The sequence below is a fragment of the Zooshikella ganghwensis genome, assembly GCF_018263875.1.
Lineage (GTDB): Bacteria > Pseudomonadota > Gammaproteobacteria > Pseudomonadales > Zooshikellaceae > Zooshikella > Zooshikella ganghwensis.
Genome location: NZ_JAEVHG010000001.1, coordinates 461,371 through 519,041, shown reverse-complemented (window position 1 = coordinate 519,041; position 57,671 = coordinate 461,371). Strand labels below are relative to the sequence as shown.

Annotated in this window: 58 protein-coding genes and 1 pseudogene (1 of these 59 running past the window's edge); 26 read left to right on the top strand and 33 right to left on the bottom strand. The window is 42.5% G+C overall.

The window, feature by feature from the left end; translation table 11 throughout:
• From purC to dapA, 3 genes are all read right to left on the bottom strand, one after another.
• On the bottom strand, positions 1-487 hold the 5' portion of the coding sequence (purC, locus tag KHS79_RS02285; protein ID WP_027706510.1) for a phosphoribosylaminoimidazolesuccinocarboxamide synthase. It extends 230 nt beyond the left edge of the window; the window shows 487 of its 717 coding nt (coding positions 1-487); its start codon is at positions 485-487; its stop codon lies beyond the left edge, outside the window.
• Positions 488-576: 89 nt separating this feature from the next.
• Positions 577-1,746, bottom strand: coding sequence for an outer membrane protein assembly factor BamC (gene bamC, locus KHS79_RS02280; RefSeq protein WP_212716299.1), 1,170 nt, complete (start codon positions 1,744-1,746; stop codon positions 577-579).
• Positions 1,746-2,621 carry a 4-hydroxy-tetrahydrodipicolinate synthase gene (gene dapA, locus KHS79_RS02275; RefSeq protein ID WP_094786493.1) on the bottom strand — a complete coding sequence of 292 codons (876 nt, stop codon included), beginning with the start codon at positions 2,619-2,621 and terminating at the stop codon, positions 1,746-1,748. Before dapA ends, bamC begins: the two co-directional genes overlap by 1 nt.
• A gap of 392 nt (positions 2,622-3,013) precedes the next feature.
• Here dapA and KHS79_RS02270 point away from each other — a divergent pair, with 392 nt between their 5' ends.
• Entirely contained in the window at positions 3,014-3,481 is a 468-nt protein-coding gene (locus KHS79_RS02270; RefSeq protein WP_027706513.1) for a peroxiredoxin, read from the top strand.
• 43 nt (positions 3,482-3,524) lie between these two features.
• Here the strand turns inward: KHS79_RS02270 and KHS79_RS02265 are convergent, their stop codons facing one another.
• Together KHS79_RS02265 and KHS79_RS02260 are read right to left on the bottom strand one after the other, a co-directional pair.
• A complete protein-coding gene (locus tag KHS79_RS02265; RefSeq protein ID WP_094786492.1) occupies positions 3,525-4,607 on the bottom strand; it encodes an AI-2E family transporter in 1,083 nt (360 codons plus the stop codon).
• A 56-nt stretch (positions 4,608-4,663) separates the two neighbouring features.
• Positions 4,664-4,897, bottom strand: a complete 234-nt coding sequence (locus tag KHS79_RS02260; protein ID WP_212716297.1) for a sulfurtransferase TusA family protein — start codon at positions 4,895-4,897, stop codon at positions 4,664-4,666.
• Positions 4,898-5,227: 330 nt separating this feature from the next.
• Here KHS79_RS02260 and KHS79_RS02255 point away from each other — a divergent pair, with 330 nt between their 5' ends.
• Positions 5,228-6,664: a M48 family metalloprotease gene (locus tag KHS79_RS02255; RefSeq protein WP_212716295.1), complete on the top strand. Its 1,437-nt coding sequence runs from the start codon at positions 5,228-5,230 to the stop codon at positions 6,662-6,664.
• Between the two features lie 91 nt (positions 6,665-6,755).
• Here KHS79_RS02255 and nadA read toward each other — a convergent pair whose 3' ends face one another.
• The 12 genes from nadA to ruvC form a co-directional block, all read right to left on the bottom strand.
• Positions 6,756-7,820, bottom strand: a complete 1,065-nt coding sequence (nadA, locus tag KHS79_RS02250; protein WP_027706517.1) for a quinolinate synthase NadA — start codon at positions 7,818-7,820, stop codon at positions 6,756-6,758.
• Between the two features lie 193 nt (positions 7,821-8,013).
• Entirely contained in the window at positions 8,014-8,664 is a 651-nt protein-coding gene (gene queE / locus KHS79_RS02245) for a 7-carboxy-7-deazaguanine synthase QueE (protein ID WP_212716293.1), read from the bottom strand.
• 263 nt (positions 8,665-8,927) lie between these two features.
• Positions 8,928-9,701 (bottom strand): tol-pal system protein YbgF, encoded by a 774-nt coding sequence (ybgF, locus tag KHS79_RS02240; protein WP_212716291.1) that lies wholly within the window; start codon positions 9,699-9,701, stop codon positions 8,928-8,930.
• Between the two features lie 170 nt (positions 9,702-9,871).
• Positions 9,872-10,390, bottom strand: a complete 519-nt coding sequence (gene pal, locus KHS79_RS02235) for a peptidoglycan-associated lipoprotein Pal (protein ID WP_027706520.1) — start codon at positions 10,388-10,390, stop codon at positions 9,872-9,874.
• 56 nt (positions 10,391-10,446) lie between these two features.
• Positions 10,447-11,733: a Tol-Pal system beta propeller repeat protein TolB gene (gene tolB / locus KHS79_RS02230; RefSeq protein WP_027706521.1), complete on the bottom strand. Its 1,287-nt coding sequence runs from the start codon at positions 11,731-11,733 to the stop codon at positions 10,447-10,449.
• Positions 11,734-11,738: 5 nt separating this feature from the next.
• A complete protein-coding gene (gene tolA / locus KHS79_RS02225; protein ID WP_212716289.1) occupies positions 11,739-12,695 on the bottom strand; it encodes a cell envelope integrity protein TolA in 957 nt (318 codons plus the stop codon).
• Between the two features lie 13 nt (positions 12,696-12,708).
• The gene (gene tolR, locus KHS79_RS02220; protein ID WP_027706523.1) at positions 12,709-13,140 is read right to left on the bottom strand and encodes a protein TolR; all 432 of its coding nucleotides are present in this window, start codon (positions 13,138-13,140) and stop codon (positions 12,709-12,711) included.
• Positions 13,141-13,143: 3 nt separating this feature from the next.
• Positions 13,144-13,839: a protein TolQ gene (tolQ, locus tag KHS79_RS02215; RefSeq protein WP_038289466.1), complete on the bottom strand. Its 696-nt coding sequence runs from the start codon at positions 13,837-13,839 to the stop codon at positions 13,144-13,146.
• Positions 13,840-14,082: 243 nt separating this feature from the next.
• Complete coding sequence (gene ybgC / locus KHS79_RS02210) at positions 14,083-14,481, bottom strand: tol-pal system-associated acyl-CoA thioesterase (protein WP_325167558.1); 399 nt, start codon at positions 14,479-14,481, stop codon at positions 14,083-14,085.
• A 91-nt stretch (positions 14,482-14,572) separates the two neighbouring features.
• Positions 14,573-15,577: a Holliday junction branch migration DNA helicase RuvB gene (gene ruvB, locus KHS79_RS02205; protein ID WP_027706526.1), complete on the bottom strand. Its 1,005-nt coding sequence runs from the start codon at positions 15,575-15,577 to the stop codon at positions 14,573-14,575.
• Between the two features lie 11 nt (positions 15,578-15,588).
• Complete coding sequence (gene ruvA, locus KHS79_RS02200) at positions 15,589-16,191, bottom strand: Holliday junction branch migration protein RuvA (protein WP_212716287.1); 603 nt, start codon at positions 16,189-16,191, stop codon at positions 15,589-15,591.
• Positions 16,192-16,229: 38 nt separating this feature from the next.
• Entirely contained in the window at positions 16,230-16,748 is a 519-nt protein-coding gene (gene ruvC / locus KHS79_RS02195) for a crossover junction endodeoxyribonuclease RuvC (RefSeq protein ID WP_212716285.1), read from the bottom strand.
• Between the two features lie 1,112 nt (positions 16,749-17,860).
• Between ruvC and KHS79_RS02190 the strand changes: the two genes are divergently transcribed.
• Positions 17,861-18,490 (top strand): class I SAM-dependent methyltransferase, encoded by a 630-nt coding sequence (locus KHS79_RS02190; RefSeq protein WP_212716284.1) that lies wholly within the window; start codon positions 17,861-17,863, stop codon positions 18,488-18,490.
• An 82-nt stretch (positions 18,491-18,572) separates the two neighbouring features.
• Positions 18,573-19,322: a substrate-binding periplasmic protein gene (locus KHS79_RS02185; protein ID WP_212716282.1), complete on the top strand. Its 750-nt coding sequence runs from the start codon at positions 18,573-18,575 to the stop codon at positions 19,320-19,322.
• Between the two features lie 24 nt (positions 19,323-19,346).
• On the opposite strand, the gene KHS79_RS02180 is transcribed toward KHS79_RS02185, so the two are convergent.
• A complete protein-coding gene (locus KHS79_RS02180) occupies positions 19,347-19,988 on the bottom strand; it encodes a glutathione S-transferase family protein (protein ID WP_212716272.1) in 642 nt (213 codons plus the stop codon).
• A gap of 61 nt (positions 19,989-20,049) precedes the next feature.
• Between KHS79_RS02180 and KHS79_RS02175 the strand changes: the two genes are divergently transcribed.
• The 3 genes from KHS79_RS02175 to KHS79_RS02165 all read left to right on the top strand — a co-directional run bounded on the left by KHS79_RS02175 (position 20,050) and on the right by KHS79_RS02165 (position 22,715).
• On the top strand, positions 20,050-21,483 hold the full coding sequence (locus KHS79_RS02175; RefSeq protein WP_212716270.1) for an ATP-binding protein: 1,434 nt from the start codon (positions 20,050-20,052) through the stop codon (positions 21,481-21,483).
• Between the two features lie 44 nt (positions 21,484-21,527).
• Entirely contained in the window at positions 21,528-22,196 is a 669-nt protein-coding gene (locus tag KHS79_RS02170) for a response regulator (RefSeq protein ID WP_212716269.1), read from the top strand.
• A gap of 105 nt (positions 22,197-22,301) precedes the next feature.
• Positions 22,302-22,715, top strand: coding sequence for a Spy/CpxP family protein refolding chaperone (locus tag KHS79_RS02165; protein WP_212716267.1), 414 nt, complete (start codon positions 22,302-22,304; stop codon positions 22,713-22,715).
• 124 nt (positions 22,716-22,839) lie between these two features.
• On the opposite strand, the gene KHS79_RS02160 is transcribed toward KHS79_RS02165, so the two are convergent.
• The 3 genes from KHS79_RS02160 to KHS79_RS02150 form a co-directional block, all read right to left on the bottom strand.
• Positions 22,840-23,583 carry a YebC/PmpR family DNA-binding transcriptional regulator gene (locus KHS79_RS02160; protein ID WP_212716265.1) on the bottom strand — a complete coding sequence of 248 codons (744 nt, stop codon included), beginning with the start codon at positions 23,581-23,583 and terminating at the stop codon, positions 22,840-22,842.
• Positions 23,584-23,795: 212 nt separating this feature from the next.
• Positions 23,796-25,559, bottom strand: a complete 1,764-nt coding sequence (gene aspS, locus KHS79_RS02155; RefSeq protein ID WP_212716263.1) for an aspartate--tRNA ligase — start codon at positions 25,557-25,559, stop codon at positions 23,796-23,798.
• 47 nt (positions 25,560-25,606) lie between these two features.
• Positions 25,607-25,921, bottom strand: a complete 315-nt coding sequence (locus tag KHS79_RS02150; protein ID WP_094786475.1) for an FmdB family zinc ribbon protein — start codon at positions 25,919-25,921, stop codon at positions 25,607-25,609.
• A 1,214-nt stretch (positions 25,922-27,135) separates the two neighbouring features.
• On the opposite strand from KHS79_RS02150, the gene KHS79_RS02145 reads away from it, so the two are divergent.
• From KHS79_RS02145 to KHS79_RS02135, 3 genes are all read left to right on the top strand, one after another.
• A complete protein-coding gene (locus KHS79_RS02145; RefSeq protein ID WP_212716261.1) occupies positions 27,136-28,449 on the top strand; it encodes an OprD family outer membrane porin in 1,314 nt (437 codons plus the stop codon).
• Positions 28,450-28,819: 370 nt separating this feature from the next.
• Positions 28,820-30,109: an OprD family outer membrane porin gene (locus KHS79_RS02140; RefSeq protein WP_212716258.1), complete on the top strand. Its 1,290-nt coding sequence runs from the start codon at positions 28,820-28,822 to the stop codon at positions 30,107-30,109.
• Between the two features lie 567 nt (positions 30,110-30,676).
• Entirely contained in the window at positions 30,677-32,008 is a 1,332-nt protein-coding gene (locus KHS79_RS02135) for an OprD family outer membrane porin (protein WP_212716256.1), read from the top strand.
• A 125-nt stretch (positions 32,009-32,133) separates the two neighbouring features.
• On the opposite strand, the gene KHS79_RS02130 is transcribed toward KHS79_RS02135, so the two are convergent.
• Positions 32,134-32,478, bottom strand: coding sequence for an HU family DNA-binding protein (locus KHS79_RS02130; protein ID WP_027706539.1), 345 nt, complete (start codon positions 32,476-32,478; stop codon positions 32,134-32,136).
• Between the two features lie 1,099 nt (positions 32,479-33,577).
• On the opposite strand from KHS79_RS02130, the pseudogene KHS79_RS25780 reads away from it, so the two are divergent.
• A pseudogene (locus KHS79_RS25780) lies at positions 33,578-33,766 on the top strand (cold shock domain-containing protein); the annotation flags it as partial.
• Positions 33,767-34,080: 314 nt separating this feature from the next.
• Here the strand turns inward: KHS79_RS25780 and KHS79_RS02120 are convergent.
• Positions 34,081-34,281: a SlyX family protein gene (locus tag KHS79_RS02120; RefSeq protein WP_027706540.1), complete on the bottom strand. Its 201-nt coding sequence runs from the start codon at positions 34,279-34,281 to the stop codon at positions 34,081-34,083.
• A gap of 10 nt (positions 34,282-34,291) precedes the next feature.
• Complete coding sequence (locus KHS79_RS02115; RefSeq protein ID WP_027706541.1) at positions 34,292-34,735, bottom strand: HIT domain-containing protein; 444 nt, start codon at positions 34,733-34,735, stop codon at positions 34,292-34,294.
• A 128-nt stretch (positions 34,736-34,863) separates the two neighbouring features.
• On the opposite strand from KHS79_RS02115, the gene KHS79_RS02110 reads away from it, so the two are divergent.
• Positions 34,864-36,594 carry a proline--tRNA ligase gene (locus tag KHS79_RS02110; protein ID WP_212716255.1) on the top strand — a complete coding sequence of 577 codons (1,731 nt, stop codon included), beginning with the start codon at positions 34,864-34,866 and terminating at the stop codon, positions 36,592-36,594.
• Positions 36,595-36,766: 172 nt separating this feature from the next.
• The gene (locus tag KHS79_RS02105; RefSeq protein WP_084611050.1) at positions 36,767-37,399 is read left to right on the top strand and encodes a lytic transglycosylase domain-containing protein; all 633 of its coding nucleotides are present in this window, start codon (positions 36,767-36,769) and stop codon (positions 37,397-37,399) included.
• Positions 37,400-37,431: 32 nt separating this feature from the next.
• Here the strand turns inward: KHS79_RS02105 and KHS79_RS02100 are convergent, their stop codons facing one another.
• Positions 37,432-37,704, bottom strand: coding sequence for an acylphosphatase (locus tag KHS79_RS02100; RefSeq protein WP_094786467.1), 273 nt, complete (start codon positions 37,702-37,704; stop codon positions 37,432-37,434).
• A 28-nt stretch (positions 37,705-37,732) separates the two neighbouring features.
• The gene (locus KHS79_RS02095) at positions 37,733-38,188 is read right to left on the bottom strand and encodes a TlpA family protein disulfide reductase (protein ID WP_094786466.1); all 456 of its coding nucleotides are present in this window, start codon (positions 38,186-38,188) and stop codon (positions 37,733-37,735) included.
• Positions 38,189-38,304: 116 nt separating this feature from the next.
• On the opposite strand from KHS79_RS02095, the gene KHS79_RS02090 reads away from it, so the two are divergent.
• Positions 38,305-39,861: a hypothetical protein gene (locus KHS79_RS02090; RefSeq protein WP_212716253.1), complete on the top strand. Its 1,557-nt coding sequence runs from the start codon at positions 38,305-38,307 to the stop codon at positions 39,859-39,861.
• Here KHS79_RS02090 and KHS79_RS02085 read toward each other — a convergent pair.
• Positions 39,820-41,148 carry a YihY family inner membrane protein gene (locus tag KHS79_RS02085; protein WP_212716251.1) on the bottom strand — a complete coding sequence of 443 codons (1,329 nt, stop codon included), beginning with the start codon at positions 41,146-41,148 and terminating at the stop codon, positions 39,820-39,822. The two genes, KHS79_RS02090 and KHS79_RS02085, sit on opposite strands and share 42 nt — an antisense overlap.
• Before the next feature lie 173 nt (positions 41,149-41,321).
• On the opposite strand from KHS79_RS02085, the gene arsC reads away from it, so the two are divergent.
• The 6 genes from arsC (at position 41,322) to KHS79_RS02055 (ending at position 46,057) form a co-directional block, all read left to right on the top strand.
• Positions 41,322-41,684 carry an arsenate reductase (glutaredoxin) gene (arsC, locus tag KHS79_RS02080; protein WP_212716249.1) on the top strand — a complete coding sequence of 121 codons (363 nt, stop codon included), beginning with the start codon at positions 41,322-41,324 and terminating at the stop codon, positions 41,682-41,684.
• Entirely contained in the window at positions 41,681-42,049 is a 369-nt protein-coding gene (locus KHS79_RS02075) for a DUF2069 domain-containing protein (RefSeq protein ID WP_212716247.1), read from the top strand. The genes arsC and KHS79_RS02075 overlap by 4 nt, the downstream gene beginning before the upstream one ends.
• Before the next feature lie 564 nt (positions 42,050-42,613).
• A complete protein-coding gene (locus KHS79_RS02070) occupies positions 42,614-43,321 on the top strand; it encodes a ZrgA family zinc uptake protein (RefSeq protein ID WP_212716245.1) in 708 nt (235 codons plus the stop codon).
• A 79-nt stretch (positions 43,322-43,400) separates the two neighbouring features.
• The gene (locus tag KHS79_RS02065; RefSeq protein WP_094786462.1) at positions 43,401-44,147 is read left to right on the top strand and encodes an ABC transporter ATP-binding protein; all 747 of its coding nucleotides are present in this window, start codon (positions 43,401-43,403) and stop codon (positions 44,145-44,147) included.
• Positions 44,147-45,412: an ABC transporter permease gene (locus tag KHS79_RS02060; protein WP_212716243.1), complete on the top strand. Its 1,266-nt coding sequence runs from the start codon at positions 44,147-44,149 to the stop codon at positions 45,410-45,412. The genes KHS79_RS02065 and KHS79_RS02060 overlap by 1 nt, the downstream gene beginning before the upstream one ends.
• A 3-nt stretch (positions 45,413-45,415) precedes the next feature.
• A complete protein-coding gene (locus KHS79_RS02055) occupies positions 45,416-46,057 on the top strand; it encodes a DUF3299 domain-containing protein (RefSeq protein ID WP_212716241.1) in 642 nt (213 codons plus the stop codon).
• Between the two features lie 42 nt (positions 46,058-46,099).
• Here the strand turns inward: KHS79_RS02055 and hda are convergent, their stop codons facing one another.
• The 4 genes from hda to KHS79_RS02035 form a co-directional block, all read right to left on the bottom strand.
• A complete protein-coding gene (gene hda / locus KHS79_RS02050) occupies positions 46,100-46,804 on the bottom strand; it encodes a DnaA regulatory inactivator Hda (protein WP_027706551.1) in 705 nt (234 codons plus the stop codon).
• 6 nt (positions 46,805-46,810) lie between these two features.
• On the bottom strand, positions 46,811-47,893 hold the full coding sequence (locus KHS79_RS02045) for an AI-2E family transporter (RefSeq protein WP_233468160.1): 1,083 nt from the start codon (positions 47,891-47,893) through the stop codon (positions 46,811-46,813).
• Positions 47,890-48,462, bottom strand: coding sequence for a CDP-alcohol phosphatidyltransferase family protein (locus KHS79_RS02040; RefSeq protein ID WP_233468159.1), 573 nt, complete (start codon positions 48,460-48,462; stop codon positions 47,890-47,892). Before KHS79_RS02040 ends, KHS79_RS02045 begins: the two co-directional genes overlap by 4 nt.
• 265 nt (positions 48,463-48,727) lie before the next feature.
• The gene (locus KHS79_RS02035; protein WP_212716239.1) at positions 48,728-49,954 is read right to left on the bottom strand and encodes a DUF2066 domain-containing protein; all 1,227 of its coding nucleotides are present in this window, start codon (positions 49,952-49,954) and stop codon (positions 48,728-48,730) included.
• A gap of 356 nt (positions 49,955-50,310) precedes the next feature.
• Here KHS79_RS02035 and purM point away from each other — a divergent pair, with 356 nt between their 5' ends.
• The 4 genes from purM to gloA all read left to right on the top strand — a co-directional run bounded on the left by purM (position 50,311) and on the right by gloA (position 53,293).
• On the top strand, positions 50,311-51,381 hold the full coding sequence (gene purM, locus KHS79_RS02030; RefSeq protein WP_094786458.1) for a phosphoribosylformylglycinamidine cyclo-ligase: 1,071 nt from the start codon (positions 50,311-50,313) through the stop codon (positions 51,379-51,381).
• Between the two features lie 108 nt (positions 51,382-51,489).
• Entirely contained in the window at positions 51,490-52,122 is a 633-nt protein-coding gene (gene purN, locus KHS79_RS02025; protein WP_212716237.1) for a phosphoribosylglycinamide formyltransferase, read from the top strand.
• Between the two features lie 24 nt (positions 52,123-52,146).
• Positions 52,147-52,863 (top strand): DUF3108 domain-containing protein, encoded by a 717-nt coding sequence (locus KHS79_RS02020; RefSeq protein ID WP_165773304.1) that lies wholly within the window; start codon positions 52,147-52,149, stop codon positions 52,861-52,863.
• Between the two features lie 22 nt (positions 52,864-52,885).
• Complete coding sequence (gene gloA, locus KHS79_RS02015; protein ID WP_027706557.1) at positions 52,886-53,293, top strand: lactoylglutathione lyase; 408 nt, start codon at positions 52,886-52,888, stop codon at positions 53,291-53,293.
• Between the two features lie 69 nt (positions 53,294-53,362).
• On the opposite strand, the gene KHS79_RS02010 is transcribed toward gloA, so the two are convergent.
• Together KHS79_RS02010 and KHS79_RS02005 are read right to left on the bottom strand one after the other, a co-directional pair.
• Complete coding sequence (locus KHS79_RS02010; protein WP_212716235.1) at positions 53,363-54,577, bottom strand: argininosuccinate synthase; 1,215 nt, start codon at positions 54,575-54,577, stop codon at positions 53,363-53,365.
• A 242-nt stretch (positions 54,578-54,819) separates the two neighbouring features.
• Positions 54,820-55,695: an OmpA family protein gene (locus KHS79_RS02005; RefSeq protein ID WP_212716233.1), complete on the bottom strand. Its 876-nt coding sequence runs from the start codon at positions 55,693-55,695 to the stop codon at positions 54,820-54,822.
• Positions 55,696-55,968: 273 nt separating this feature from the next.
• Here KHS79_RS02005 and pyrC point away from each other — a divergent pair, with 273 nt between their 5' ends.
• Positions 55,969-57,006, top strand: coding sequence for a dihydroorotase (gene pyrC / locus KHS79_RS02000; RefSeq protein ID WP_212716231.1), 1,038 nt, complete (start codon positions 55,969-55,971; stop codon positions 57,004-57,006).
• Positions 57,007-57,022: 16 nt separating this feature from the next.
• Positions 57,023-57,667, top strand: a complete 645-nt coding sequence (gene rnt, locus KHS79_RS01995) for a ribonuclease T (protein WP_027706560.1) — start codon at positions 57,023-57,025, stop codon at positions 57,665-57,667.
• Positions 57,668-57,671: the final 4 nt, after the last annotated feature.

Here is a 57,671-nt window from a genome sequence, read left to right as displayed (position 1 = left end):
TAAGTACATCGTTAACCGCAAGGGTTAGCGTCTTCATTCGCTCAACATGCTCTGACTCGGCCCACCCAAATGCCGCAATATGGTAGTCGTTGATCATTGGGTCGCCCAGCTCATCATTTTTCAAGAAAAATTCAAATACTGGCTGCTCTAGGGTTAGTCCTTCTTGAACCCCTAAGCGACGACAGATACTTCCTGCCGCAATATTTCTTACAACACATTCAACAGGAATCATCTTCAAACATTTTACCAACGACTCTTGTGTTGAAAGCAGCTTATCAAAGTGAGTTGCTATACCTGCTGCCTCAAGCTTCTCCATAATAAAAGCATTAAACTGATTATTAACGGCACCCTTACGATTTAATGCCTCTTTTTTCTTACCATCAAACGCAGAGGTATCATCACGAAAGTGTAATATCAGTCGATTTGGATCATCTGTCGTGTAAACCGACTTAGCTTTCCCCGAATACAGCTCTTCACGTTTTTCCATTGATTTTCTCCACTCACCAATAACAATTGCGGCACATAGAATAATTTAGACAAAAAAAACCAGGCACTTGGCCTGGTTTTTCAACATCACTATCGCAAGTTATCCTTTATTAACCTTAGCAAATCCTGACTGAGGTCTTTTGGAGCAATGGTGTTAATGTCTTTCTCTACCGAAACATATACCTTATTACCAAAGGGCGTTACCCTGATCTGGTACTGCGTCGGCTTAGTTGCCCCATTTCCTTCACTCTCATCACCAAGCATGCGGGAAAAGAACCCTGGATCTTCATCCTTTGCTTTAACAGGTTCCTGATCCTCTCCTACAGCAATATAATACAGCCCAGCAGACCGGTTCTTATCGGCTACTTTGACATTTGCTTCAGCCAATGCTTGGCCTGTAGCAGCCCAGCTTCGCTCAAAAGGAGCCTTAATCAATAAGGCCGGGTTACCATTACCATCTTCCTCAAGCAATGCTGTAGCACTAAGGTCTAGGGAAGTATCAACGACCTGCTGGCCACTTCCACCACGAGAGAAATAGAGTAGCAATTCATTCAGCATACCCGCAGCATAAGCATCAGTCCTTTGCTTTGCCTTTTCCCAATCTACTTGCTTTTCATCATCTAGCTGTGACTTTGTGTGTCGAGCATGCATGACAAAAACCTGTGTTTCACCCGTCTCAGCCCCCTTTGTAACAAACACACGAAACTTATCATTAAACAAGTCCTCATCGTCATCACCGATAAGATCCAAAATAAAGTGACCAATAAAGTCAGCTTTGCTGTACTCCCGTGGTGTTAGCCAGGCTGTTTCCATTACGCCTGCAGATGCGTCCTGATTTTCGACGGATATTTTATTTTGCTTCCAGAAAGACAACAGTTCCTGCCAAACATATCCAGGATCTTTATCGGTAATCATCCAGCGTAGCGAGCCACGCTTGAGAATTTGATAGTGAACATTATCCGACTTCACTACAACACGTTCTGGGCGAGGTAAGCGAAACTCATCAGGTAATGTTGGATCCTGATTTATTTCAGGGATTACCATAGTATCATCAATGGCATTCTCTGCTAAACGCTCAGGGAGTTTTAGCCGGGGAGCCTGTTCAGCTTTTAAATAATCATTGGAGCGGTCCCTAATGTAGCCACCTTCTCCAAAAAAACCGCACCCAGATAACAAGGCACTGGCAGTAATAGAAAATGCCACAAACAGACACTTCAAGCGACCTGGATTAAGGTCAAATTGAACATAGTTAGGCGCCATTATAGCAGTCCTTGTTCCTGTAAAATATCAACTAATGGTGCTCGGAATTGTTCACTTAAGGGGGTTAATGGTAAACGTATTCCCTTATCAATTAACTTCATTTCTACCAGTGCCCACTTAACCGGAATAGGGTTAGACTCCCAAAACAATGCTTTATGTAGTGGCATAAGGCTATTATTCAAGGCTATAGCATCATCAGTTTTACCCTCGATAGCCAAGTTACATAGCTCTGCTACTTTAGCAGGCACCACATTCGCCGTGACAGAAATATTCCCTTTACCTCCTGCTAACATAAGTTCCACGGCTGTCGCATCATCTCCCGACAATACCAAAAATTCACTCCCACACTGCTCAATGATGGCTTTAGCACGAGAGATATCACCTGTTGCTTCTTTGATACCAATAATATTAGGGAGTTCAGACAAACGCTTTACTGTTTCAGGAAGCATATCTACAGCAGTACGACCAGGCACATTGTACAAAATTTGTGGTATATCAATTTGCTCGGCAATCGTCTTAAAGTGTTGAAATAACCCTTCTTGAGTAGGCTTGTTATAATAAGGCGTTACGAGTAAACAAGCATCTGCTCCAGCATCTTTTGCTTCTTTAGTAAGAATAAGTGCTTCAGCGGTTGAGTTAGCACCTGTGCCCGCTAGCACAGGAATTCTTCCTTTCACCTGTTGTACAACGTGTTTAATCACCTTTAAGTGTTCAGGAACGGTCAGTGTTGCAGACTCACCGGTAGTACCCACAGCAACTATTGCATGAGTGCCCTGCTCTAAATGAAAATCAACCAGTTTCGTCAAGCATTCCCAATCAACAGCTCCCCCATCATGCATTGGGGTTACTAGGGCTACAATGCTGCCTGAAATCATTGCCTTGCTCCATTCACACTTTAATTGGCGGTTATGTTACTGAGGCTGGCTGAATTGCTCAAGTAATCCGGTAATTTTCATGCCTAAAAAAAATACTTTGCTGCATGAGTATGTTTTAAGTCACATAACATTAACTAAGTAAACCATCTGCAGACAGCCAGCAACTTTACTCCCTTGCAAATGGCTTTATCTCTTTACCTAATCTTAATAAAATCATACTCTAATAATTCCACCGCAATCCGTTAAATTATTACATACTATCGACTATATACCTGTACAAGCTGTACACAGTCTGTCGTTAGTGATCATCATAACCCCACTCTGGGTTTCTCATATCAAATAAACTGTTACTGTAATACAGCAACAACTGTACAATGAATAAGGACGGCATAATGAGTGTAACCGTGGGTGAACCTGTTAGCGACTTTCAAGCACAAGCAACTAACAACAAAGATGTTCTGTTATCTGCCCTGAAAGGGTATAACGTCGTACTTTATTTTTACCCTAAAGACAGCACCCCAGGCTGTACAACTGAAGGACAAGATTTCAGAGACCACTACGAAGAGTTTAAAGCCTGCCAGACTGTTGTGTTTGGTGTATCACGCGACTCACTGAAATCACATGAAGCCTTTAAGCAAAAACAAAACTTTCCCTTTGCTCTTATTTCAGACCCAGATGAAGAGCTGTGCAAACTGTTTGATGTGATCAAAATGAAAAACATGTACGGTAAGCAGGTCATGGGAATTGAGCGCAGTACATTTTTGATTGATAAAGAAGGTGTACTTAGGCAAGAGTGGCGAAAAGTATCTATTCCTGGCCACGTTAAAGAAGTACTGGCTGCCGCCCAATCCTTGACCTAAGCAGCCTAGTTGCTAATATTAAAGCCCGCTCTCAAAAGCGGGTTTAGCCCTCAGAGGCAGAGGTTCCTCCCCCACCATCAGATGCTCTTGGCCAAGCTGATAGTAATGCTTTTAGCAGGGTTGCCAGCGGTATCGCAAAAAATATTCCCCAGAATCCCCACAAGCCACCAAAGACTAACACAGCAACAATAATTGCCACAGGGTGTAAGTTAACCGCTTCTGAGAAAAGTAAAGGTACTAGTACATTCCCATCCAACGCCTGAATAACACCGTACACTACCATTAAAATAATAAAATCATTACCCCAGCCCCATTGAAAAAAGCCAATTAATGCAACAGGAATCGTCACAACTGCAGCACCAATATACGGTACGATAACTGAAAGCCCTACCAGTAAACCTAACAAGGCAGCATAATTAACATTCAAAAAAGCAAAAGCAATATACGTCACCGCACCAACAATAAGAATTTCAATGACCTTACCACGAACGTAATTTGCAATTTGTTCATTCATTTCCTCTGATACACGTTCAATCAAAGGACGTTCACTGGGTAAAAAAGCGGTTACCCAGTTTAGTAACACCTCTTTATCCTTCAGAAAGAAAAAGACAAGAATAGGAACAAGGATTAAATAAATAAGAATGCCCACAAAGTTGGGAAGCTGTGAAAGTGAAAAAGACAGTACCGTTTGCCCCATATCCGCCAAGTGTTTACTTGCTGAGCTAATCCATAAGTTTACTTGAGCTTCAGATACAATCTCTGGGTACTTTTCAGGTAACAATAATAATTCCTGACGCACACCTTTTATCATCGAGGGCAGCTCATTCACTAACCCTGTTATTTGATCCCAAATTAAGGGCAATAATACAAAACATATTAGGGTCAACGCAGCCACGAACAAGATAAAAACAATAGTAACAGCCAGGGTATGAGGTATTTTGTATTTTTCAAGTAAGGCCACCAGACCTTGTAACAAAAAGGCTAATACCAGTGCAGCCAATGCTGGAGCCAACATAACACCCATGGTAAGGATCACTACCAACCCCACCACTAATAACACAGTTAACACCACTGCTTCCTGGTCAGAAAAATAGCGATGAAACCAGCTCTTAAAAACGTCTAACATGCCGTGTACCTTTCATACCATGTACATTTTGATATGGCATCTTGCCCTAAAAGCCACTAGGATGTTTTCTTAATCTTGTGGTAATAAATACCATCAATCAACTCACTTGACAGTAACTCGTGGCCACTCAGCTGACAGTATGCCGCAAAATCTCTGACTGAACCTGGATCTGTGGCTGCTACATGAAGTACTTGTCCTTGCTGCATTGAAGCAAGCGCCTGTTTAGCTTTAAGCAATGGCATTGGACAGTGCTGCCCAATCATATCCAGTTCAATATCAGTAGTTGTCATGGCGATTCAATAATTTCTTGTTATCTTGATGTTGGCACTCTGTCAGGGAACCAAAATGTGCTCAATGCACTCGAACCAAATAAGTAATTGCAGTATAAGAGACAATGCTAACTCATTATTACGGCTAGCATCCATAAACGCAATGCACTAAATTACTGAAGCCTCTAGCAGACAGCTAAAACTCCATCATGCTAAAGTATTTCGGCGTAACAAGATGCTTGTTGGCTGCGACTTACAACAAGATCAAGGTTTCATTTATAAACGCTCTTTTAGGTAGCCGTCAGAAGAATTGTTTGAACCTTTTTATCCGCTGGCGAAAAAACTCTCATCATGTTTAAGAAAATTTGTACAACATTAAGTGCCTGTACACTCGCTCTTTCAGTGACAACTACTGCCAATGAGCTTTTACTTCCAGACTTGGGAGATAGCAGTTCAGCCGTTGTTTCTCCATCTCACGAGCATAAACTGGGTCGGGCATTTCTTGCCTCACTCCGTGGTCAACTGCCCATGCTAAAAGATGCTGAAGTGCAGGACTATGTGGAGGAGTTAATTTTTAAACTCATCAACACCAGTGAGGTAAAAGATCATCGTTTAGAAATTGTAGTTATTGACAGCCCCAAACTGAACGCTTTTGCTGCACCAGGTGGAATAATAGGCATTAACGCTGGTCTTTTTCTATTTGCTGAAAATGAGCACCAATTTGCCTCTGTTATTGCCCACGAATTAGCTCACTTAAGTCAGCGCCACTATGCGCGAGGTGTCGAAAATGCAGAGCGAAATAAACTGCCCTACCTTGCCGCAACACTTGCCAGTATCGCAGTTCTTGCTGCTGGCGGAGGCGATGCTGGGTTTGCCGCACTAGCAACTACCCAAGCAGGTATGCGCAGCCAAATGCTAAGCTTTAGTCGTCAAAATGAACGAGAAGCAGACAATATTGGCATTCAAAATCTCTACCGCGCGGGTATGAATCCTCAAGCAATGCCTGCAATGTTTGAGCAAATGAATCGTGCAACACGCTTTCTTGGCCAAAAACCTCCAGAATTTTTATTAACACACCCTGTTACTCAAAACCGTGTTGCCGACTCAAAAAGTCGAGCTGCACAATTCCCGGCACAAAAGTACACCTATAACCCACGATATGAACTTATTAAAGCAAAAATTAAAGTTCATTATGCAAGCAGCCCACAAACAGCAGCGAAACAATTTAAGGCTAATACCAAACACTCTGCTGCTCGTTATGGTCTGGCACTTGCGCTCACTGCCAGCAGCCAGCCCAAAGAGGCCCTAAGCACACTCAAACCGCTTTATGAAAAATCACCGGATAATATCCAGTTTGCTCTGGCGCAAGCACGCCTGGAAAAAGCGATGGGCAATATAAGCCAGTCGAATAAAACGATTACCAGCTTGCTGGATATTTATCCAAACAATCATGCATTAATGCTGCAGCTGGCAGATAACCAAATGGCTGGAAAGCAATATGCTGCAGCTGAGCAAACCTTACGTCGCCTTTCTCGTAATCGAGCGACAGACCCATATGTATGGTATTTACTGGCTGAAGCAAGAGGCTTAAATAAAAATATTTTGGGTGTACATGAAGCCCGAGCCGAGTACTACCGCCTCAATGGCAATGTCGATAAAGCGATAGAGCACCTTGAATATGCACTTAAACTAGCAAAAGGTAAGTTTGCAATTACTGCTAAATTAAACAAACAAATCGAAGACCTGAGAGCCTACAAGAAAGAGTTAAAAGACCTTGGCTTTGGTTAAAAAGCTAATAAGACGGCAATAAAAAAGCCAACTGATTAAACCCAGTTGGCTTTTTGAATACATAAATTACTCTTTGTAATACAACCAAAAACTAAGCATTACCCTTCACTTTAAGCTGATATTCAGCTGCAAAATCAAGCATACGATTAAGAGGAATCATCGCTCGTCTTGCTAACTCAGGGTCTACAAACACTTCATTATTACCTTGCTCTAGGGTACTAATAGTACTATCCAAATCATTCATAGCCATCCATGGACAGTGCGCACAACTCTTACATGTCGCTCCAGATCCTGCTGTAGGTGCTTCTAAAAAGGTCTTACCTGGCGCTGCTTGTCGCATTTTGTAAAAAATACCGCGGTCTGTTGCGACGATAAACTGAGGGTTGGGTAGAGACTGAGCAGCCTTTATCAGTTGGGATGTAGAGCCTACAGCATCTGCCAGTTCAACAACTGCTGCAGGGGACTCAGGATGAACTAGTACTGCAGCCTCAGGATATACCTGTTTCAAATCAAGTATACCTTTTGCTTTAAACTCATCGTGCACAATACACTCGGAGTGCCACAGTATCATATCTGCATCGGTTTCCCGCTGAATATAACTGCCTAAATGACGGTCTGGTGCCCAGATGATTGGCTTATCCTGATCAACCAGGTGCTCAATAATAGGTAGCGCGATACTTGATGTGACAACCCAGTCAGCCCTGGCCTTTACTGCTGCAGAGGTATTTGCATACACAACTACCGTCCGTTCAGGGTTTGCATCACAAAAAGCAGAAAACTCATCAATAGGACAACCCAAGTCTAATGAACAGGTTGCCTCCAAAGTAGGCATTAACACTCGCTTTTCTGGGCTTAAAATTTTTGCTGTTTCACCCATAAAGCGAACACCCGCAACCAGCAACGTTGAAGCTGAGTGCTGACTGCCAAAACGCGCCATTTCTAGAGAGTCAGAAACACAGCCTCCGGTTTCTTCAGCAAGCTCTTGGATAATATCATCGGTATAATAGTGTGCGACCAGCACTGCATCTTCAGCTTTTAAAAGCTGTTTTATCTTTTGCTTTAACTGGCGTACCTGCTCACTGCTGTACTTATCTTTCTGCAAGTACTCTGTTGCCAGGTAGTCTTTGACGATTTGTCTATTAATATCTGCAGTCATACTTCATCAAGTATCAGGCTAACAAAAAAGTTATATTGTCGAGTAGATGCTACCATATTTGCTGCAGGAAGTGCCTTTTTAACGAAGTGTTCTAATAACTCTTTTAAAAAAGGAATTAGAAAATGTAATAAAGAAACTCCGACAATAAGGGAACTTATTTCAAGCAAAACAGCCTCGTTTCAAGCAAAGCAACTTAGTGCCCTGGTTCATCATTCCATAAATACTTGTGAAGCTGTAATTGCATGCGAACCGGTAGCCGGTCAGCAAGAATCCACTCCGCAAGCTGGCGAGGCTCAAGCTGGTGATGAACAGGAGAGAAAAGGACATCTGGAACCCGATCGGCTAAATTATATTCATCCAGCTTAAACACAGCCCACTGATAGTCTTCTTGGCTGCCAATAACAAACTTCACCTGATCCTGTGGTTTCAAGTATTTAATATTGCTGTATAAATTGCGCTGTAGCTCACCCGAGCTTGGCGTCTTGAGATCCATAACCACAACGATACGGCTATCAACATGCTCTATTGGCATAGCCCCACTGGTTTCTAGTGAGACCTCATAGCCAGCATCAGCTAACAGTTTAAGTAATGGCAGGCAGTTCGGTTGTGCTAAAGGCTCTCCACCTGTAACCGTCACGTAATGAGGGTGATACTGCTGAACTTCAGCCATAATCGTTTCAAATGACCAAAGCTGACCACCTGAAAAAGCATAGGCCGTATCACAGTAGCCACACCTTAGCGGACACCCCGTCAACCGGATAAACACTGTAGGTAAGCCTGCCGTTCTCGTCTCACCCTGCAGTGAATAAAATATTTCTGTCAAGCGAAGTTGCTTTTCACTCATGTTACTTTCTACTGCCATAAAACCGGACTGACGTTCAATTCCTGCATAATTCTACTCACAACAGGCTTATAGGGTTAAATAAGATCAAACTCAAGGGCTTTAAGCCCAATGACAAAGTTTCACACCCATCAATGAGAAGTATTCTTTACCAGAAAGCCCATTAAGCAAGGAGATTCATTAAGCGGCGAGAGTATAGCGGAAATCAGGATAATGAGGAACCAGCAAGTATCACTTGCTGGTAAAAACAGAAAGCAACAGGTCTGTTAGTTGACCTGCTTTAGAAAAGCTGCCGCAAGATTGGCTGCAGCAGCATCTGGAAACTCTTTCGTTACTTTTTCTAAATAGTGTTTCGCTTGCTTCTTATCTCCCAACTGGAAATAAACACGACCAAGCTTGTAAATCGCACCAGGCAGTTTACTACTTTGTGGAAACTTATTAATCACTTGAGTAAACGCATCTTTAGCTGGCTCAAGCTGATTTTGTGCCAAATAAACTTCACCTTGCCAATAGTAAGCATTATCTGTGTAAGCACCTGATGGATATGTTTGTACAAATGCCTTTAATGCTGTAAGCGCATCGTCAAAACGCTTTTGACGAATCAGCTGGAAAGCTGAGTTATACTCATCTTTCTCTTTATCCGAAGTAGCAGAAGCATCAACAGGCTGTTGTACCCCAGTATTTTTGCTGCCACTAACAGATCCACCACTCGCAGCCAGATCGGAAATCCGTCGATCAAGATCTATATAGCGGTCTTTTTGTTCCTGCTGCATACGCTTGATCAAGTATGCCTGTTGTTCCACTAAACCACGTAAAGACAGGACTTCCTGCTGTAATTCTTCTAACTGCACGAACAACGCGGCACCATTACCTCCTTGATAACCTCGGGCAGGTGCTGCTTGCCCTCCAGAGCGGCCATAAGGGGTGGAGTCAACAACGGGAACCTCTGCATAAGAGGGTAGTACCATAACAAGGCTTACAGTAGCTAAGCTTATACCTGCTACGATATGTTTCACTGTTCGAGCGGTTGAATAAATCATGGCTTAATCGAACCCTAAACACTTTATTGCTGTACCCACAGATGGATGGCAGACACCCATCTATGGCATTGCAAACAATATAAAAATGTTTGCGGGTACTTGGCAACTCATAAACATAATTTGTTGTATTTGCCACCAAGTTACCAATCAGTTCAAACTAAAAAATTATTTTAGTAAGCACCATTTGGAATAATTACAGCTCTACGGTTTTGCTGCCAGGATTGGTCATCATGACCCAGTGCAACAGGCTGCTCTTCACCATAGCTAATTGTTTCAACCTGCTCAGGTGCAACACCTTTTAATACCAGGTAGCGTTTCACTGCTTTTGCACGACGCTCACCGAGTGCTAAGTTATATTCACGGGTTCCACGCTCATCAGTGTGCCCTTGAATAATAATCGTTTTGTTAGAGTCAGACGCCAGTTTAGCGGCATGAGCATCAAGTGCTGGATAGTCTTCTGGTAATATTTTTGAGTCATCAAAGCCAAACAAAAACACCTTTTTATCTAACAGTGCTTGAGTTTGTGCATCAACACTTCCATCAATACCATCAGTTGCAACACCCGTGGTGGCTGATACATCTGCATCCCCTACAGAGCTAGCACTATCACCACCGGTCGTATTACAACCTGCCAGCCATGCAACGGAAGATGCAAGCAGTACAACTTTACCGAATTTCAAAAAATCCATAAATAACTCCCGGTTTGCTAAAAAATGCTTAGAGAAAACAAACATACATGGTGACATTAGTAAGTGAAGTTTGACCATGCAGGTTCGCGTACATCCCCTTGCTTCGAAGGCAAGTTAAGTTTCACAGCCCCATCTGCAGAAACGGCAGATAGCACACCCCGCTGACCTTGCATAGCACCATACAGCAGCATAGTACCATTAGGAGCAACACTGGGTGATTCATCCAGTGAAGTAGACGTCAGTAGACGCATCCTTCCCGTTTCAAGCTCTAAAACAGCAATATTAAATTGTGCAACTCCCTGCCCTTTATGAACCATGGCAATTTGTTTGCCATCTGGGAAAACCCTGGCTCTAGCATTATATTTACCTTCAAATGTCACTCGCTCAGCTTTACCTGTCGCCAGAGTTGTCTTATAAATTTGTGGTGAACCACCACGATTTGAAGTAAACACAATTGCTGAGCCATCTGGCATCCAGCTGGGTTCAGTATCAATTCCAAAGTGCTTGGTAATTTGTCGTAAAGCCCCTGAATTGACATCAACCAGATAAATATCAGGGTTTCCGCCTTTAGACAGCACAACCGCTAGCTGTCGACCATCTGGCGACCAAGCGGGAGAGCTATTTAAACCTTTATAATTTGTTATACGACGCTGTTTGCCTGTAGCTAAGTCCTGAATATAAATACCAGGTCTTCCTCCTTTAAAGGAGACATAAGCAACCTTTTTATTATCGGGTGACCAAGTAGGGGAAAGAATGGGTTCACTCGAGGTAAAAATGGCTCGTGCATTATAGCCATCGGCATCAGCGTAGTTCAATTGGTAACGTGAGCGCTGTCCACCCAACCGTTCGGCGGTAACATACATGATTTTCGTATCAAACGCACCACGTATTCCAGTTATTTTTTCATAGACTTGATCGCTAATACGGTGCGCTAATTTACGCACATTCGTGCTTGCAATTTTACCTGAAGCCAAGCTTTGTTGACGAACAACATCAAGGATTGAGTAGTTAGCTTCATAACGACCACCGCCACTGTTAATATTACCTACCACAAGATACTCAACATCTGACTTACGCCAATCAGCATAAACCACATCATTTTCTGTATGTGGCATACTCAACATATTATTTGGATCAAAAGGATCAAACTGCCCCGTGCGTTTTAAGTCACTATTAATAATGCTGGCGACGTCTTCTGGGCTACTACCACCAAAAGGCACAACCGCCACTGAAACTGCGCTATCAACGCCCTGAGTAATTTCAATGGTGAGCTCGGCTAACGCTTGCTGTCCATAGACTGTTACCAGCAGCAGCGTCAGCATAGTGGAAATTATTTTTTTCACTGCGCTTAGTCCTCCGGGTTACTAAAATTCATAGCAAATCGTCGAAAATTACTTTCAAAAACACGAGGCTTGAGCTGTCTTAACTCAGGGATTCGCCCTACACGTTCCACAGCTTGTACTGCTGAGCGATCAAATAACGGGTTACCACTGGACTGAACCACAGTTACGTTCACCACTTCTCCAGTAGGTACCAGTTGAATTTGTAATTTTACTTTTAACCCTTTCGTTAAAAAACTAGGCTTTCGCCAATTTTGCTGCACTAACTGTTGTATTAATGCTTCCATTGAAGCAACCTGCTTTTGACTGGCGGCTGCTTCCTGTTGTGCACGCTCTTCAGCTTCTTCCGCTGCTAGCATTTTCTCCAGCTCAGATTCTTGCTGACGACGTAAAGCTTCTTCTTTTGCTTTTCGCTCGCGTTCTTGCCGTGCTTTAGCTTCACGTTGCTTACGCAACTTTTCCTGCTCAGCACGCTTAGCCGCTTCCGCCTTTCTTTTAGCGTCAACCGCAGCTTTTCGTTTCGCTTCTTCTACTGCTTTTTTCTTTGCCTCTGCCGCAGCTTTTCGCTTAACTTCTTCTGCTTTCTTTTGGGCTGCCACCTGTTTTGCTTTTTCTTGCGCTTTACGCTTAGCTTCTTCTGCTGCCTTGCGCTTCGCATCCTCAGCCGCTTTTCGCTTAGCCGCTTCTGCTGCTTTTTTCTTTGCCTCTTCTGCAGCCTTACGTTTGGCTTCTTCCGCTTGACGTTTAGCTTGCTGATTCACTTTATTTTTTTGAGGTGTAGCCGCTTTTTTCTGTTGTTTCGTTGTTGATTTCAAGCCTACCAGCTTAGCCTGGATTAATTTAGGCTGCTTTACTGTATGTCGCTCAGTAGGTGATGGCCATGCAATAGATACAGCTATAATGATGATTAAATGTAATCCTACTGCTAATACAGCAGGTAATGTATAACCGTTTGGAAACCTCACAAACTAACCACTTCTATTGAGTCAAATCTTGCGGGTCTGTAATTAAGCCAACATTTGGCACGCCTGCCTGCTGCAGAGCAGCCATCGCAGTTACCACGATACCATAGTCAACTTTTTCGTCCCCTTTGATTAATACCATACGATTAGGCTTAACACGCAGTATCTTACCCACCTGCTCGGTAATTGTTTCCAAAGGCACAGGTTGATCTTGCTGCTTACCAATGTTGATGTAATAGGTACCATCTTCTTTTACTGAAACAATAATGGCTTCTTCGTCTTCTTTAACATCCAGCGGCTTAGCATCTGTTTTGGGGAGATCAACATTGACCCCCTGCGTAAGCATAGGTGCCGTCACCATAAATACGATCAGCAGAACCAACATTACATCAATGTAGGGAACAACATTGATATCTGACATTTGCTTGCGTGGAGCGCGCCTTGCCATAACTTACCCCTGCTGCTGCCGTGGTCGGCTATGCACATTACGGTGGAGTATGCTGGAAAACTCTTCAGAAAACGTGTCGTAGCTATTCAGCACTGTGTCAACCCGTGCTGAAAACCGGTTATAGGCGACAACAGCAGGAATCGCTGCTAATAAGCCCATTGCTGTTGCTACTAACGCTTCTGCTATTCCTGGCGCCACTGTGGCTAGGGTTGCTTGCGTCTGGTTAGCAAGCCCTCTAAAAGAGTCCATAATACCTATTACAGTGCCAAACAAACCAATATAGGGACTAATTGAGCCTACTGTAGCCAAAAAAGGCAGGTTGGTTTCCAGGCGTTCCTGTTCACGAGACAATGCCACACGCATTGCACGTTGAGTGCCTTCCATTACCGCATCAGCATCAGCACCTGAATCCTGCTTCAGTCGTGTAAACTCTTTAAAGCCTGAGCGAAAAATATGTTCCATACCACTGTCAGGGTCAGGTTCATTAGTCACTTGCCGAAATAGTTTTGATAAATCTATACCAGACCAAAAACGATCTTCAAATGCTGTCGCCGCACGGCGTGCATTTATTATCAAAAATGCACGTTGAATGATCATAACCCATGAAACAATCGACGCGCCTACTAAAATAAGCATCACTAACTGTACAACCCAGCTAGCTTGTAGAATCAAAGACCAAATGGACAAAGACTCAGTCACTACATCCCCCTAACGGAGCACCCGTAAATGCAATAGTATTAAAACGTTAGCCGGCAACTAAATTACATTTTTAGCACTGGTATACTGATTAGATAGATCAATGACCACTTTGGTTTCCATCATTTTCTCCTACCTATCAGCAGACATCAGCAATCAAAGACGACACCTGCTAAATACTTGCCTAATAAAAGCAGGGCGAATCATAACACTGCACGTTGTAACTTGTCGTAGTTTTACGAAGACTTATGCAATTTTACAAATAAGATCACGAGGAATAGCTTGAGGCTTTAACGAATCAAATGTGACGCAAGCAACTTTAACTTTAGCCTCACATAAACGTTCACCCGTTTCACTCAGTGTAACCAACTGGTGAAACACTAAATAGGTACGCTTAACTTCAGATAATGACACGCTGACATCAATTCGATCATCAAGCTTGGCAGGCTTTTTATATTCCACCGTAGCGCTATGGACAACAAACATCACATTTTGTTCATGAAGCTTCGCCTGCTCATACCCATACTGTCTTAAAAATTCGGTGCGAGCTCGCTCCATAAATTTAAGGTAATTAACATAATAAACAATTCCTCCCGCATCCGTATCCTCATAGTAAATACGAAAATTTAATGCAAAAGTGGACACAGTAACTCCATAAATTAAGTGGTAGTGAACAGGAAGTGTGATGCTTGCTAAAAAGTTGTTAGCCTACCGATGTTAAACCAAGCTGTCATAGCTAAGCGGGTTTAGGTAAACCTAAGTGGTGATAAACGGCATCTGTAACGACTCGACCACGAGGCGTGCGCAAAATATAGCCTTGCTGCATTAAATATGGCTCTAATACATCTTCTATGGTGCCTCTTTCCTCACTAATTGCTGCAGCTAAACTATCAATGCCCACAGGTCCCCCTCCAAACTTCTCGACCATGGTCAATAGCAGCCTTCTATCTTGTTGGTCAAAGCCAACATGGTCAATGGCCAACATAGTCAGCGCCTGGTCTGCCATAAGTTGCGTAATAATACCCTCGCCCTTAACTTCAGCATAATCTCTTACTCTACGCAGTAATCGATTCGCAATTCTGGGTGTACCACGTGAACGCTTCGCTACTTCAGCAGCTCCCTCCGACTCAATAGCAACCCCTAAAATGTTCGCAGAACGGGTTACAATATGGGTTAAGTCAGGAATATTATAAAATTCAAGCCGCTGTACAATTCCAAACCTGTCTCGTAAGGGTGAAGTGAGAAGTCCAGCTCTGGTCGTTGCTCCTACCAACGTAAAAGGTGGCAAATCAAGTTTAATTGAGCGTGCTGCTGGCCCTTCACCAATCATGATATCCAGCTGATAGTCTTCCATCGCTGGATAAAGCACTTCCTCAACCATTGGACTTAAGCGGTGAATTTCATCAATAAACAACACATCACCCGGCTCTAAGTTGGTCAGTAAGGCAGCTATATCGCCTGCTTTTTCGAGTACAGGACCTGAGGTTGTCTTGAGCTGCACATTCATTTCTGTGGCTAGAATATTGGCCAGAGTTGTTTTTCCCAGCCCTGGAGGACCAAAGATCAAGGTATGATCCAGTGCTTCATTGCGCTGCCGTGCCGCATTAATAAAGATTTCCATTTGCTCACGGACTTGAGGCTGCCCAACATAATCTTGCAATAACTTAGGGCGAATCGCACGATCTTGTGAATCTTCCCCACCCGAAGCAGCAGGGGCTACTAGTCGATCAGCTTCAATCACACATCACCCCCTTACTTCACCATACCTTTCAGCGCAAGCCGTATTAGCTCTTCTCGTGAAGCACCTGCCTGATAGTGAGCCTTGATCGCCTTCTCTGCATCAGCTGCCTTATACCCTAGCGCTTGCAGTGCACTTACTGCATCCTGCAAAACATCATGCTCTTCAAGTTGACCCGATGGCTCAGAGAATAAAGGTCCACTGTCAGTTTCCCAACCTTTTAGTCGATCACGCATTTCAATTAGCAAGCGCTCTGCCGTCTTTTTACCAACACCTGGTAGCTTGACTAACGTCGCAGTATCTTGGCGTTGAACACTTTGCACAAACTCTTTCGTTTCCATGCCAGAAAGAATGGTTAACGCCAGCTTAGGACCAACGCCATTCACTTTAATTAAAGCCCGGAATAACATACGCTCTTGCTGAGAGACAAATCCGTATAGCTGATGTGCATCGTCTCTTATTGCTAGGTGAGTAAAAAGTGTAACTTCACCACCCACCTCTGGTAGCTGATAAAAGCTACTCATTGGAGCTTCTAACTCATAGCCCACTCCCTGAACATCAATCATCAGTTCAGGAGGTTGCTTGATGACTAAAACCCCTTTTAAACGTCCAATCATAAATTTAAATTCGCATTTCAAACATCAACTAAAATGCTTCAACGTATCCGGCGACGCCGTGTACTTGAAGCCCCAGCAATTTTAATCAAACTCTGTTGTGTATGGGCATGGCACAAAGCAACAGCCAATGCATCAGCCGCATCAGCAGGGGGGCACCGAGACAGCTTTAGTAAATGCTGCACCATATGCTGAACTTGGGCCTTATCAGCACTACCTTTACCCACAACGGACTGTTTCACCTGGCGAGCAGAATACTCTGATACAGGGAGTCCCTGAGTAACAGCGGCGACAATAGCAGCCCCCCGCGCTTGCCCTAACTTTAATGCAGAATCTGCATTTCTTGCCATAAATACCTGCTCAATCCCCACCGACTGAGGCATATAACGCTCAATGACTGCCGTTATTCCCTGAAAAACTTCTTGCAAACGATCAGGCAAGTCTGTTGTTGTCATTCGTATACAGCCACTTGCCACATAATCTGTTTTTGCTCCAAGCTGACTAATCAAGCCATAACCTGTTACCCGAGAGCCTGGGTCAATACCTAGAATAATTGCCATGCTTAAATAATGTGCTACACCGATTCAAATCACTGTATAATTATACATCTATTGTTGTGATAGCAAGTATGTAAATAATACTAATGCACGTTAATAATCAACTAGCCTTCTTTTTCCTCAACGACTTTACTTACCTGACACTACCCTTCATTCATCAAAAAACCTGGTGCCACCCACCTGAAGCACCCAGCCAAAGATCAGCTTTAATGAATCAGAAACTTCCTGTTACAAACAAGTTCCTTTTGTTACCAAAACACTGTATTCCTTCTTAAATCAAGGGACTATTCTGTTTGGACAAGTAGCCGGCACTAAATAACAAAACGATTACAACTGATGAATATGTCTGAGTCCAAAAAGTCTATCCTCACGATTTCAGCAATTGTCTCCTGCCTGTTTATTATATTGCTTACGGCAAATTTGCTGTGATCGAGCTATAACCACCAAGCTGAACCTCTGAACATCTCGACCTTTGACTGCACCTTTCTAACACTGACACGATACCAGCATTACTGATTTTTAAGTTCTACCAACAACAACTGCTCCCCCTCAAGCATGCTACAACGCTTACACCTCATTGTAACTTTTCTGCAACAAAATATAGGTAATATAACAACAACCCACTTAGCTCTCTATTTGCCAGCAGTATTAACCGAAATCAAATAGTTACTTTCCATAAGCTAGGATTAAAAGCATGATGATTATCAAAAGATTGAAACTTTCTGACAATTCGTCATTGCGAAACCCAAAAAATTGTAGTAATTTTACAACATAAGTTATTCAGACATTCTTATTGATGTTAAACCTACATTCCATAAAGGAGGTGAGGTAGTACTGTCTCAGAATTGATTTTGTTTTGGTCAGAAACTTCTTGATCAAAACCAACACGTTTTAAGCCATCTTTGTATCAGCTTGTGTCAAGATCGTTATCTCCTCTTACTGCTTAACGTTCCGAAACCCTCTCACTGCACGACACAAGCTGTTTTTTTTCTTCCCCCTCCCCTTTCTAAAAAGCAATTTGATTCATTTTTGCTTGTCAAAACCTTATTATTTACACTTCAAAGTGTTTTTCACTGCTTTTTATACGGCAAACAAGGAGGTAAATCTGCCCAGTTATGCCATACTTCAACGAATATAATGAACCAAATACTATTCAAGCACATGGTATTGTCGTGCTTGAAAAAAAACACCAGGCCATCAAGGCACTGAAAAGAAAGCACAAACCATCAGTTCATGGCCACAAGCTATGGCACTCAAGCTTTCTACTCATGGACTATCTTAATTTTCACCCTCTACCTAATAAAGCTTCACTAATGGAAGTCGGTTGTGGCTGGGGAACAACCAGTATATTTTGCGCAAAACGCTTTGCTGCCAAAGCCACAGGGGTAGATTTAGATCCAAATGTTTTTCCTTACCTTCATACTCTGGCTGAATTTAACCAGGTAACGATTAATACTGAACAAGCCCCCCTGGAAAAACTCAGTAAAGCAAAGTTAGCCAACCACCATACGGTATTAGGTACTGATATCTGTTTTTGGGATGAGTTAGTCAACAAAGTTTACAACCTTATTCGACGCTCTTTACAGGCAGGCGTTACACAGGTAGTACTTGCTGATCCAGGTCGTTCAACGTTCCATCAGCTGGTTGCACGTTGCAGCAAAAAATATTCTACGGAGTGCCATCCCTGGTATACCCAAGACCCAGAGTTTATCTCTGGTTATGTGCTTTGTGTGAGTGCGCGTTAATACTCACTGAGGCTTCTGTCTCACCAAGCCTTGACTATACTGTTAGCAGTACAGCGACTTCACAACCAATATGGCGGTACTCGTGAGATATAGTCTATGGCTTCTGCTCAGCCTGTTTTACATAAAGAGCTTTGCCCTCGAGTTAAACGTTCGCGTTGTAACCGAGGAGTTTCCTCCTTATAACTATACCCAGAACAACAAACTGACTGGCCTCAGCACTGAGGTCGTTCAAGCCGTCTTCAAAGAACTTAATATTAACCCAGAGATTAGAGTCTATCCTTGGGTAAGGGCCTATCAAACAGCACTCAACGAACCTAATACACTTATTTTTTCAATAGGCAGAAATAAAAAGCGGGAAAACCTATTCCGCTGGGTTGGAGTGATTTCTCCTGCAAAATCCTTCTTATTTAGACTACCCAGCCGCAACGATATTGTGATCAACTCACTTAAGGATGCTAAGCAATATTTAGTTGGCACATTTCCAGAAAGTGTTCGTGAGCAGTATTTAATCGGTAAAGGATTTGAAAAAGGCGTGCATTTGGTCAGTACCTATAGCTATGAAAAGAGCTTCAAACTAATGATCAATAAACGTATTGACCTCTGGGCTATGAATGAGCTGGTAGCCTATCATATAGCCCGCAAAGCGGGCTATGACCCTCATAAAGTACTGAAAAAAGCCTTTTTTTTAGAAGAGCTTTCACCTGAAGGTTATTACATGGCATTTAACAAAGAAACCGATGCTGCCGTTGTAAAAGCTTTTGCAGATGGACTCAAAGCCATTAAACAAAAAGGTATTTATAAGCAGATTCAACAACAGCACCTCGGTAAATAACCTGATACCGTCCTAAATCTACACTTAGGATGAAAGCAACTTTTCATCAACTAACATACATTCTTTAAATAGTGGCTCCTGCCAAATACGCTCTAGGTAAGCAGCTAAAATAGGCCAACGCATTGGATCAACCTCATAATTAGCATATCGCGCATTTAAAAACTGACTACCTATTGATATTTCAACAATACCAAATGTATCAAACAAAAAATCTGAAGTCGGTACTTGTGACTCCAAATAATCAAGGACCGGCGGAATATCTTGATTAATGGCTTTTTCAACCCTTTGTTCATCAGCAGGTTGTTTTTTAAATTTTTGCTTAACAACACGCTCCAAAAATAACGGTGGACCCAGCACTTCCATCACCCGGCTATCCGCATACTCCTCAAGCCACATTGCCTGTGCTTTGAGCTTAGGATCAACAGGATACAGTTGATGTGCTTGTCCATACTGATCATTTAAATACAAGCAAATAATTGTTGAGTCTGGAATCGTTAAGTCACCATCAACTAATACTGGCACCTTTCGCAGTGGATTTAGACGGTCAAAATCCTTAGGCAAATCAAAAGGTATAACAGGCTTTAGCTCGTAATTAATCTTCAGCAACTTTAATGACAAAATGACTTTACGAACAAAAGGTGATAAAGGAACTCCATAGAGAAGCATAAGCATATTCCCTTAGCTGCATTTGAAAAGTAATACGCTAAAAGTACATTATGACCAAACCATGAAACAACAAATAAACCCTTCAAGTTCTGGTTCAATGTTTCTCAGTATACGCTGGAAACTGTATTTTCTAGTGGTGATTACCACCAGCTCAGTGGCTTTAGCCATGCTGGGCTTAATACAATGGAGCTTTGATCAAGGCTTTTTAAAATACATAAACCAGCAAGATAAAAACCAACTGGAGCAAATTGTTCCAGAAATTACTAGCTATTATCACCAGAGTAACAGTTGGCAACCCTTAGTTAACCACCCTCAACACTGGGCCGACTTACTGGCAAAAGCACTCAATCCTGCAGGACAAGAATCACGCCCCCCCATACCAATACACAGACCTCGGTTTAGAGCCTTTTTACGCCGTTATGTGTTACTTGATGAACAACAACAGTTGTTAATTGGCCACATTCCCAAGCAAGCCTCCCCCTTGATTCAGCCTATCGAAGCAAATAACCAGGTGGTGGGTTTTGTTGGCGTTATCCCAAGGAAAGAGCTATCAGACTTTAATGATATTGCTTTTGCCGAGTCTCAACGTCAATTGCTGTTAGTGATTACAGTTATTGTCATCGCTTTGAGTGCCCTCCTGACAATTCCTCTTGCCGGCTCTATTGTCAGCCCTGTTCAAAAGCTTCGAAAAGCAGTGAGCACCTTAGCCAACCAAAAACAAGCAACAACACTTGTGATTAAGCAAAATGATGAAATCGGTTTACTCGCCGCGGATTTCAACCAGTTAAGTCTCATTTTGGAACAGCAGGAAAACCTCAGACGACAATGGCTTGCGGATATTGCCCACGAACTTCGCACACCCATCAGTGTTTTACAGGCAGAACTTGAAGCGATTGAAGATGGTATCCGACCACTGACTCTAAATAGCATTCAATCGCTTCAGGATGACTTGGGACGACTGACACGCTTAGTTAATGACTTACACCACCTTGCCCAAGAAGATATTGGCGCTACTGACTACCACATGTCAGCCCAACCCCTACAACCAATTTTAGAAAAGCTAGCTAACCGCTATATGCCACTTCTTGAAAAACACCAGCTGTCCATTACTGTAATTGATCAGTGTGCAAAACCAGTTGATCTTGAAATTGATGCAGATCGCATACAACAACTGTTTATCAATTTACTATTTAACTCTCTTCACTATACAGATAGCCCCGGACAAATAAACGTTACACTTAAACCCTTAAACGATAAGTTACGTGTTATTTGGGAGGATTCTGCCCCCCAGGTTCCAGAGGACTCGCTGCCTTACTTATTTGATCGACTTTACCGTGTTGACTCATCCCGACAACGCGTAAAAGGAGGGGCGGGATTAGGTCTAGCAATTGTCAAAGCAATTACTGTTGCTCACCATGCCCAGATCTCAGCCGAACAATCATCTCTAGGAGGTTTAAAGTTAATTATTGACTTTCCGCAGTCAAAAACACGCTAAAACCTTAACCAACAACAATTGACTTAGACTAATTAAGTATCACTATGGATAAACAAATACTGGTTGTCGAAGATGAAGTAAAACTTGCACAACTGATGGCTGATTACTTGCAACACGCGGGTTTTAATCCATTTATTCTTAATGAGGGCACACATGCTGTTTCATGGGTTAAAACGAATCAACCGCAACTAATTTTGCTCGACTTGATGTTGCCAGGTATGGATGGTATTGAAATATGCAAGCAAATTCGCACATTTAGTAATACCCCACTGATAATGGTCACAGCCCGTATTGATGAAATCGATCGGTTGTTAGGTCTTGAGCTAGGTGCCGATGACTATATTTGCAAACCATTTAGCCCCCGCGAAGTGGTTGCAAGAGTCAAAGCCGTACTTCGCCGTACAAGTGAACCCTTCTCACCTGAAAGTGCACTACTTCATTTGGACAAGCATCAACTACGCGCTACGTTTTTTGGAGAGCATGTTCCTCTCACAGCCATTGAGTTTCAATTATTAGCGATTCTGGTGGATTACCCTCACCGCATTTTTAGCCGTAGCCAACTCATGGATAAAATCTACCAAGATCACCGTATTGTGAGCGAACGTACCATTGACAGCCACATCAAAAAAATCCGAAAAAAGCTAGCCACAATTAATAACAGTCAGGAAGTGATTCACTCAGTGTATGGTGCAGGCTATAAGTTTGAAGGATAATTTTAGAGGCACCCTGTTAACTTCCTTTTTTCCTCCACATTTCTTCCTTAATTAGCTTGTATCTTAAACCTCATAGACCAAAACATTCATTATGAGGTGAGCTACATGAAGCAAAGCATGAAACTAAAAGCTATCGCTCTGGTACTTCCATTGGTATTAGGCGGATTTGCATGGGGTGAGCAGGAAGGTAGACCTGACCCTGGTCAACGTGCAGCTAAAGAGCTAGGACTCACTGCTGAGCAAACACAATCATTTCAAACTATTATGAAAGCTCAACACCAGCAGCGTAAAGCTGTACATGAAAAGTACCGTGACCAAATTCAGGCAGAAATGGATCAGGTGTACCAAAGCACATTAAGCCAGTTAGAAAGTGTACTCACACCTGAACAGCTAGAAAAATTTAAAGCTCACCACGAGCAGCGTAAAAAAGCCATGATGGAAAAAGGTCCTCGCGGTAACAAACGCGGAGGAGACTGTGGTCCTGGCTGGAAACAAAAAAATACCAAAACTGAAGGGTAGCATGACAATAAAAAAGCAGAGGCCAAAACCTCTGCTTTTATGTTTAACGATATTTAATTGGACTTTACTAGAAAAAACAAAGCCACAACTAAGCAACAAAAGAGCAGCGAATAATTAAGCTTTCTTATAAATACTCTAACAAGGACTCTGGAAAATCGGCATTTGAATAAACGTTTTGTACATCATCCAAATCTTCTAACCGATCAATCAGTTTTAGCACTTTTTCTCCATCTTCATCCGTTAGTGCAACGGTGGTTGATGGAATCATTGTAACTTCAGCATTAACAGGCTCCAGCCCTGCTTCCATCAATGTCGCTTTTACCTCAGAAAAATCCGCAGGCTCAGTAACAACATCAACAGAGCCATCATCATTACTGACAACATCTTCTGCGCCTGCTTCTAAAGCAGCCTCCATGACAGAGTCTTCATCAATATCGGGTGAAAAACAAATCTGACCTTTTTTCTCGAACAAATATGCAACAGAACCATCTGTACCTAGGTTCCCACCATGCTTTGAAAATGCATGACGAACTTCTGCCACTGTTCTATTGCGGTTATCGGTCATAACCTCGACATAAATTGCAACACCTGCTGGCCCATACCCCTCGTACGTCAACTCTTCAACGTTATCAGAGTCATTGGTTCCAGCTCCACGAGCAATCGCACGATCAATTGTGTCACGGGTCATATTACTGCTTAATGCCTTATCGACCGCAGCACGCAACCTTGGATTATCTTCAGGAATAGGCCCACCTTGTTTTGCAGCAACCACCAGTTCACGAATTAGCTTGGTGAAAATCTTACCTCGCTTAGCATCTTGCGCAGCTTTACGGTGTTTAATATTGGCCCACTTACTATGACCAGCCATAACTATCTCTCCTAAATCGTATACAGCAAGACTGTCATCTTTTTGTATTCAACACCTGGATTTGGCTCAATAACAGGTAAACCAGAAAGAGAAAAAGATGACACTCCTGAAAAAATATTCGCTAAAAAAACAGTTCACTTAAAAAAGTGACTCAGCAATTGCTGAGTCACTATGTACACCTAAGCACATATCCTGAAGGATCGATTTACATATTAAATATGTTTACGAATACGGATATTGAGTTCATGTAACTGTTGTGTATCCACTTCACTTGGCGCCTGTGTCATAACACAAGATGCGGTTTGCGTTTTAGGAAAGGCAATAACTTCTCTAATTGAAGATGTCTCTGTCATCAACATGACCAAGCGATCCAAACCAAACGCTAAACCACCATGTGGAGGGCAACCATATTTTAAGGCATCCAATAGGAAGCCAAACTTATCTTTCAGCTCTTCTTCACCAAGCCCAAGCACCTCAAAAACAGATTCCTGCATTTGCTGGTCATGAATACGAATGGAACCACCACCTAGCTCAGTGCCATTCAGTACCATGTCATAAGCCCGAGAAAGTGCCGTATCAGGATTCGCTTTTAGTGCTTCAGGTGAACATGCTGGTGAAGTAAATGGGTGATGCAAAGCAGTCCAGCCACCTTTTCCATTTTCTTCAAACATAGGGAAATCAATCACCCATAATGGCGCCCAGGGACGTTCAATAAGGTTTAAGTCTTCACCCAACTTAACGCGCAGCGCACCGATCGACTCATTAACCACTTTGGCCTTATCAGCCCCAAAGAAAATAATATCGCCATCTTTTGCATCCAGGCGCTTCATCAGGGCTTGAATCGTTTCTTCCGGAATAAACTTCAAAATAGGTGACTGTAATCCATTGATACCATCATTTATTGCATTCACCTTAATCCAGGCTAAACCTTTTGCGCCATAGATGCTGACATACTTGCCATAGTCATCTATTTGTTTACGTGACAATGACGCACCACCAGGCGCTTTTAACGCAACAACACGGCCTTTAGGATCATTAGCTGGACCGTTAAATACTTTAAATTCAACACTTTGCATTAAGTCATCAATGCTGGTTAGCTCAAGTGGAATACGCAAATCTGGACGGTCTGAGCCAAAGCGCTCCATAGCTTCTGCATAGGTCATGCGTGGAAATTCACCCAAGTCAATATCCAACAGATTACTAAACAGTTGACTGACCATTTTTTCAGTCATTGACATAATGTCTTCTTCATTCATAAAAGAAGTCTCAATGTCAATTTGGGTAAACTCTGGTTGACGATCAGCACGTAAGTCTTCGTCACGAAAACATTTGGCAATTTGATAATAACGGTCAAACCCAGAAACCATTAATAGCTGTTTAAATAATTGTGGAGACTGAGGAAGTGCATAGAAGCTCCCTGGGTGCACGCGGCTTGGCACTAAGTAATCTCGCGCACCTTCGGGTGTTGCTCGAGTTAAAATCGGGGTTTCGATATCCAAAAAGCCGTTTTCATCCAAAAAGTTACGGATAATCGAAGTTACCTTAGAACGGAAACGCAGCTTGTTTTGCATTTCTGGACGGCGCAAATCGAGAAAACGGTATTTTAATCGAACATCTTCACCCACTGCAGAGTACTCGTCCAAAGGAAAAGGCGGTGTTTCTGCCTGATTAAGGATTTCAATTTGCTTACCAAGGACTTCTATTTCACCAGTAGCCATATCAGGGTTGCTTGAGCCTTCTGGGCGCGCTCTTACCTTACCCACAATGGAAATCACGTATTCACTGCGTACTTTATCTGCTAACTGGAAAGCTGCTTGCTCATCAGGGTCAAAAACAACCTGAGCAACACCCTCCCGATCACGCACATCAAGAAAGATCACACCACCATGATCTCGTCTCCGATGAACCCAACCACACAGTTTTACTTCCTCTCCAATATGAGATGCTCTTAAGTCGCCGCAATAATGGCTGCGCATAATAGTTGTACCCTGTTTTACTAAATTGACATTCGATAATCAGACGATCAGCTACTGGTTGTGGCTGCTTTTGTAGATGTTTTCGTTGTGCCAGAAGCGGCATTCTTATTGCTGGCGCTTGATTCACTTGTCTTACTGGCAGATGCTTTATTATCACTTTCTGCCAGATTCTTTTTCTTACCGGTTTTAAAATCAGTCTCGTACCAGCCCCCACCTTTTAATCGAAAGGCAGGTGCACTTAATCGTTTACGAAGGGCATCAGTATTACACTGAGGGCAACTAACCAATGGCTCATCACTTACCTTCTGAATAACTTCTAAAGCATGTTGGCATTGACCACACTCATACTCATAGATTGGCATTGACTTTTCACCTCGACTACAACAGCCAACTAACCGCGTTCTATCCTGTTTAGACAAAGCCGTGCATTATACCGCACCTTGCTAAAAAAGGTCAGCCTTTTCGCATAGTCTCAGCGCTTATTAATGCCCAAAAAGATAGATTGCTACATTACCTCTCTTCACTTTAGTTTCCCCTTAAGACAGCCTAATACCCCAAGACAACTTAGTACCTCAAAACAATTTCATAAAAGTAGCCTGCGATCAATCAGAGAGTAATCAGGATTTGTGCCCATGCAATACTTGAACTCATTTGCTCATCCCGCAGTAGAAGACCATCCTTGGCCTCTACTGCTCACGGTGCTCCCAGCACCTGCTTCACAAACAAGTTCAAGCATTGCAAACCTACTTTTTACTCTCCTCAAATCACGTTTAAATAAATCATAATGATATTTCGATGGGTGGATAGATGAGACAAAAGGATGGATAGTGCATTCAAAATCCGAACGAAGGTACTTAAAAAATAGTTTTAAAGGCAAAATGTCATGTGATTGACCTAGTCTCCTGTACCTTAACACTAAAACAACAAAAAATAGCAAAAGATAAAAAACACCAGTTATCAAAAGTCAATATAAGAAGAGCTCACTGCATAGCACTATGATCAAAGCAATAAATTAGCAATATTAATAACAAAATTTCGCAATAAACAATCATTACATTCTTGTAAAAGCGTTATGTTCTAGACATAATAGGCATAATCTGACACCGAATTAACACAAATTAAAAAATACTAATTTAACCGTGTTTAATACACCAACTAGCAATCTTATAGAGCAGTAATAGAAGTCAATAAGAACGTAACTAAGTAAAAAGAGAAGTAGAACTTAGCTTATGCAGTGCAAGTTGCTAGCCCAATTACCCAACTCCTTATGTTTTTCTCCCAAAGCACATTGCTTACCAGCTTTTTCTGCTTCTGAACGCTGTTTTAGTCTTTCTGTGCGAATTTCAGCCATTTCAATTAGGTAAACAGATGGGGAATAAAACAGATTACAGCTTTTAGAAATAACACATGAAAATGTCGTTGCATTCATTGTTGTTTTTTATTAAAAACACAACAATGCGTCAGTTCTAACTTTGAGCTGATTAGGTAAGATCTGTCATATATTGACAGTGCAGTGAGTCAAACAGGCATGCCGAATCGACTCATAACACACAACACCTTAGGAGTAGGTCACACAATGAAGATGTTTAAACTTTCTGCATTGAGCGCAGCTGTTTTTGCTGCAGCCTCTGCAACAGCAGTAACAGCGCAAGCTGAAGGATTTATTGACGATAGCTCAGCTACATTGAGCATTCGTAACCAATACCGCAACGAAAGCGGTGTAAATGGCAAAGCTTATGATCGTAAAGAGTGGATACAAGGCTTCCAGCTTGACTATAAGTCTGGCTACTTTATGGACATTATCGGCTTTGATTACTCTGCAGGTGCTGCCTTTAAACTCGACCAACCAGCTAATGACAGCAGAACTGGTGAGTGGAGTACAACAAACTTACCTCAAGACGGTACCAGATCTGATGTAAATGATATTGCAGGCACTAACCAAGCTTACTTAAAAGCGAAATTTGGTGATGAAAACCTCAATGCTAACTTGAAGTTTGGTCTACAAAAAACTTGTACTGAGTTATTCTGCCCTTCAGGTTCTCGCGTATTACCCGCTTCTTCTTATGGTACTTATCTGGAAGCTAACGCACAAAGCCTTAAAGTATATGGTGCTCGCTGGACTAAAGTTCATAGTCGTAGCCAAAGTTTCTTCTATGATGACATGAAAGATGATTTTGGCAACCGTGTTGATAATGTCAAAATTCTGGGTGCTTCCTACAAATTTGACAATGGTTTAGGTGTTTATGGTGAATATGGTAAGTCTGATGACTACTTGAAAAAATACCTCGCTAAAGTTGACTACACCATTGACCTAGGTAACGAAACTTCTCTGTTACTAGATGCTCGTTATGGAAAGGCTAAAGATGCTGGTGATGGCTATAATGATAAAGGCCCTCGCTACAATGGTAACTACGAAAGCCGTTACTATAACTTGACTGCAACATTGTCTATCCAAAATCTCTCTGTTTTTGCTGGCTTCAACAAAACCATGGATGGCGACTGGGATGGGGAATGGCACAATAACTACGACCATAATGGTGCATTTAACTCAAGCTTAGACCTATGGCAGGGTTATAACCGTGAAGACGAGCGTGCTTGGGTAGTTGGAGCAAGCTATAAGTTTGACGACCTTGGCTTACCAGGGTTTGAGGCAGGTACACGCTATGCTCACAGCTCAGGTATTGACCGAGGTGCTCTATCTGCTGGAGAGAACCCAATAACAAATGATGACCAAGCTCACGAGTGGGTTCAGTGGGCTAAGTACACTGTTCAAAGTGGCCCAATGAAAGACTTTTCGGTTTATGTTGAGCATGCTCGTGGCGATAACCCAACAGGTGGTGATGAGGACGGAACCCTTGTACACCTGCAGTACGACTTGGCTATCTTCTAGTCTCCCGAAAAGTTCATACTTTTCTTGCTAAAAAAACGCCGCATCTGCGGCGTTTTTTTATTCTTGTAATAAATCCCGTCTATATTTGTTAGCAAAATCTCATGGAAGATCCATACTAGGAAAGGTAATGGAACAAAAAACACACATGGACTTGTGTATGAATAAAACTTTTCCACGGTTATATCGGGGCCACTTCTTCGTTCCAGTGACATTACACCATGTAATACGTGTAAGGAGTTCGCCTGACGTTTCATAGTCGGCGGCACTAGGGCAGTTTTGGCTGTGGTTTCCGTAATATCCCCTACACTAAACCTGTGATTACAGATAAATCACTCACAATAAACACAATACGACTAGGAGTAGGTCACAAATGAGAACTTTTAAATTAACCTCACTGAGTGCAGCAATCCTTGCAGCTAGTGCACTTGTTCCAACAACATCTCAAGCTGCTGGCTTTGTAGACGACAGTAGTGCTACGCTGGGTATAAGAAATTACTACTTCAATGAAAATGGTCTAAATGGCAATACCTTTGACCGTAAAGAGTGGGTACAAGGTTTACAATTTAGCTTTTCTTCTGGCTACTTGTGGGACATGATTGGTTTCGACTATGGCGCAGGAGCTGCAATGAAGCTAGATAACCCTGCAAATGCAACCGGCTACAGCATCACAAACTTACCAGCAGATGGCAGCAGTACAGCTGATGCCAACGACATTGCTGGTACCAATATTGCCAATTTAAAAGCTAAATTTGGCGGTGATGATATGAATGCTAATTTAAGATTTGGCCTGCAACGCTCTTGTACTGAATTATACTGCCCATCTGGTTCACGTATTTTAGAAGCCACGTCATACGGCACCTATCTTGAAGGCAACATTGAAAGCCTAAAATTATATGGTGCCCGCTGGACTCAAATACACTCACGTAATAACAGCTTCTTTGCTGAAGGCTTTCAAGATGCGATGGGGGATGAAATCGACCATCTTTATATTTTTGGAGCAGCCTATAAGTTTGATAATGGGCTAGGCCTTTATGCGGAATGGGGTAATTCTGATGATTACCTAGAGAAACAGTTCCTCAAGTTTGACTACACCTTTAATTTAGGTAGCGGCATTACCTTATTAATCGATGGCCGCTGGGCTGATGCGGAAGAAGATGGTAATGGTTATGCAACCCAAGGGTATGAAAGTACCTATTGGAACCTATCAGGTACAATTACCGTTAATGATTTTTACGTTAAACTGGGCTACAACAAAACATCTGATGGTGACTGGGATGGTGAGTGGCACGCTAACTTCCAACAGGATGGCGCCTACAACTCTACCCTCGACCAATGGCAAGGCTACAATCGTGAAGACGAACGTGCTTGGATTGTAGATATTGGTTATGACTTCGCCAACATCGGTTACCCAGGACTCGTAGCAAATACCTATTATGCCTATGGTACTGATATAGATGATGCCTCTCTAGCCGCTGGTGCTAATGCTACTACTAGTGACGACAATGCTCATGAATGGGGGCATTACATCACCTATACCGTACAAAGTGGACCAATGAAAGACCTTTCTGTTGAGTGGCAACATTTCCGAGTAGATAATCCAGTCTTAGGAGATGAAGATACTAACCGCATAAAAATCAGATACGATATTGCTCTCTTTTAAGAATTAATTAATCTGCATTCTATAAACGCTGCATTTGCAGCGTTTTTTTATTTAAAACGAAAGTTGTGGATATATCCTTCACTGTGGCTATATATAGCCATAATGAATCATTTTTAGGTGTCAAAATAAAGTGGTATATACTCACAGCGAAGGGTTATTTAGGCGAGGCCACCGAGCGATGAAGCCCCAGGAGTTTAGATAAACTAAATGACTGGGGTGGCAGTTAAATGCTCCTGCATAAACTGCATTCCCACCATCCTTGGTGGTCAAGAGCGATAGTAACAAAGCCTAAAAATCATTCGCGAAGAGTATATTTATATTTTATAAATATTCTTTTAATTTATATTTAATACAGATCTGCAAACAATAACCTTGCTCCTGAATACCTGCAGCAAAAAATACTCATTGATAGCTAAGGGTATTAATGAGTGTGTAAATGGAAAAGATATCGCTTGGCGGCCCTGTTAGAGCATTAAGAACCGCTGTGGTTGCTATCGCTAGCCTTAACAGACCAGACTAGCCCCACCAAAAATCCTTTACTGTGGGTATAAACATAAGGAGCTGTTTATGCAATTATCTAAAATCACACCACCAAATACCTCATCAAGGCTAATACTTTATACTTTTTTGTACAGCACACTGAGTATTTATAATATTACAGCTCATGCGAACAGCTCTGAAGCTAAACTTGATTTAACGCTTAGAAATTACTACTTCAACCGGGATTACCGCCATGAAAATGGTGACATTAGAGCGGGTAACCAAGATGGTAAACGCAAAGCCTGGACCCAATCATTTCTTTTTGACTATCAGTCTCCATACTGGCATAACCTGATTGGCAGTGATCTTTCTATCTGGAACACACTTAAATTAGATGGTGGAAAAGGAACTGGTAGAAATGCTTTAACAATTACCCAGGAAGATGCAGATCAAGTAAGCTACTCATCACTCGGCGTAGCGCTCATAAAATTTAATCTGGAAAGTTTCTGGAATACAACCGTAAAGGCTGGCCGACAAACATTTGAAACCCCTTTGGCCCTGTATTCAGATAGCCGCTCACAACCTTCTGCTTTTTCTGCAGTTCATATTCATAGCCAACCAGCTGATCGCTTTAATATAAATTTACTGGGAATATACGAAGCAAAAGATAAAGACGATAGTGGCTTTGATGATATCCATTATGAGTACGGATTTGCCATTAGCCGAGATAAAATTGAGCATGCATATACATTAAGCATGGATTATACCTATGAAAATGGTCTCTATTTAGCTGCTCAGGCATTGACAGCTAAGGATGCCTATAACGCTTATCACTTAGAAGCAAGCTATAGCTTTCCACTTAATAACTGGTTAAACATCGATGTTGCAGGACTTTGGGAACGACAAAAAGACACTGGAAACTTTAATGATGACAATCCAGGTTCAGTGGGTATTGATAATGATTTATTTAGCTTTAGCTTAGCTTTTAGACTGGGTGACTACTCAAAATTTACTATTATTTCACAAAACCTAACAGGTGATAGCGGTTTTGATTATTTTGCTGAAGGTGATCCTTGGTGGTTCAATAGCATCCAATATTCAGACTTTAACTTTGAGGATGAAACATCTTGGCAAACTCGATTTGATTATGACTTTTCTGGTATTGGTTTTCCTGGTCTTACAGGTCTGATTCGTTATGGTTACGCCAACGATGCCAAACCCTTTGATAGCAGTACCAATGATGAATATACCGAGTGGGAGCGAGACCTTGAGTTACGTTATCAAGTACCTAGTGGACATTTAAAAGGGATGGATATTAGAGTACGACATGCAACCTACCGCTCCCATCAATCCATGGGTAATGGTGGTGCCATTGACGAGTTCCGCATTATTGTTAATTACACATTACCATTAATATAACCACTGTTTTTTAATGCTAGAAAAATCGGTGTTAAATACTCTGTGCTAAACAAAAAATGCACCCGTTAGTGGGTGCATTTTACAAAACACTACAATTAAGATGCTGATCAGCACCTTAAAATAGCTTAGCTTTCAGCCATGTCTTTCAATTTTTTCAATGCACGTACTTTTACTTGCATAGAAGCAGGCTTAGCTTTAAACATCATTTCTTCACCTGTAAAAGGATTGACCCCTTTACGCGCTTTAACTGCAGGTTTTTTCTTAGTTGTAATTTTAAGGAGTCCAGGCAGTGTAAACTCACCGCAAGCACGCTTTTTGATATGACGCTCAATTACGTTTGCAAGCTCATCCAACACATTCTGTACATCTTTTTTGGCTAACTCAGTAGTCTCAGCCAACTCATTCAGTAACTGAGTTTTAGTGTATTTTTCTTTGATAGCAGCAGGTGCTTTGCGTTTTGCTTGTGCCATTGCTATTTAACTCCAAGAATAAAACATATTTTAACTAAACGAACCATGCTTCCAGGCTTTTAGCTCTTTCATTGTAATATACGCCAACTAAAGAGTATGCCTATAGAAACACTTTAGATTTCAGTCAGTTATCCTTGATAAAAGGTCAATTATCATTTGAGACAAAATAATCTATAAAGTTCGCTTTGTCTTTACAATGGATTCAGATAATGACTGTCGCTAAGTATGTAAGACAATGCTGTGTATTTGGGAAGTACACTAAACCAAACGATTGAGCCAACTTGTTACTCAACACAGTTTGGTAAAAAGCTTGTATACGCAATAGTACTTAGCACACACAAAATCTCTTAGATTACAGCTTAAAAAGCTTATCATCATAGCAGGAAACTATAATACAAGTCTTTCCAGGACGCACGCTTTTTATACTGAAAAATAACATTTTCTTTTTCTTTTTTTACATAAACAACAGGTTTAGCCTGACTTAGTTAATATGTCAGCTTAGAATCCTCCTACAGATTCAATGTCTTAGACTACACTTAAGGAGTAAAGCCTAGTGCTTTCACTTATGACAGTAGTATAAATATACTTTTTGCTTTGTGTACTAGTGATGGCTTTCAATCGCTTTTCTGGTTAACCCCTTTTACTCTTTGAGCAAGCCATCACTTAACTTTTTTAATCATCACTAAAATTAAATATAAACAATATGAAATTAGCCAAATTACTCCGCATCGTACATTGTTATCTTGGGCTTATAGCCTTTTTGTTAACGTTAATTAGTGTGCCTATTTTTTTTCTAGAAGCACATATGCCTCTACCCTCAATAGATGCTTTGAATATGTTAAGCCTTTCTCTCATCAATCTCCTGGTCGGCAGCCTGTTCAGCTTACCGCTATCACAACGTTTATGGTGGCTTCAGCTGCTTGGCTCCATACTGTTACTTATTAGTTTGTTAGCGAGCATGATTACAGCACTCACAGACTCTTCTCTTTTTCAAAGCCTCCATATAATCTGGCTAATGCTGTTTGGTGTAGTATTTTCCGCCTGCGCTCATTGGCATAACTTCCGGCTACACGCCAACATTGTTTGGAATACAGCTGCTCGGGAAACAGGAACTGTTAAATGGTTTAATGTCAGTAAAGGGTTTGGATTTATTTCTCGAGCACGAGGTGATGATGTGTTTGTTCACTTCAAAGCAATACGCGGCCAAGGACACCGTACTCTCACAGAAGGTCAGCAGGTTGAATTTCTGGTAACCGCTCGTGATAAAGGTTTACAGGCTGAGGATGTGGTCAGTACTCCACCTGATATGTTCCACTTGGAGTATGATGAAGATACGCCCCCTCCCCCACAAAGTAATAACGACTGATAATGTAGGCAAACAAGGATTTGTCTCAATAGAGCCCACAAAAATGTTAGATCTACAGAAGCATTACAGGATCTAACAAGAGTGGCTTAAATAACGCTAGTACTTCTTTTTAAATCAGAAAAGTCGCTACCTGCACAGCCCAAAAAATGCTGTGCAGGTAATGCGCTTTTGCTTCATTTAACTGATGCTACTTTTCGCCCCCCCCATTACCTAATCTTATGGGTAACAGGGATTGATTAATAATGTGGAGGCTTCTCAGCTTGCTGTGAAGCTTGAATTAACTCAGGCAATACTTGTAACTGGTCCTTAAGGTAATCCACCTCTCGTCGTAATGCATCAATCGACTGTTGTTGTTCAGCAACCACCTTATTGAGTGCCTGTAACAAGTCTTCTTGAAACGCCACTTGCGTCTGTAAATCAATAAGCATCTGATCCATCGTGAGACCTTTAACACTCTGTAGCGTAAGTTAAATACGTTGTAAATACCGTGTGCAAACGTGCCTTAAGCGCTTCTACAGCCTCTGGCTCATAAGCTTTTGCGGGTAACTTACCCCATACTGGCTCTGGCCAGGCATCATCGGACTGTTGCCGAGCAATAATGTGAATATGCAGCTGACGTACTTTGTTACCCAGTGCAGCAATATTCATTTTATCTGCTGCAAAAATATCTTTAAGCTTTTCACTAATGTAGCTTACTTCCCACCACAACTGTTGTTGATCTTGGGCTGAAAGTTGGTAAATTTCTTCAATACCAGGAACACGAGGTACTAAAATAAACCACGGGTATCGTTGATCATTCATTAATAACAAGGATGATAAAGAAAAGTCCCCAACCTTAATCGTATCCTGTTGTAACTGTTCAGCTAAAGTAAAACCTTTCGTTACTTCCATCTTTCGCTATCCTCTCATCAACGCCATAAAAATACACTAATCACAGATATTGATAATATGTGATCATAGCAATCCGCAGCAATGCACCGTAAAATACCTGCTTTTTGGAACACAACTGGTAGCCAACTATGCGCACAACTGAATTCTTTATTCCCACCTTAAAGGAAACGCCTACTGATGCCGTAGTTATCAGCCATCAACTGATGCTGCGTGCAGGAATGATACGAAAACTGGCTTCAGGGTTGTATACATGGTTACCGCTGGGTTTACGTACCTTACGCAAAATTGAACGTATTGTTCGTGAAGAAATGGACAAAGCTGGGGCAATTGAACTATTAATGCCTGCCGTTCAGCCAGCAGAGCTTTGGCAGGAGTCTGGGCGCTGGGAGCAATATGGCCCTGAGCTGCTACGTATTAAAGACCGTCACCAAAGAGACTTTTGTGTAGGGCCGACTCATGAAGAAGTCATTACGGATATCGCTCGTCACGAACTCAGTAGTTACAAGCAATTACCTATTAATTTTTACCAAATTCAAACTAAATTTCGTGATGAAATTCGCCCCCGCTTTGGTGTCATGCGTGCCCGTGAGTTTGTCATGAAAGATGCTTATTCATTCCATCTGAATGAAGACAGCATGCAGCAAACCTATGAACGCATGCATACTGCTTACTGCAATATCTTCGATCGTTTAGGCCTCAATTACCGCGCAGTAGTTGCTGATAGCGGGAGTATTGGTGGTAGCACTTCACATGAGTTTCACGTATTGGCAGAGTCAGGTGAAGATGCTATCGCATTCAGTAATAGCAGTCAGTACGCTGCAAATGTTGAAAAAGCCGTTGCCTTACCAGACACAACAGCACGCCCTGCGGCAACAGCCGAGTTATCTAAAGTAGAAACCCCTAATCAGCATACGATTACGGATATTGTCTCCTTTTTCTCAGTTGAGCCAAAACAGACACTGAAAACACTTGTCGTCCATGGCAACCCAGATGAACAAGGTAATACAACACTGGTTGCACTTGTAATTCGCGGTGATCACCAGCTGAATGAAGTCAAAGCTGAAAATATCCACTCTGTCGCTCAACCACTCACATTTGCCTCTGATGCAGAAATACAAGCACAACTCAACTGCCAACCTGGTTCCATAGGCCCAGTGGGGTTATCTATTCCTATTGTGGTAGATCACTCTGCAGCTCACTTAGCCGACTTTATCTGTGGTGCCAATGAAGATGGCTACCACTATACGGGTGCCAACTGGGACCGTGACTGCCAATATACAACCGTTGCTGATATTCGTAATGTCGTCAATGGTGACCCAAGTCCTTGTGGTCAAGGGGAGCTTGTTATCAAGCGAGGTATTGAGGTAGGACACATTTTCCAGCTCGGCGCTAAATACAGCAAGGAACTGAATGCAACCGTTTTAGATGAGCAGGGTAAGTCAGTGACTATGCTGATGGGTTGCTATGGTATTGGTGTATCACGTATTGCAGCGGCAGCCATAGAGCAAAAAAATGATGATCATGGGATTATCTGGCCCGACGCGATAGCACCCTTCCAAATTGGTATTGTGCCACTGAAAATGGATAAATCAGAGCAGGTTAAAACTACAACAGAACAGGTTTATCAACAACTTACTGCTGCAGGTTTTGATGTTTTGCTCGATGATCGCGATCGTAAAACCAGCCCAGGTGTAAAATTTGCAGAAATGGAGCTTATTGGCGTGCCACACCGTTTAGTGATTGGTGATCGCGGCCTAGCAGAAGGTACTATTGAATATAAGCACCGCTCTGCAGAAGATTCTACGACTGTACCTGTATCTGAAATTGTCGATTTTTTCAAAGATAAAATTACACTTTAATAAAATGCTTATCGGATACATCCGATATGAAGTGCCCAATGGGCACTTCACTTAAGCACCTCATCGCCTATTCGTGTAACTTAACAGTATTTTACTTTTCAAAAATATAATGCAACAAGTAAGGTATAGATAAGTAAAATCTGGCAGGATTGCCTTTTGGTCATTAACTTTTATGCAGCAACTTCACGTTATATCAAATCAACTCAAAAACGATACCCTTTTTCAACTAGACTTCAAAACTGCTTTATGTCTGGCTGCCTTTTTTTTGAGTTTATTTGTTCAACCAGGTTTTGCTGGTCGACAACAACCCGCTGACGCAGAAATCCGCTCATTATTAAAAAAGACCGTCAGTGAAGCCTCTAGCTTTTATGATAAATATGATGCTGAAGTGTGGCTTGTGGATATGAATTCTCGTATGGCTCGCTTTGTCAAAGCACCAGATAAACGGCTAGCCATGCTCAAAATGATCCACCAAGAAGCAACCCGTGCAGGATTACAGCCCGAACTTGTACTCTCTGTTATTCATGTAGAAAGTTTATTTAATCGTTTTGCTGTTTCCAGAGTAGGTGCTCAGGGAATAATGCAAGTGATGCCTTTTTGGAAAAACGAAATAGGCCGCCCGCAAGATAACCTGATTGATTTGGCCACTAACTTACGCTACGGATGTACTATTTTAAGCCACTATATTAAGAAAGAACGAGGCGATCTAATTCGAGCATTAGCACGCTATAACGGCAGTCTCGGAAAAACCTGGTATCCCCGCAAAGTTATGACCGCCATGTATAAATATTGGTATCCCCAATAGTCACTGCATTACGTAGCTAATATAATAAGCCTTTAGCGCACACCAAATTCATGATAATCCTCCCACGGGATTTCACTTACCTCGATATGCTGGACATCTGCCATAGGGGGTCCCTTTGACAGCCAAGCCTCAAGCGTATTCACCGCTTGACTATCGCCACACATCACAACCTCTACTCGCCCATCAGGAAGGTTATATGCATAACCACTAACCCCTAACTGTACAGCCTTAAGCTGAGTAGAACCTCTAAACCACACACCTTGAACTCGCCCAGTCACCCACGCTTTTTTACAAATTTTTGTCATAAAAACTCCATTTTACTCTCAACTATTTTTATTGAGCAGCGGCTATTGCTAGTTTTATTGATTCTAGTGTTTGTGGACCTACCAATTGTTTCACCACCTTTCCGTTTGGGCTAATCACTAACGTCGTAGGTAACACCTGAGGCCTTGTCCAGTTTAGCTGGGCGGTTGGATCTTGTTTAAACACGGGGAACGCTATTTTTAACTGAGCAACTTGTTGCTGTAACTCTGTAATATTTTCAATATTGTCAAAGTTAATGCCAAGTACACTCACATTGGCTTGTGTGTCTATTTTGTTAAGTTCTGGAATTTCTTTTATGCAGGGTGTACACCATATCGCCCAATAGTTAATCAGTAACCACTGTCCCTGATAATCAGTAATATCAAGTGGTTTCCCGTAGCTGTCATAAAAATCAGGACGATTACAACCAATTAGACTTAGACAAAATAACAAAAGCAGAACTATTCTGAAATGTAGAATCGTCATAAGGCTGTCACTAGTTATTGAGTGGAGAATTATAAGTGCATTAATTAAATACTTACTGAATCGAGGTGGATAATAACGCGTATATCCTTTGCATGCGATAGCAGTAAGGAGAGCTTATGCCAAAGAGCAGCCTAGAATTATATATACCAAAACAACAAATTACTCGTAGTGCAATTATCAATTGCTCCCCAAAGGCCATAAAACAAGAGTTAAAAGAACTTCCTCTAGCCAATATGCCTGCTGCTTTGCGGCAAACCTGTGCCTTACTTTCTCTTATAAATCGAACTAAATTCAGCGACTCTGCCCGTTTAGGCATAATGCAGTGTTTTGATAACACCTTTCGCAATATTAATGATTATTATCACTCTAAAAGCCAGCAGTATATACAGCAAATTACACCTACTGAGCAGCACAAACTATCTGAGTTGAAGGAAGAAATGGCCTTTGGCTATAAAATCATATTGCAAGAAGCCATAAGCAGAGATGACATGAACCATAAGCCAATGGCTGATATTGTTTATATGGCGATGTTTTATCTCTGCCAATGCCTGATGCAGCATTATGATACATTTACCCAACCTGGCCTGTACCTCTGGAAAGAAGTCAATCACTTATTTAAGTTTGCAGAAGACCACAAGTTTTATCGAATTGCCGTCAAACGACAGTTTCAGCCCATAGCGGGCGAAAATGTTGAAGAGTTGTATAAACAGATAATGTTGGTTGAAATGGCCAACCCCTATCACTTGGCTCCAGGTGAAGCCTGGTTCCTTTACTCTTATTTGGGCAAACATGCTAATTATGCCAGGATGACAGATAGCTCTGAGCAATCTGACCCTTCGCAATACTTTTCAATTAATCTCAATAGTGAGCAACGTCCACATAATGCTTTTAGTCACTCGCAGCGGAGTGATGACCCTATTCGCTACTTATTTCCTGAAAAGCTTGTTGCCCTTCTTGACCAGCATGTAAGTACACTTGCTGGTGGCCATCGGCCCGCTGAAATCGGCATCCCAACAGCGACAAAAACTCAGCAAGTCATTGAGTTACTGTGCAATGTAAAAGAAGTATGGCGCCAAAGCCGACATCGTTTAGGGTTACGCATTCCCTGTAATTCATTTACTGCTATTGTCTGGGGCGTTGATACCATTCATCAGTTACTATCACCAGAAAAACAAAAAGAAGTTTTACAGGATAGTCAGTTACACCGCACAACAGGCCGCATGGTTAACGAAAGTGAAAACGGGTTTTGTCTAAAATTAACCCATGTTAATTATTCTGATTTCCACAACGGTCAAGTCATCGCCATGCGCAGTGATAAACAGTCTCACCCCCGCTGGATACTGGGCATTATCCGCTGGCAACAACAAGACGCTGAAGCACAGGAAAGTCTTGTAGGTGTGGAATACATTCGCGGCTTAGTTCGTCCTATCACACTCAAAACTCTTACTGAAAAAAGTAAAACCCAACGTACAACAGATGGTCTACTTGTTACAAACAAGGTTAATGGCCGGCAGCAGCATAGCGTTTTAGTCAGTGCTGGCGTCTATATCCCTGGTAAAGGGCTGCAGTTAGAAGTACCTCAGCAAGGCAAGGAGTACGATATTCAAGCTGATGACTTACTGCAGCATACATCATGTGTTGACCGTTTTTCCTTTAAAGCTTACGTTGCTTGAGGGATACAAGTCAGCATTATGATGTGCATCTTCGAAACCTAACTGATTCCCTGAGTGGTAATCAAAAAGCTGTGTTAGCGTTATGGGTAGTTGTTGCTCTGCATAGTGGTGAATATGGGCAATACGAGCCACTAAAAATCCTAACCAGTCAGGCCATGACTGTTGCTGGATACGACTTAGCTCATTTTCACTGGGAAGTTGCCAGGGGATAGAACGGCAAAATGACCAGCAATTAACCAAAGCTAAATCATGCCCAAGAATCAGCTCACCACTATCATCTTTGGTGATAATACCCTGTTCATGCAGCCATTTAGTACATAATTCCCACTGCTCTTGACTTACTGGCCAATTAGCTTGGTGCATATGTTGATAGCTTGTTGCCAGTCCTTGCTGGAATCGCTCCCGAAATACTTCAGCTATAACAATGACGGCAAGAGATGTGGGTAAAGGTTCTCGGGTCTGCAAATCATGCCAAAAATTCAAAGCTCTTACTAACTCAGCTCCCAACAAAATAATATTCCAGGAAAGGTAAATCCATAATAAAAACAGAGGAACTGCCGCAAATGCGCCATAAACTAGCTCATAACTTGGCGATAAAGAAACAAATAACGCAAAACCTTTTTTGGCCAGTTCAAATAAGGCTGCCGCTAATAGCCCGCCCAATAATGCGTGCTTAAAACGAACGGGGCGATTAGGTACTGCGATATAAATCAAGCAAAATGCTGCTGCCGTAAGGAGTGGAGGTACTATTTGCAACAACCACTGACGACTAATAATTAAATCCGTCGCATCCATAATAAGTTCGACAGAAGTAATATATGATGTCAGCGCAAACCCACAGCCCAGTAGTAGTGGTCCCAAGCTTAAAATAGCCCAATATAATAAAAAGCTGGCAAGCCCTTTTCGTCCTTGCTCTACACGCCAGATTTTATTGAGCACCTCTTCTATGGTTTTTAACATCAGCAACGCAGTGACAATCAAGAATGCTACCCCCACAAACGTCAGTTTACGTGCTTGTGTAGAGAAGTCAGCTAAATATGACTGTACTGTCGCACCGGCAGAAGGCACAAAGTTACTAAATATAAAACTCTGAATTTCATCACCCACGCCCTGAAATGTCGGAATTGCTGCAAGCATGCTGTAAGTAACAGTCATTAATGGCACAACAGCAAAAAGTGTTGTATACGTCAGTGCCGCAGCGCTTTGTAAACAGCCGTCCTGAACAAAACGCTGACCAATATAACGGGCAAATACGGCAAGCTTACGCAATACCATCATCAATTCCATGCAAAAGCTCCAGTAGTTTTATATGCCTACCAGTAAAGGTACATTACAAATGTATTGTATTTAATTCTCATGATACCAGTTTCTTAATCGTACCACTTACCTTCCACCTTACTTAGGGGCAAGGTAAACTCTACACAGCCAAAAAGAACCTTTAATCATTACTAGGGCATCATATGAGTGAACTGATTATTTATCACAACCCCCGCTGCTCAAAATCACGCGCGACATTGGCGCTTATTGAAGCCCAGGGACATACGCCAACCATAGTAGAATATTTAACAACACCGCCAACAGTGCCAGAGTTACAAGACATCATCAAAAAACTTGGCATTCATCCCCGCAATATATTGCGAACCAAAGAAGAAGAGTATAAAAGCTTAAACCTGGCTGACCAAAGTCTTAGCGATGAAGCTATTTTAGCTGCAATTACTGAGCACCCCAGATTGTTAGAGCGACCTATTGTCGTCACCAACAACCAGGCTATTATAGGGCGGCCCCCTGAAAATGTTTTACCCTTACTGGCTTCACTAACATGAGTTCGGCAAATGTTACCGCCATCAAGCACCACAGTATGAGCATAGTGACCAAAGCGTTATACATTACATTAATTCTCTATTTAATCTTGGATACCTGGCTTTTACGTCCACCTGAAGGTGTATCCTTAGTGGTTATCACGCTGGTTAAGCTGCTTCCCTTGTCTCTGTTATTCCCCGGAGTCTTTCATGGTAAGCCTCGTACCTATGCCTGGCTGTGCTTTATACTAACAATCTACTTTACCGCAGGTGTGCTCGCGACGTGGCAAACACCTGAACAATGGCAAAACTGGTTTTTAACGCTCACCAGTTCCACTATGTTTATTACCAGTATGCTATATATTCGCTGGTTTTACAGGGTCCACTAGAGGCCCTACTTATCCAAGAACCTACCCATCTTCTATCTGTAGTGTGCCACTCCTTAAACCAGCATGTGATTAAAAGCTCACTTATCCCCCTGACTCTATGTGTTTACTCCTAAGTGATCACAGACAAACATAATCATCATTGTCAGAAGAAAAGTTATACTATAACATTTTATTCATCTGGTAGATTTTCCGTTCTTAGGTAATCCCTAGTGTTAAACTGATAATGCAATGAAACCTTTCCTTAGGCGAATCAACATGCTTATCGTGGCAGGACTGGCTATATGCTATGTTATTGCCACCTGGCAAGGTCATATCCACCTCAATTCAGACCATGAGGAGAGTGGCCCGTGCTTTCTATGCCAGTTTCATAGCAATGCCGGTGTACCCGCTCAACCTGTCAAGCATCTATCATCTCAAATACACTCTACCTACACTCAATACCATGTCTTTCAGATAACTTATTCCACATTTTTTGCCTTTGTTATTCGTGCGCCACCAATGATTGCTTGTTAGCTAGCAACGCTACCTCACACACTTATTAACAACTTGATGGTTTTTCTGTAAATGACAAGTACTGACTCCCAGCGCTTGTTGTATGCAAGCGTTTTCGTAGCAGTGCATTCTTCACTAGCAACAGAGCTACCACAGGTTCAGCATCATTATTTGGAGCGCATATATATGCAAACACCATTCAAAGCTATCACTTCAGCATCACTGCTTTTTTTTCTTGCACTCCCTGCTTCAGCAGAAACACGTCAACATGGTGCCCATGAGCATGGAAGTGCCACACTCAATATTGCCTATATCGATAATACATTAGAGGTTGAACTGCTCTCCCCTGCGATGAACCTGGTAGGCTTTGAGCATATGCCTGAAAATGACGAACAGTTTAAACAACTGAATAACGCATTAGGTGAGCTTAAAAAAGCCCATCAACTCTTTGGTCTTCCTAGCACCTGTAAGCTCAAGCATATAGAGTTTGAAGGAGAGCTAGTTGAGTCACTAGCAAGCGCTTCAAAAGATAAGCATCATGAGGATGATCACCATAAGGATGACCATAATGAGCATGAGCACGAAGAGGAAGGGGGCAATCATAGTGATATTCAGGCACACTATAAATTCAGCCCCTGCAAAGATATCAAGCAATTAAATATTAGTTTACTCAAACAGTTTCCAGGTTTAGAGCATGTCAACACGCAAGTGATTACCAGCAGCCATCAAACCCAGTTGGAGTTAAATAGCAAGCAACAACGTGTTCCTCTCAACAAGTGATCCGGTAAACAGCGCTATTTAATTTAAATGATTATGCTTAGGTGTGCTGAAGTGACGCCTAAGCAAACGGAAACAAACCATGATGAGTGATGCGATTATTCAGCTGCAAGCACTACAGTTCGCCTGGAAGACAGATCAGCCCATCCTGCAAATTGATGAGCTAGTCATTAAAAAACGTCATAAGATGTTTATAAAAGGACCTAGCGGCTGTGGTAAAACCACCCTGCTGGCACTACTTGGCGGTATTCTAAAACCGCAACAAGGACAGATAAACATTCTTGGTCAAGACATCACCCAACTAAGTAATAGTCAGCGCGATCTCTTTCGGAGTGAACATATTGGCTTTATTTTCCAAATGTTTAACCTACTGCCGTATTTATCTGTCTTGGATAATATTACGCTCCCCTGCCGATTCTCTCAAAAGCGACAGCAACGTATTAAGGAGAAACAAGCAACCCCTCAGTCTGAAGCCATGCAACTCGTCGAGACTTTAGGCCTTCCCAAAGGCGTACTGTCTAAACCTGTAACTGAACTCAGTATTGGTCAGCAGCAACGCGTAGCCGCAGCACGTGCACTGATAGGTGGCCCAGAAATCATCATTGCCGATGAACCCACATCAGCATTGGATTACGATGCTCGAAAAAGCTTTTTGTCACTGTTATTTGAAGTATGTGATGCCTACCAGGCAACCCTGCTTTTTGTCAGCCATGACCCGACTTTAGAGACTTTATTTGACGATACCCTTTCTCTAATGGACATCAACAAAGCCACACCCCATCATTTTAGCCATCAAGGTGACAACCAGCAGATGAAGGAGGTGAGCTAATGACACCAACACTTAAACTGGCCTGGCAAAGCCTTCTCAACCGAAAAATAACCGCATTATTAACTGTTTTAGCAATAGCCATCAGCGTAACACTGCTACTCGGTGTTGAAAAAATTCGTACAGAAACTAAACGCAGTTTTCTTAGCACTTTATCAGGTACTGACTTAGTCATTGGCGCTAGGACAGGTCCTGTACAACTCATGTTGTATAGTGTTTTTCGCATGGGTAATGCAACCAATAACATCGACTGGAAAAGCTATCAGCATTTACAGCAACACCCGCTAGTAAAGTGGACAATCCCCCTTTCTCTTGGAGACTCGCATCAGGGATTTCGCGTCTTAGGAACAGATCAGGGTTATTTTACCCATTACCAATACGGTGACCATCAGCCGCTAAAAATCCGCCAAGGCAAAGTTTTTGCTGACATTTTTGATGCTGTCATTGGGGCTGATGTGGCAAAAAAACTGGGCTACTCCGTGGGCGAGTCGATTGTGCTGGCTCATGGTGCTGGTAAAACCAGCTTTATGAAACACTCTGATAAGCCTTTTACCGTTGTGGGTATATTGGCCCCAACAGGTACCCCCGTAGACCAAACCATTCATGTATCACTGGCAGGCATCGAAGCTATTCATTTAGGCTGGGAAAATGGTGTTCCTGCAATGGGTAAACCTCGAGTCACCGCCGAGCAAGCTCGTCAGCAGGCATTAAAACCCAAAACCATTACCGCCGCTCTGGTTGGGCTAAAAAGTAAAATAGCAACGTTTCGATTACAGCGGGAAATCAATGATTACAAAGATGAGCCATTGACAGCCGTCCTACCAGGCGTTGCTTTAGCAGAGCTATGGAGTCTTTTATCTGTCGCGGAACATGCACTGTTAATTATATCTGCGTTTGTTGTCGCTACCGGCCTTATTGGCATGTTGACATCAATTTTAATGTCTCTAAATGAACGAAGACGAGAGATGGCTATTTTGCGCTCAGTGGGGGCACGTCCAGTTCATATATTTTCACTGATGATGACAGAAGCAGGACTGCTAGCCACTATTGGCTGCGCCCTAGGTGTTAGCCTGCTTTATCTACTGATGCTGATTACTCAGCCCATTATCAGCAATTATTATGGCGTGGCCTTAGCCATTACTCCGCTTACTCACTATGAGTGGCTTCTAATCCTGATCATTATTAGCAGCGCTTTACTGATGGGGTTAATACCTGCTTGGCGTGCTTATAAAAACTCTCTAGCAGACGGAATGACAATAAGGGTTTAACTCATGTTAACAAAGCGATTAAAACACTTAGCTTTTAGCTTATTACTTATACTCCCACTAACGGCAATGGCAGACGTTAAGACGTTAGACTGGATGGACCTTATTCCTGAAGAGCTCCGCAAAGCGTATGTCGAGCAACAAGATGTTGCTACTATTGATAAGCTAACATCAACGCTACTTGAAAAGGAACAAAAGCAAACCGAAGTAAAACTCTCTGCGCCTGTCGTAATGGACTTAAACCAGAAGGATGTTCGTATTCCTGGCTATATCGTACCTTTGGATATGAGTAAAGAAGGTACCGTTAAGGAGTTCTTACTCGTACCATTCTTAGGTGCATGTATTCATGTCCCACCACCACCACCTAACCAAATCATTCATGTGACCTCAGAAAAAGCTGTCATCCAGGCTGATGCACTGTATGAGCCTTACTGGATAACCGGTAAGCTAACCATCGCACAAGTCAGTACCGATATTGCTGAAGCTAGTTATGCGCTTAAAGCTTCTCAAATTACTCTCTATACAGAAGAAGATGCTGAACAGGCTGCTGCGGCTGAAAAAGCAGAAGAAGCTAATACATCCGCTAAAAGCGAAAGCACTAAAGACAAAAGTACTGAAGGCAAAAACGGACAGGAAAAAAGCAAGTAGTGTTTTTCAATAAGAGGAAATAATCAAAACACAAGAAGGTGATCACCAATCCATCACTTGCTTAACAAAAGGAATGGTTAATTTGCGCTTGGCCCGCAAGGATGCTTTATCTAGCTGGTCAAGTGCACTAAATAACGCCTGTGTGCTACGTGGTGAGCGATATAAAATATAGCGAGCCACTTCATCACTCACGTCTAAACCACGCATATGTGCCCTGAGCTGAAGCGCTGTTACTTTTTCCTCATCCGTTAAGGGCAAAACCTGAAAGACAACCCCCCAGGAAAGACGAGAAAGTAAGTCCGGTAGATTAATTCCAATATCTTTAGGTGGCGATGACGCTGCGATTAATAATCGACGCTTTGCATCTTTCACTCGGTTGAATAAGTGAAATAATGCTTCTTCCCACTGACGATTACCTGCTACAGCCTGTAACTCATCAATACAAATCACATCCAGTGTTTCCAAACTATCCAACACCACAGGGCCGTATGGCAAAAGCTCTGCAAGCGGTAAATAAACACTCTTTAACTGATGTAAGTCTGCCTCATGACAAGCAGCCTGCAATAAGTGACTACACCCAACACCTGGCGAGCCGTAGATAAATACATAAGGTTCTGCTTGCCCATACTCCGCAGCATCAAGGGACAATGCCATTACTACAGGCTGATTCCGGCCACTGTAAAAATTAGCAAATGTCGCATCATCTCTAAGCTGTATTCCAAGAGGCAGCTGAATTGGCGAACTCATAAACACTCATTCATCAGGGGTTATGGGTTGCTGATTAGCATGATACAGTGCACTTAACGTATATATATCTTTTAAGTGTCGTAGCAGCACCATAATAACCGCAGCAATCGGCAGTGCCAGCAGCACCCCCACAAAGCCAAATAACTGACCACCAGCAAGAATGGCAAAAATCACCGCCACTGGGTGTAGACCAATCCTGTCTCCCACTAACAGAGGCGTTAGAACCATTCCTTCCAAAGCCTGTCCCACCATAAATACCACAACAACCCCAACAAAGGGTAGCCAGGTATCAAACTGGAACACGGCAGCCACCAACGCTATGCCAATACCGACAATAAAGCCCATATAGGGAACAATACTTGCCAGTCCAGCGGTTAGCCCAATAATAATGGCAAATTGTAAGCCAACAAGCCATAGGCCTGCAGCATAAATTATTCCCAAGCAGAGCATAACCACTAACTGACCTTTTAGAAAAGCGCCTAAGACTTCATCACACTCAAGCGCTAATTTAGCCACAACCGGTTCTAAGTTACGGGGTAATAACGAGCCTACTTTTGCCGTCATAACATCCCAGTCACGCAACAAGTAAAAAGTGACAACAGGAATCAAAAATAAATTTGTCAGCGCAGTAATGATAGCGACGCCAGAGTCAGTGGCTGACTTTAAGATGGGCGTAAGTAGATTACCCGCTGTTTGCCATTTAGACACAATGTGTCGGGTAACATTATTCACTTTTAAACTTTCTGGGTCGATGCCTAAGTGCTGATAGACCCAAGGAAATGCATTCTCTTCCAGCCAGGCAGCCCAAATAGGCAACTGATGAATTAATGTTTTAATCTGACCGGCTAACAGTGGAATAAAAATCAGTAAAAGAATGCCAAAAACCAAAGAAAGTACAATAAATACCGTAATTACGGCTAATGTACGAGACATGCCTTTTGCTTCAAGCCGGTCGGCAATAGGGTCACCCAAGTAGGCGAGTATCATACCCACCAAAAACGGTGACAAGATAGGTTTCAGTAAATAGATCAGAATGCCAATGAGTACTAGCATACTGAGCAAAAACCAACGCTGCGTGTAAGTCATCATGATTTACGCTTAGTTTCCTGCCTGTATTTTTGACTCCAAACCCACACATAGTCCAGTCCACTCATGACTGTCACAACAGCCACCGAAAAAATTAAAGCTACAGAAATATAGGTGGGTATTGTCAATAATGTTAGATGCATTATTGTCAGCAGGGCCAGCATAATTTGTAAAAATGTGCTTAATTTGCCAATTCTAGAAGGCTTAAATTCATATTGGCCCACAAGAAAATGATAACTTACAGCACCTGAAACAATGACTAAATCACGAACAATAACAGTAGCCGTTAGCCATAGTGGAAAGTGCCCAAGAATCGTCAGCATAATATATGCTGCCATAAGCATTAGTTTATCAGCCAAAGGGTCAACCATAGCGCCAAAACGGCTATGCCAACCGAACTTTCGCGCTAAAAAGCCATCAAGCCCATCAGATGCGGCCGCAACAATAAACAAAAGCAGCGCTAAATGATAGCGCTCAATGAGTAAGCTGTAACTGATGGGAATAATCAGCAACAGCCTGATAATAGTTAGTAAATTAGGAAGATAACGTAATGCCAAGTGTGTATCCGTCAACTTTATTACTTTACAGCTCACAGTGAACATATAAAAACAAGCTGCCATAGTTAAAGCTAGCAGCCTGTATCGCTTAAATACTTGTTTTTTCCCTTTTCACTTTTGCTTGATTTATCTGTCACTCGATTTTAAAGCGTAACCAATCATTCTGGTAAGCCTATATAAGGCAGTTTATGCTTTTTTCAAGCTTATCATGACTTTATGATGGTTAAGCTTTTTACACTTAGCCATCATACTATTTATAAATGAGAGCCTACCATCTAGGTTATTGCCCTACCCACTGATACTGTACAAAGCGATCTCCGCCTGCTTGTTGAGGCAGTATACTTAGCTTGCTCTCTCTATTTAAACGGGCTACCAGTTTTTCCTTCGTACGGTTATCCTTTAAATCAATATCAAATACAACCATCGCGCCAGATACTTTAACCAAGTGCACCGCTTTAACTTCCGTTAGGTTTTTCAGTAGCTGATTGATATCGGCAAAAGCATCTATTCCTTCAACACCATCAACCGCTAACCTAACATCATGACTCGTTGCCATAGGCACAGGCAACGTAGTAGTTGAAGCTACACTGTTATCAGTTGCTGAACCATCGTCACTATTTGTTGCAGCCGGTATTTGCCCAACATCTGTAGTGTTCGCCTTTGGCTGTTCAACATTATCTATAGCGTCACTTCCATCAGCCGTATCCTGTATATTTGAGGTATAAAAGCTAGCTGCGAGTTTAACCCCCATAGCGGCTAACTCATCCGCCGATAGCTTACTAAATGACTTACTTTTTTGGGTCTGCTCTGCCAGCAATAACCAGCGACCACTGTAGGTCTGCTCACCCTCCGCATAGACTCGTGCAGCTAATATGGCACCTGGATTGTAGCGCTGGGAAGCCGTGCGAATTGTATCTGCGTATAAACCCCACATATCCACTTCATCCAAAGCAGCAGCATCCTCCAAATCTAATAATGGCCACATTAATGGCATAGCCTTTTGCTTGGCTTCTTTGGTCAGTGCTTGTAATAAAGGATGTTGACGATCACTTTCACCAAGCTGAGTTCGCTCCCCTGATGCAGACTGAATCAGCCAAACCAATGTATTTGGTCGCTCCGTGGGTTGCCACACTGATATGCTATGATCTTTAAGTAACCGCTCTATGGCTTTTTTATCAAACTGCATAACCATTTGCTTTGCTGATACTTCAACACCATCACTCGACAGTGTTGTTTCATCCGTTGACTCAAATCCAAACTGCACAATATACATATCTGGCGTGTTAATAGCTTCAGCAATGCCTGGTATATCGGCAATACCCTCCTGACCAGAGACCTTTTGCAGAACGCGAATAAGCCCTTCTCGCATACCTTCATCTTGCTCAGCCGTTGAGCGCACCAGCACTTTCGCTTGATAAAGATCCGATGCCGCTGAAGCGGTCGTCGCCACCAACGAAATAAGTAACAAGAATGAAGTTAAAATAAATGTTAGCTGTCGTGAGAACATAGTCTTACTTTCCTTCCTGATCAGCAGGCACTTAATGCTTTACATTGGCATACCAATGGCCTTGTAACAGAAAAACCACATTAGTCGTACCTTATTTGATAACAAAACCTGGATAGGTACAAACTGCTGTGTCTAATACCTCCTGATTTAACCACTTGGCATATAACGAACGCATGATAATAGATACTGCTTTATAAACAGTTACATAGCCTGGCAAGCAAACACTTGCTAAAATACCCGCAATGTGCCGCGCAAGTTACTTAAAAGTGGTCTAATTAACAAGACAGATTGACACAACTTTAAGACAATTCGTCTTAACGCTTAATTCCAATCACACATTACCTGGGCCTTAAGCCATGACTGAACGCAGCAAACCATCGTCTTCAATGCCATCGGTTAGTTACAAGGATGCAGGCGTTGATATTGATGCAGGCAACCGCTTAGTTGAACGCATTAAACATATTGCCAGAAGAACTCATCGTCCGGAAGCCCTAGGCGGGCTTGGTGGCTTTGGCGCTTTATTTGAGTTACCCAAGGGCTACCAAGAACCCGTTTTAGTCTCTGGAACGGATGGTGTAGGAACCAAGCTACGCCTTGCGATGGAACTCAATCAGCATGACACGATAGGCATTGATCTAGTCGCCATGTGTGTCAATGACCTCATTGTCTGTGGCGCAGAACCTCTTTATTTTTTAGATTACTATGCCACTGGCCAGCTCAATGTAGATGTAGCCACCGACGTTATCGGAGGCATTGGGCGAGGTTGCGAAATTGCAGGCATTTCATTAATAGGTGGTGAAACGGCTGAAATGCCAGGTATGTACCAGGGTGATGACTACGACCTTGCAGGCTTCTGTGTAGGTATTGTGGAAAAGTCTAAGATTATTGATGGCAGTAAGGTACAGCCTGGCAATCAATTGTTGGCACTTGCCTCATCAGGACCTCACTCAAATGGCTATTCACTGATCCGCAAACTACTGAAAGACAATAAAGCTGATCTTAACCTACCACTTGGCGACTCAACCCTTGGTGCCAGCTTGCTGGCTCCCACTCAAATTTATGTGCGCTCACTGGAGATGCTTTGGCGAACTCACCCAATATTAGCAATGGCACATATTACAGGTGGTGGCTTACTTGAAAATATTCCTCGCGTCTTACCCGACAACTGCAAAGCCGTTATTGATGGCGGCAGCTGGGACTTACCTCCTGTGTTTAAATGGCTCCAACAAGCAGGCAACATCACTAGCCAAGAAATGTTAAGGACATTTAACTGTGGTATAGGTATGGTGATCTGTGTGCCTATCGATAAGGTCGAAGCCATCATTCGGTATTTAGATGCTGCCGGTGAAACAGTATGGCGTGTAGGCGAAATCCAAACAAAAGAAAAACATGATGACGCGGTAGAAGTACAAAACCTGTCGTTTTAGCCTTTCAACAGGGTTAGTGACATACCCACACTAGCCCTGCCTGGACATCCATTTGATGCTCCTACAATTGGCTCATCGCTGACAAACTTTTCTATGGACACTTTTTCTATGGATATTGTTGTATTAATTTCTGGCAATGGCAGTAACCTGCAGGCTTTAATCGATCAGCAACCTGATCACCACTACCGTATTGTCGCCGTCATTAGCAATAAGCCTGATGCCTATGGCCTACAGCGCGCACAGCAAGCCAATATTCCCACCAAAGTGATTGATCACCAACAATTCACTGACCGTAATGCCTTTGACCAGGCACTGCAAAATAACATTGATAACTTCCAGCCTGAACTTGTCGTTCTTGCAGGTTTTATGCGCATATTGACAGATAATTTTGTGCGACATTACACAGGAAGAATGATTAATATTCACCCATCATTACTGCCCAAATATCGTGGTCTGCATACTCACCAGCGCGTCATTGATGCTGGCGACACAGAGCATGGTACAACTGTACACTTTGTCACCGAAGAACTTGATGGTGGTCCAATTATTATTCAAGCTGTTATCTCAGTCACAAAAGAAGATACAGCAACTACACTTGCTCAAAAAGTACAGCAACAAGAGCACATTATTTATCCTAAAGCAGTCGCCTGGTTCTCGGAACGAAAATTAAAAATGGAACACAATAAATGTCTTCTTGATGGCGAACTTTTACCGCCACAAGGTGTTCAAATCAGACATTAGATGACAACAAAGGTTTTTTTGCCTATGAAAACGAAAGGCTTACTTGCATTAGCCGCTGGGTTGGCTTGCTTTACTCATACAGCCTATCTCAATGCTGATACGTTACAACCTTACAAAGCTACCTATGGCGCTGAAGTATCAAGTATTCCTGTTAAAGGCTCTGCAAGCCGGGAGCTAACAGTCGCCAAAGATGGCTCTTACCACCTTAGTTTTAGCGCTGACATTGTGATTGTTGATATTGCTGAGCAGTCAAGATTTAGCATTCAAGACAACTATGTCGTTCCAACCTCTTATCACTATAAACGAGGTGGGTTTGCCAAAACGAAAGAAGACAGCCTGACTTTCGATTGGAAAAATATGCAAGTGCAGAATCAGGCTGACGAAGAAGTCAAACCATTTGCGATCACTAAGCAAACCCTTGACCCTTTAAGCTACCAATTTCAGCTCAGGCTCGACTTAGCTAATGACAAAAAAGATCTCACCTATAAAGTAGCTGATGATGATGAAGTCAAAACATACTCCTTCCAGCGTCTTGGTGAGGAAATTATTGACAGTCCGCTTGGCAAATTGAAAACTGTGAAAGTGAAGCGTGTTCGCGAAAATAAAAAGCGTGAAACAACACTCTGGTTTGCAAAAGAATGGGACTATATTTTAGTACGCCTGCAACAGCTTGAAGAAAGCAAGGTTTATGATATTTACCTGCAAAAAGCATCCATTAATGGCAAACCAGTAGGTAAATAAAACCAGCCAATGAGGATGATAAATGCGTTTACTGCATACCATGCTACGTGTAGCAGATTTAGATAAGTCGATTGATTTCTATACACGTATAATGGGCATGAAGCTATTACGAAAGTCAGAAAATACTGAGTATAAATATACACTGGCCTTTGTAGGTTATCAGGACGAGGCTGATGGCGCTGTCATTGAATTAACCTACAACTGGGGCGTTGATCAGTACGATCAAGGCAGTGCTTTTGGGCATATTGCCATTGAAGTAGATGATTTATACAAAACCTGTGAGCAGATTCGTACAGCAGGTGGCGTAATCACTCGCGAACCTGGGCCAGTTAAAGGTGGTACCACTGAAATAGCTTTTGTTCGAGACCCCGACAACTATGCAATCGAACTGATTAATAGTAAACATGCTGGGCAAGGGCTTTCTGGTTAAGCCGTCAATAAAAAACCCGCTTTTCAGCGGGTTTTTTCATATCCATATTATTTACCAAATACATTCCACCTAAAGTAGAGCACGTCCTTTATTAGCGGCAATGCGCAGCCGTAATGCATTTAGCTTGATAAAACCAGCAGCATCTGCCTGATCATAAGCCCCGGCATCGTCCTCAAAAGTGGCAATTGTCTGATCAAATAAGCTCTCAGCAGACTGACGCCCGACTACAGTAACACCGCCTTTATACAACTTAAGTCGTACTTTTCCATTCACATTAACCTGAGATGCATCAATCATATCCTGCATTAATTTACGCTCAGGTGACCACCAGTAACCGTTGTATATAAGTTTCGCATAACGCGGCATCAATTCATCTTTTAAGTGAGCCACTTCCCGGTCGAGGGTAATTGATTCGATAGCCCGATGAGCACGCAACATAATGGTGCCACCAGGTGTTTCATAACAACCCCGGGACTTCATCCCCACATAGCGGTTCTCAACAATATCTGTCCGTCCTATACCATTAGCACCACCCACTTTATTTAAAAAGGTCAGTACTTCTGCTGGTGTCATTGCCTGACCATCAATGGCAACAATATCACCGCGCTGATAATCCAGCTCTAAATAAGTCGGGGTATCTGGCGCTTGCTCTGGTGCTACCGACCAACGCCACATATCGTCTTCTGGCTCTGCCCATGGGTCTTCCAACAAGCCACCTTCATACGAAATATGTAGTAAGTTTGCATCCATGGAATAAGGGGATTTACCCTTTTGCGTTTCTACCGGGATATCGTGTTTATGGCAGTAGTCCAGCAAGCTTTCCCGGGAGCTAAGATCCCAATCCCGCCAAGGGGCAATGACTTGAATCCCAGGTTTTAACGCGTAAGCCCCCAGCTCAAAGCGAACCTGATCATTCCCCTTTCCTGTTGCACCATGTGAAATAGCATCTGCCCCTGTTTCATTGGCAATTTCAACAAGGCGCTTGGCAATCAGGGGTCGAGCAATAGAAGTACCTAGCAGGTACTCTCCCTCATAAACTGTATTGGCACGGAACATGGGGAAAACAAAGTCTCGGACAAACTCTTCTCGCAAGTCATCAATATAGATTTCTTTAATACCTAGTGCTTCTGCTTTTGCGCGGGCTGGCTCAACCTCTTCACCTTGACCTAAGTCAGCGGTAAAGGTCACCACATCACATTGGTACGTGTCTTCCAGCCACTTGGCAATGACCGAGGTGTCTAATCCCCCCGAGTATGCCAAGACAACCTTATTGATGTCTTTCATTCGTTTGCTCCAAAAACTACTTGTATATTCCCAAATTACTAAAGTTATGTTCATGCCAAATGAATAATTATTCTAACGACTGTGAATTACTTCGCCTAGAGCAATAGGCACAAACACGACATTTTTTTGTGTCATTATGTAGCCAGAAATTAACAAGGGAATATAGAGGGCTATTTTTGACAGACTAACGTACCCATCCTCATTGGCTCGCTAGCGATATGGAACAGCTTCTTATAGATATTCTACTCAGCGCCTTTTTCTTCTTCTAGAATATTCGTTGCTGGCGGGACAGTTACACTTTCTGAAGGCAGTGGTTTCTTTTCAAGCCGAACGGTAGCACGACGATTTCGTGCACGATCTTTTGAGGAATTATTTTTAACAATAGGGTAACGCTCACCATGAAAACGCACTTTCATAATGTCTGATTTAACCCCGCGCGTAATTAAATATTTCTCAACCGACTCAGCCCGTTGCTTTGACAGTTCTCGGTTATCTAAACGACGCCCAATATCATCGGTATGACCATCAATATAAATCGACTGCACTTCCTGATCGGCTTTAACATAAATGGCGATATTGTTAAGCTTTTCTTTCGCCTGTTCATTTAATGTGGTTTTACCAGAATCAAACAATACAAAAGACCGCCTGATTTGATCAAAATTCACCGGTAACAGCTTCGACAAACAGCCTAAATAATCCTTATATACCTTTTGAAAATTGACATTTGATAACGCCACTGTGATGGTTTCTTTATCACTGTACCAGGCCATTCGCTCAAATGCTGGAGCCATGCCTTGCTTAAGCTGATTCAACATCCAGCTGGGTAACGGCCCTGTCATAAAAATGGCTTCTTTCCCAGGATCTACTTGTATTTCCCCCATCACCTGAGCACTTCGGTCATGTCGCCAGGAAGGTAATGACGCAACCAGCATCGCTTTACCTTTCTGTATAGGGCTTTGCCAGCTTAACAAACGAAAACCAACCCGTTCACCTGCTCGACGGCGAAAAATCGCCTCACCAAACTCAGGTATAGGGTGATAAAGATTGCACTCAAAAATAGACCCTTCCATCCGCCATTCAGAACGATCAACTGGCGCTTGATAAATAATGGCACTCACGGGGTATACCCCACAAAACATCAACACGAGACAATATTTGATTAAACCCAGAGCTTTATCAAAGATCATATGCTGCTTCTCACCCGTTACTTCTTTAAATAGCGGCTAGCAGGTGATGATCTTTAGCTTTATTCTGTGTTCAGTCCATAACAACATACAACAGTTCAAGGTAATCCAACACGTCTCTGCAAATAGGCACCCAACAAAACCTAGTAACTCCGAGTACACTTAGGTAGGATGCCCAAAGAAAATTACTTGGCAAGGCAACTTTTAATGGAACAGATGTTAACAATCACACGCCCTGATGACTGGCATATCCATTTACGTGATGGTGCGGTTTTAGCAAATACCGTAGCGGATGCAGCACGCTATTGTGGACGCGCGATTGTCATGCCTAATTTAACACCACCAGTTCAATCCATTGATGATGCTCAAGGTTACTTAACACGTATACAGCGAACAATTCCTGCCAATAGTCAATGGCAACCTCTACTCACACTATATTTGACTGACCAAACAACTCCTGCGCTTATCCAGCAAGCGGCCCAGTCAGGTATTATTTATGGCGTTAAGCTCTACCCAGCAGGCGCAACAACAAACTCTGAAGCGGGTGTGCACGATCTTACCCCGCTTTACCCAGCATTCGCAGCCATGGAAGAAGCCGGCTTACCTTTACTTGTTCATGGGGAGGTGACAGATGCTGATGTAGATATTTTCGATCGAGAGCAACGCTTTTTAGCAGAACAACTTGCCCCTCTCTGTACCAAATTTCCTAAGCTGAGCGTTGTTGTTGAACATATTACTACAACGGATGCCGTTGATTTTGTGTTAGCCCATAATAACAACGTGGCTGCAACCATTACTCCACAACACCTGCTTTATAATCGCAATCATATGCTGGTGGGAGGAATTAAACCCCACTTCTACTGCTTACCCATCTTAAAACGAAGACAGCATCAGGAACGCCTGCGGACTGTTGCAACCAGTGGTAACTCAAAATTCTTTATGGGAACAGACTCAGCCCCCCACTCCCAACAACGTAAAGAAAATGCCTGTGGCTGTGCCGGTTGCTACAGCGCATTTGCAGCACTTGAGCTTTATGCCGAAGTGTTTGAAGAAATGGGTGCACTGGATAAATTAGAAGCTTTTTCAAGCTTTAATGGTGCAGACTTTTATGGCCTAAATCGCAACACTGACACCATCACTCTAGTAAAACAGCCCTGGCAGGTTCCTGAGACGCTGGCATTCGGTAGCGACCGCGTAGTACCATTGCGCGCAGGCGAAATGATCAACTGGCGAATCCTTCCATAAGAATTAAGGCTGTAGCGTGACAAATGAAGCACCACTAAAACCTCTTATTGCAGAACGATTCCGCGGATTTTTACCCGTTGTTGTTGATGTTGAAACCGGTGGTTTTAATGCAGCAACTGATGCTTTACTCGAAATCGCGGCGGTCACACTCACCATTGATGCTACTGGACAAATGGTGCCTGAGGACACTATTGATTTTGCAATCAAGCCTTTTGCTGATGCTAATATTGAGCCAGCCGCTATTGAATTTACAGGTATAGATCCATTCTGCCCTGAACGCCAAGCCTCTGATGAGGATGAAGCTCTTAAGCAGCTTTTTAAGCGTATCCGTAAAGCCATTAAATCAGGAGGCTGTAACCGCGCTATTTTGGTTGGACATAATGCTATGTTTGACTTGAACTTTTTAAATGCAGCGGTTATTCGAAACAACCTCAAGCGTAACCCTTTTCACCCCTTTTCCAGCTTTGATACAGCAACTCTCGCAGGGCTAGCTTTTGGTCAAACAGTGCTTGCTAAAGCATGTGAAGCTGCAGACATCAGTTTTGACTCTCAAGAAGCACATTCTGCCGCCTATGACGCCAATAAAACAGCTGAGCTTTTTTGCAGTATTGTTAACCGTTGGCAAGCTTTGGGTGGTTGGCCAGTTAACGCTTTAAAATGATTAT

Coding starts and splice junctions, on each gene's coding strand:
- KHS79_RS02095 (WP_094786466.1), bottom strand. CDS start 38,188: ATGACGATTCTACATTTCAGAATAGTTCTGCTTTTGTTATTTTGTCTA.
- KHS79_RS02265 (WP_094786492.1), bottom strand. CDS start 4,607: ATGTTAGACGTTTTTAAGAGCTGGTTTCATCGCTATTTTTCTGACCAG.
- KHS79_RS02055 (WP_212716241.1), top strand. CDS start 45,416: ATGTTAACAAAGCGATTAAAACACTTAGCTTTTAGCTTATTACTTATA.
- KHS79_RS02100 (WP_094786467.1), bottom strand. CDS start 37,704: ATGACAAAAATTTGTAAAAAAGCGTGGGTGACTGGGCGAGTTCAAGGT.
- KHS79_RS02070 (WP_212716245.1), top strand. CDS start 42,614: ATGACAAGTACTGACTCCCAGCGCTTGTTGTATGCAAGCGTTTTCGTA.
- purM (WP_094786458.1), top strand. CDS start 50,311: ATGACTGAACGCAGCAAACCATCGTCTTCAATGCCATCGGTTAGTTAC.
- ruvC (WP_212716285.1), bottom strand. CDS start 16,748: ATGGCAATTATTCTAGGTATTGACCCAGGCTCTCGGGTAACAGGTTAT.
- KHS79_RS02115 (WP_027706541.1), bottom strand. CDS start 34,735: ATGGAAGTAACGAAAGGTTTTACTTTAGCTGAACAGTTACAACAGGAT.
- KHS79_RS02180 (WP_212716272.1), bottom strand. CDS start 19,988: ATGCTTCTCTATGGAGTTCCTTTATCACCTTTTGTTCGTAAAGTCATT.
- KHS79_RS02060 (WP_212716243.1), top strand. CDS start 44,147: ATGACACCAACACTTAAACTGGCCTGGCAAAGCCTTCTCAACCGAAAA.
- KHS79_RS02140 (WP_212716258.1), top strand. CDS start 28,820: ATGAGAACTTTTAAATTAACCTCACTGAGTGCAGCAATCCTTGCAGCT.
- KHS79_RS02260 (WP_212716297.1), bottom strand. CDS start 4,897: ATGACAACTACTGATATTGAACTGGATATGATTGGGCAGCACTGTCCA.
- KHS79_RS02010 (WP_212716235.1), bottom strand. CDS start 54,577: ATGAAAGACATCAATAAGGTTGTCTTGGCATACTCGGGGGGATTAGAC.
- KHS79_RS02165 (WP_212716267.1), top strand. CDS start 22,302: ATGAAGCAAAGCATGAAACTAAAAGCTATCGCTCTGGTACTTCCATTG.
- KHS79_RS02105 (WP_084611050.1), top strand. CDS start 36,767: ATGCAGCAACTTCACGTTATATCAAATCAACTCAAAAACGATACCCTT.
- nadA (WP_027706517.1), bottom strand. CDS start 7,820: ATGACTGCAGATATTAATAGACAAATCGTCAAAGACTACCTGGCAACA.
- hda (WP_027706551.1), bottom strand. CDS start 46,804: ATGAGTTCGCCAATTCAGCTGCCTCTTGGAATACAGCTTAGAGATGAT.
- gloA (WP_027706557.1), top strand. CDS start 52,886: ATGCGTTTACTGCATACCATGCTACGTGTAGCAGATTTAGATAAGTCG.
- KHS79_RS02145 (WP_212716261.1), top strand. CDS start 27,136: ATGAAGATGTTTAAACTTTCTGCATTGAGCGCAGCTGTTTTTGCTGCA.
- KHS79_RS02170 (WP_212716269.1), top strand. CDS start 21,528: ATGGATAAACAAATACTGGTTGTCGAAGATGAAGTAAAACTTGCACAA.
- tolR (WP_027706523.1), bottom strand. CDS start 13,140: ATGGCAAGGCGCGCTCCACGCAAGCAAATGTCAGATATCAATGTTGTT.
- arsC (WP_212716249.1), top strand. CDS start 41,322: ATGAGTGAACTGATTATTTATCACAACCCCCGCTGCTCAAAATCACGC.
- KHS79_RS02190 (WP_212716284.1), top strand. CDS start 17,861: ATGCCATACTTCAACGAATATAATGAACCAAATACTATTCAAGCACAT.
- ybgF (WP_212716291.1), bottom strand. CDS start 9,701: ATGATTTATTCAACCGCTCGAACAGTGAAACATATCGTAGCAGGTATA.
- aspS (WP_212716263.1), bottom strand. CDS start 25,559: ATGCGCAGCCATTATTGCGGCGACTTAAGAGCATCTCATATTGGAGAG.
- KHS79_RS02035 (WP_212716239.1), bottom strand. CDS start 49,954: ATGTTCTCACGACAGCTAACATTTATTTTAACTTCATTCTTGTTACTT.
- pyrC (WP_212716231.1), top strand. CDS start 55,969: ATGGAACAGATGTTAACAATCACACGCCCTGATGACTGGCATATCCAT.
- KHS79_RS02110 (WP_212716255.1), top strand. CDS start 34,864: ATGCGCACAACTGAATTCTTTATTCCCACCTTAAAGGAAACGCCTACT.
- dapA (WP_094786493.1), bottom strand. CDS start 2,621: ATGATTTCAGGCAGCATTGTAGCCCTAGTAACCCCAATGCATGATGGG.
- KHS79_RS02270 (WP_027706513.1), top strand. CDS start 3,014: ATGAGTGTAACCGTGGGTGAACCTGTTAGCGACTTTCAAGCACAAGCA.
- KHS79_RS02065 (WP_094786462.1), top strand. CDS start 43,401: ATGATGAGTGATGCGATTATTCAGCTGCAAGCACTACAGTTCGCCTGG.
- KHS79_RS02045 (WP_233468160.1), bottom strand. CDS start 47,893: ATGATGACTTACACGCAGCGTTGGTTTTTGCTCAGTATGCTAGTACTC.
- KHS79_RS02255 (WP_212716295.1), top strand. CDS start 5,228: ATGTTTAAGAAAATTTGTACAACATTAAGTGCCTGTACACTCGCTCTT.
- KHS79_RS02075 (WP_212716247.1), top strand. CDS start 41,681: ATGAGTTCGGCAAATGTTACCGCCATCAAGCACCACAGTATGAGCATA.
- purN (WP_212716237.1), top strand. CDS start 51,490: ATGGATATTGTTGTATTAATTTCTGGCAATGGCAGTAACCTGCAGGCT.
- KHS79_RS02160 (WP_212716265.1), bottom strand. CDS start 23,583: ATGGCTGGTCATAGTAAGTGGGCCAATATTAAACACCGTAAAGCTGCG.
- KHS79_RS02130 (WP_027706539.1), bottom strand. CDS start 32,478: ATGGCACAAGCAAAACGCAAAGCACCTGCTGCTATCAAAGAAAAATAC.
- queE (WP_212716293.1), bottom strand. CDS start 8,664: ATGAGTGAAAAGCAACTTCGCTTGACAGAAATATTTTATTCACTGCAG.
- bamC (WP_212716299.1), bottom strand. CDS start 1,746: ATGGCGCCTAACTATGTTCAATTTGACCTTAATCCAGGTCGCTTGAAG.
- KHS79_RS02175 (WP_212716270.1), top strand. CDS start 20,050: ATGAAACAACAAATAAACCCTTCAAGTTCTGGTTCAATGTTTCTCAGT.
- KHS79_RS02020 (WP_165773304.1), top strand. CDS start 52,147: ATGAAAACGAAAGGCTTACTTGCATTAGCCGCTGGGTTGGCTTGCTTT.
- KHS79_RS02135 (WP_212716256.1), top strand. CDS start 30,677: ATGCAATTATCTAAAATCACACCACCAAATACCTCATCAAGGCTAATA.
- ruvA (WP_212716287.1), bottom strand. CDS start 16,191: ATGATTGGACGTTTAAAAGGGGTTTTAGTCATCAAGCAACCTCCTGAA.
- KHS79_RS02090 (WP_212716253.1), top strand. CDS start 38,305: ATGCCAAAGAGCAGCCTAGAATTATATATACCAAAACAACAAATTACT.
- KHS79_RS02150 (WP_094786475.1), bottom strand. CDS start 25,921: ATGCCAATCTATGAGTATGAGTGTGGTCAATGCCAACATGCTTTAGAA.
- pal (WP_027706520.1), bottom strand. CDS start 10,390: ATGGATTTTTTGAAATTCGGTAAAGTTGTACTGCTTGCATCTTCCGTT.
- KHS79_RS02085 (WP_212716251.1), bottom strand. CDS start 41,148: ATGGAATTGATGATGGTATTGCGTAAGCTTGCCGTATTTGCCCGTTAT.
- KHS79_RS02120 (WP_027706540.1), bottom strand. CDS start 34,281: ATGGATCAGATGCTTATTGATTTACAGACGCAAGTGGCGTTTCAAGAA.